At 62.2% G+C, this 57,671-nt stretch carries 50 protein-coding genes and 1 pseudogene (1 of these 51 running past the window's edge); 22 read left to right on the forward strand and 29 right to left on the reverse strand.

The window, feature by feature from the left end; genetic code table 11:
- Positions 1 to 105 precede the first annotated feature (105 nt).
- From dnaA to gyrB, 5 genes are all read left to right on the forward strand, one after another.
- On the forward strand, positions 106 to 1,542 hold the full coding sequence (gene dnaA, locus OF122_RS00005) for a chromosomal replication initiator protein DnaA (protein ID WP_264225857.1): 1,437 nt from the start codon (positions 106 to 108) through the stop codon (positions 1,540 to 1,542).
- 220 nt (positions 1,543 to 1,762) lie between these two features.
- Complete coding sequence (locus OF122_RS00010) at positions 1,763 to 2,251, forward strand: GNAT family N-acetyltransferase (RefSeq protein ID WP_264225858.1); 489 nt, start codon at positions 1,763 to 1,765, stop codon at positions 2,249 to 2,251.
- 200 nt (positions 2,252 to 2,451) lie between these two features.
- Positions 2,452 to 3,570 (forward strand): DNA polymerase III subunit beta, encoded by a 1,119-nt coding sequence (gene dnaN / locus OF122_RS00015; RefSeq protein WP_264225859.1) that lies wholly within the window; start codon positions 2,452 to 2,454, stop codon positions 3,568 to 3,570.
- A gap of 168 nt (positions 3,571 to 3,738) precedes the next feature.
- The gene (gene recF, locus OF122_RS00020; RefSeq protein ID WP_264225860.1) at positions 3,739 to 4,863 is read left to right on the forward strand and encodes a DNA replication/repair protein RecF; all 1,125 of its coding nucleotides are present in this window, start codon (positions 3,739 to 3,741) and stop codon (positions 4,861 to 4,863) included.
- Between the two features lie 111 nt (positions 4,864 to 4,974).
- Positions 4,975 to 7,431 carry a DNA topoisomerase (ATP-hydrolyzing) subunit B gene (gene gyrB / locus OF122_RS00025; protein WP_264225861.1) on the forward strand — a complete coding sequence of 819 codons (2,457 nt, stop codon included), beginning with the start codon at positions 4,975 to 4,977 and terminating at the stop codon, positions 7,429 to 7,431.
- A gap of 93 nt (positions 7,432 to 7,524) precedes the next feature.
- Here the strand turns inward: gyrB and ampH are convergent, their stop codons facing one another.
- Positions 7,525 to 8,634 (reverse strand): D-alanyl-D-alanine-carboxypeptidase/endopeptidase AmpH, encoded by a 1,110-nt coding sequence (gene ampH, locus OF122_RS00030; protein ID WP_264225862.1) that lies wholly within the window; start codon positions 8,632 to 8,634, stop codon positions 7,525 to 7,527.
- Between the two features lie 250 nt (positions 8,635 to 8,884).
- Between ampH and OF122_RS00035 the strand changes: the two genes are divergently transcribed.
- The 4 genes from OF122_RS00035 to OF122_RS00050 all read left to right on the forward strand — a co-directional run bounded on the left by OF122_RS00035 (position 8,885) and on the right by OF122_RS00050 (position 12,796).
- Positions 8,885 to 9,418 (forward strand): dihydrofolate reductase family protein, encoded by a 534-nt coding sequence (locus OF122_RS00035; RefSeq protein ID WP_264225863.1) that lies wholly within the window; start codon positions 8,885 to 8,887, stop codon positions 9,416 to 9,418.
- 320 nt (positions 9,419 to 9,738) lie between these two features.
- On the forward strand, positions 9,739 to 11,895 hold the full coding sequence (locus OF122_RS00040) for a transglycosylase domain-containing protein (protein ID WP_264225864.1): 2,157 nt from the start codon (positions 9,739 to 9,741) through the stop codon (positions 11,893 to 11,895).
- Positions 11,896 to 12,035: 140 nt separating this feature from the next.
- On the forward strand, positions 12,036 to 12,404 hold the full coding sequence (locus OF122_RS00045) for a MerR family transcriptional regulator (protein ID WP_264225865.1): 369 nt from the start codon (positions 12,036 to 12,038) through the stop codon (positions 12,402 to 12,404).
- Positions 12,401 to 12,796, forward strand: a complete 396-nt coding sequence (locus OF122_RS00050) for a carboxymuconolactone decarboxylase family protein (RefSeq protein WP_264225866.1) — start codon at positions 12,401 to 12,403, stop codon at positions 12,794 to 12,796. The genes OF122_RS00045 and OF122_RS00050 overlap by 4 nt, the downstream gene beginning before the upstream one ends.
- Before the next feature lie 97 nt (positions 12,797 to 12,893).
- On the opposite strand, the gene OF122_RS00055 is transcribed toward OF122_RS00050, so the two are convergent.
- Positions 12,894 to 13,628 carry a M48 family metallopeptidase gene (locus OF122_RS00055; protein ID WP_264225867.1) on the reverse strand — a complete coding sequence of 245 codons (735 nt, stop codon included), beginning with the start codon at positions 13,626 to 13,628 and terminating at the stop codon, positions 12,894 to 12,896.
- Between the two features lie 403 nt (positions 13,629 to 14,031).
- Positions 14,032 to 14,475, reverse strand: a complete 444-nt coding sequence (locus OF122_RS00060; protein WP_264225868.1) for a DUF2852 domain-containing protein — start codon at positions 14,473 to 14,475, stop codon at positions 14,032 to 14,034.
- 133 nt (positions 14,476 to 14,608) lie between these two features.
- On the opposite strand from OF122_RS00060, the gene OF122_RS00065 reads away from it, so the two are divergent.
- From OF122_RS00065 to OF122_RS00075, 3 genes are all read left to right on the forward strand, one after another.
- Positions 14,609 to 15,952, forward strand: coding sequence for an ActS/PrrB/RegB family redox-sensitive histidine kinase (locus OF122_RS00065; RefSeq protein WP_264225869.1), 1,344 nt, complete (start codon positions 14,609 to 14,611; stop codon positions 15,950 to 15,952).
- A gap of 73 nt (positions 15,953 to 16,025) precedes the next feature.
- Positions 16,026 to 16,580, forward strand: a complete 555-nt coding sequence (locus OF122_RS00070; protein ID WP_264225870.1) for an ActR/PrrA/RegA family redox response regulator transcription factor — start codon at positions 16,026 to 16,028, stop codon at positions 16,578 to 16,580.
- 30 nt (positions 16,581 to 16,610) lie between these two features.
- Positions 16,611 to 18,197 (forward strand): MBL fold metallo-hydrolase RNA specificity domain-containing protein, encoded by a 1,587-nt coding sequence (locus OF122_RS00075; RefSeq protein ID WP_264225871.1) that lies wholly within the window; start codon positions 16,611 to 16,613, stop codon positions 18,195 to 18,197.
- A 58-nt stretch (positions 18,198 to 18,255) separates the two neighbouring features.
- On the opposite strand, the gene OF122_RS00080 is transcribed toward OF122_RS00075, so the two are convergent.
- The 15 genes from OF122_RS00080 to OF122_RS00150 all read right to left on the reverse strand — a co-directional run bounded on the left by OF122_RS00080 (position 18,256) and on the right by OF122_RS00150 (position 35,769).
- Positions 18,256 to 19,197, reverse strand: coding sequence for a hemolysin family protein (locus tag OF122_RS00080; protein WP_264225872.1), 942 nt, complete (start codon positions 19,195 to 19,197; stop codon positions 18,256 to 18,258).
- Between the two features lie 208 nt (positions 19,198 to 19,405).
- Complete coding sequence (ybeY, locus tag OF122_RS00085; RefSeq protein ID WP_264225873.1) at positions 19,406 to 19,894, reverse strand: rRNA maturation RNase YbeY; 489 nt, start codon at positions 19,892 to 19,894, stop codon at positions 19,406 to 19,408.
- Entirely contained in the window at positions 19,891 to 20,928 is a 1,038-nt protein-coding gene (locus OF122_RS00090) for a PhoH family protein (protein WP_014132534.1), read from the reverse strand. The genes ybeY and OF122_RS00090 overlap by 4 nt, the downstream gene beginning before the upstream one ends.
- Before the next feature lie 50 nt (positions 20,929 to 20,978).
- Positions 20,979 to 22,364: a tRNA (N6-isopentenyl adenosine(37)-C2)-methylthiotransferase MiaB gene (gene miaB, locus OF122_RS00095; protein WP_264225874.1), complete on the reverse strand. Its 1,386-nt coding sequence runs from the start codon at positions 22,362 to 22,364 to the stop codon at positions 20,979 to 20,981.
- A 9-nt stretch (positions 22,365 to 22,373) separates the two neighbouring features.
- Positions 22,374 to 23,153 carry a lysophospholipid acyltransferase family protein gene (locus OF122_RS00100; RefSeq protein ID WP_264225875.1) on the reverse strand — a complete coding sequence of 260 codons (780 nt, stop codon included), beginning with the start codon at positions 23,151 to 23,153 and terminating at the stop codon, positions 22,374 to 22,376.
- Positions 23,154 to 23,164: 11 nt separating this feature from the next.
- A complete protein-coding gene (locus tag OF122_RS00105) occupies positions 23,165 to 23,602 on the reverse strand; it encodes a Fur family transcriptional regulator (protein ID WP_264225876.1) in 438 nt (145 codons plus the stop codon).
- A gap of 38 nt (positions 23,603 to 23,640) precedes the next feature.
- On the reverse strand, positions 23,641 to 24,120 hold the full coding sequence (gene rimI, locus OF122_RS00110; RefSeq protein ID WP_264225877.1) for a ribosomal protein S18-alanine N-acetyltransferase: 480 nt from the start codon (positions 24,118 to 24,120) through the stop codon (positions 23,641 to 23,643).
- Positions 24,117 to 24,713 carry a tRNA (adenosine(37)-N6)-threonylcarbamoyltransferase complex dimerization subunit type 1 TsaB gene (gene tsaB, locus OF122_RS00115; protein WP_264225878.1) on the reverse strand — a complete coding sequence of 199 codons (597 nt, stop codon included), beginning with the start codon at positions 24,711 to 24,713 and terminating at the stop codon, positions 24,117 to 24,119. Before tsaB ends, rimI begins: the two co-directional genes overlap by 4 nt.
- 113 nt (positions 24,714 to 24,826) lie before the next feature.
- Positions 24,827 to 25,393, reverse strand: coding sequence for a NifU family protein (locus OF122_RS00120; protein ID WP_264225879.1), 567 nt, complete (start codon positions 25,391 to 25,393; stop codon positions 24,827 to 24,829).
- Positions 25,394 to 25,529: 136 nt separating this feature from the next.
- Entirely contained in the window at positions 25,530 to 26,024 is a 495-nt protein-coding gene (locus OF122_RS00125) for a universal stress protein (RefSeq protein ID WP_264225880.1), read from the reverse strand.
- A gap of 88 nt (positions 26,025 to 26,112) precedes the next feature.
- A complete protein-coding gene (gene trpS / locus OF122_RS00130; protein WP_264225881.1) occupies positions 26,113 to 27,147 on the reverse strand; it encodes a tryptophan--tRNA ligase in 1,035 nt (344 codons plus the stop codon).
- A gap of 173 nt (positions 27,148 to 27,320) precedes the next feature.
- Positions 27,321 to 28,883 carry a murein biosynthesis integral membrane protein MurJ gene (murJ, locus tag OF122_RS00135; protein ID WP_264225882.1) on the reverse strand — a complete coding sequence of 521 codons (1,563 nt, stop codon included), beginning with the start codon at positions 28,881 to 28,883 and terminating at the stop codon, positions 27,321 to 27,323.
- 487 nt (positions 28,884 to 29,370) lie between these two features.
- Positions 29,371 to 32,160, reverse strand: a complete 2,790-nt coding sequence (locus tag OF122_RS00140) for a [protein-PII] uridylyltransferase (RefSeq protein ID WP_264225883.1) — start codon at positions 32,158 to 32,160, stop codon at positions 29,371 to 29,373.
- The gene (gene mutS, locus OF122_RS00145) at positions 32,141 to 34,846 is read right to left on the reverse strand and encodes a DNA mismatch repair protein MutS (RefSeq protein WP_264225884.1); all 2,706 of its coding nucleotides are present in this window, start codon (positions 34,844 to 34,846) and stop codon (positions 32,141 to 32,143) included. Before mutS ends, OF122_RS00140 begins: the two co-directional genes overlap by 20 nt.
- A gap of 80 nt (positions 34,847 to 34,926) precedes the next feature.
- On the reverse strand, positions 34,927 to 35,769 hold the full coding sequence (locus OF122_RS00150; RefSeq protein WP_264225885.1) for a GNAT family N-acetyltransferase: 843 nt from the start codon (positions 35,767 to 35,769) through the stop codon (positions 34,927 to 34,929).
- Positions 35,770 to 35,887: 118 nt separating this feature from the next.
- Here OF122_RS00150 and OF122_RS00155 point away from each other — a divergent pair, with 118 nt between their 5' ends.
- The 4 genes from OF122_RS00155 to OF122_RS00170 all read left to right on the forward strand — a co-directional run bounded on the left by OF122_RS00155 (position 35,888) and on the right by OF122_RS00170 (position 41,446).
- A complete protein-coding gene (locus OF122_RS00155; protein WP_264225886.1) occupies positions 35,888 to 36,922 on the forward strand; it encodes a LacI family DNA-binding transcriptional regulator in 1,035 nt (344 codons plus the stop codon).
- Positions 36,923 to 37,032: 110 nt separating this feature from the next.
- Positions 37,033 to 38,496 carry a xylulokinase gene (gene xylB / locus OF122_RS00160; protein ID WP_264225887.1) on the forward strand — a complete coding sequence of 488 codons (1,464 nt, stop codon included), beginning with the start codon at positions 37,033 to 37,035 and terminating at the stop codon, positions 38,494 to 38,496.
- On the forward strand, positions 38,493 to 39,800 hold the full coding sequence (gene xylA / locus OF122_RS00165; RefSeq protein WP_264225888.1) for a xylose isomerase: 1,308 nt from the start codon (positions 38,493 to 38,495) through the stop codon (positions 39,798 to 39,800). Before xylB ends, xylA begins: the two co-directional genes overlap by 4 nt.
- 68 nt (positions 39,801 to 39,868) lie before the next feature.
- Positions 39,869 to 41,446 carry a glycoside hydrolase family 43 protein gene (locus OF122_RS00170; protein WP_319019404.1) on the forward strand — a complete coding sequence of 526 codons (1,578 nt, stop codon included), beginning with the start codon at positions 39,869 to 39,871 and terminating at the stop codon, positions 41,444 to 41,446.
- Between the two features lie 53 nt (positions 41,447 to 41,499).
- Here OF122_RS00170 and OF122_RS00175 read toward each other — a convergent pair whose 3' ends face one another.
- Complete coding sequence (locus tag OF122_RS00175; protein WP_264225890.1) at positions 41,500 to 41,928, reverse strand: organic hydroperoxide resistance protein; 429 nt, start codon at positions 41,926 to 41,928, stop codon at positions 41,500 to 41,502.
- Between the two features lie 138 nt (positions 41,929 to 42,066).
- Between OF122_RS00175 and OF122_RS00180 the strand changes: the two genes are divergently transcribed.
- Entirely contained in the window at positions 42,067 to 42,522 is a 456-nt protein-coding gene (locus OF122_RS00180; protein ID WP_264225891.1) for a MarR family winged helix-turn-helix transcriptional regulator, read from the forward strand.
- Between the two features lie 62 nt (positions 42,523 to 42,584).
- Here the strand turns inward: OF122_RS00180 and OF122_RS00185 are convergent, their stop codons facing one another.
- Entirely contained in the window at positions 42,585 to 43,985 is a 1,401-nt protein-coding gene (locus OF122_RS00185) for a helix-turn-helix domain-containing protein (RefSeq protein ID WP_264225892.1), read from the reverse strand.
- A 176-nt stretch (positions 43,986 to 44,161) separates the two neighbouring features.
- On the opposite strand from OF122_RS00185, the gene OF122_RS00190 reads away from it, so the two are divergent.
- Both OF122_RS00190 and aceA read left to right on the forward strand, forming a co-directional pair.
- Positions 44,162 to 44,383: a hypothetical protein gene (locus OF122_RS00190; protein ID WP_264225893.1), complete on the forward strand. Its 222-nt coding sequence runs from the start codon at positions 44,162 to 44,164 to the stop codon at positions 44,381 to 44,383.
- 130 nt (positions 44,384 to 44,513) lie between these two features.
- On the forward strand, positions 44,514 to 45,809 hold the full coding sequence (gene aceA / locus OF122_RS00195; RefSeq protein ID WP_264225894.1) for an isocitrate lyase: 1,296 nt from the start codon (positions 44,514 to 44,516) through the stop codon (positions 45,807 to 45,809).
- An 88-nt stretch (positions 45,810 to 45,897) separates the two neighbouring features.
- Here the strand turns inward: aceA and OF122_RS00200 are convergent, their stop codons facing one another.
- Both OF122_RS00200 and OF122_RS00205 read right to left on the reverse strand, forming a co-directional pair.
- Positions 45,898 to 46,515, reverse strand: a complete 618-nt coding sequence (locus tag OF122_RS00200; RefSeq protein WP_264225895.1) for a cold shock and DUF1294 domain-containing protein — start codon at positions 46,513 to 46,515, stop codon at positions 45,898 to 45,900.
- 46 nt (positions 46,516 to 46,561) lie between these two features.
- Positions 46,562 to 47,944: an MFS transporter gene (locus tag OF122_RS00205; protein WP_264225896.1), complete on the reverse strand. Its 1,383-nt coding sequence runs from the start codon at positions 47,942 to 47,944 to the stop codon at positions 46,562 to 46,564.
- Between the two features lie 158 nt (positions 47,945 to 48,102).
- Here OF122_RS00205 and OF122_RS00210 point away from each other — a divergent pair, with 158 nt between their 5' ends.
- Positions 48,103 to 49,683, forward strand: coding sequence for a peptide chain release factor 3 (locus OF122_RS00210; protein WP_264225897.1), 1,581 nt, complete (start codon positions 48,103 to 48,105; stop codon positions 49,681 to 49,683).
- Between the two features lie 140 nt (positions 49,684 to 49,823).
- Here the strand turns inward: OF122_RS00210 and OF122_RS00215 are convergent, their stop codons facing one another.
- The 7 genes and pseudogenes from OF122_RS00215 to OF122_RS00245 form a co-directional block, all read right to left on the reverse strand.
- Positions 49,824 to 50,396 (reverse strand): DinB family protein, encoded by a 573-nt coding sequence (locus OF122_RS00215; RefSeq protein WP_264227717.1) that lies wholly within the window; start codon positions 50,394 to 50,396, stop codon positions 49,824 to 49,826.
- Entirely contained in the window at positions 50,390 to 50,806 is a 417-nt protein-coding gene (locus tag OF122_RS00220; protein ID WP_264227718.1) for a GNAT family N-acetyltransferase, read from the reverse strand. Before OF122_RS00220 ends, OF122_RS00215 begins: the two co-directional genes overlap by 7 nt.
- Position 50,807: 1 nt before the next feature.
- Positions 50,808 to 51,701: pseudogene (locus tag OF122_RS00225) on the reverse strand (YifB family Mg chelatase-like AAA ATPase); the annotation flags it as partial.
- Between the two features lie 385 nt (positions 51,702 to 52,086).
- A complete protein-coding gene (locus OF122_RS00230) occupies positions 52,087 to 53,124 on the reverse strand; it encodes an IS110 family RNA-guided transposase (RefSeq protein WP_264225898.1) in 1,038 nt (345 codons plus the stop codon).
- Positions 53,125 to 53,614: 490 nt separating this feature from the next.
- Complete coding sequence (locus OF122_RS00235; RefSeq protein ID WP_264225899.1) at positions 53,615 to 54,985, reverse strand: NAD(P)/FAD-dependent oxidoreductase; 1,371 nt, start codon at positions 54,983 to 54,985, stop codon at positions 53,615 to 53,617.
- A gap of 1 nt (position 54,986) precedes the next feature.
- A complete protein-coding gene (locus tag OF122_RS00240) occupies positions 54,987 to 55,310 on the reverse strand; it encodes a (2Fe-2S)-binding protein (RefSeq protein WP_264225900.1) in 324 nt (107 codons plus the stop codon).
- Positions 55,300 to 56,436, reverse strand: a complete 1,137-nt coding sequence (locus OF122_RS00245) for an NAD(P)/FAD-dependent oxidoreductase (RefSeq protein WP_264225901.1) — start codon at positions 56,434 to 56,436, stop codon at positions 55,300 to 55,302. The genes OF122_RS00240 and OF122_RS00245 overlap by 11 nt, the downstream gene beginning before the upstream one ends.
- Before the next feature lie 338 nt (positions 56,437 to 56,774).
- Between OF122_RS00245 and OF122_RS00250 the strand changes: the two genes are divergently transcribed.
- Complete coding sequence (locus tag OF122_RS00250) at positions 56,775 to 57,053, forward strand: metal-sensing transcriptional repressor (RefSeq protein ID WP_264225902.1); 279 nt, start codon at positions 56,775 to 56,777, stop codon at positions 57,051 to 57,053.
- Between the two features lie 9 nt (positions 57,054 to 57,062).
- Positions 57,063 to 57,671, forward strand: partial view of an MFS transporter gene (locus OF122_RS00255; protein WP_264225903.1) — the 5' end (the start) only. The gene runs 711 nt beyond the window's last position; only the first 609 of its 1,320 coding nucleotides appear in the window; the start codon lies at positions 57,063 to 57,065; its stop codon lies off the right edge, out of view.

Raw genomic sequence — 57,671 nt, forward strand, 5'->3', positions numbered from 1 at the left:
ATGGATTCGATCGCGGCTGCGGATCGGGGAACTTGGGAAAAAGGTGACGGCAAAGCGGGCGGAGTTCCGCAAAAGACGACAACAGGGGCTCAAGGGGGAACGAAGATGACCATGGATGCCGATCAGGTCTGGTTGCGCGTGCGGGCGCGGCTGAGGGCGGCTGTCGGCGAAGACGTCTTTACGTCCTGGTTCGCCCGGCTCGAACTGGAAGAAGTCGTGGGCGATCTCGCTCACCTTTCGGTCCCCACGCGATTCTTGTGCTCGTGGATCCAGTCCAACTATGTCGAAAAGATTCTCGAGGCCTTCACAAGTGAAGACCAGTCCATCGGCCGGCTGCACCTGACGGTGCGGGTCAATGGCCAGGCGCGGCCCCGGCTGGTGAGCTCGAACGAGCCCTCGGCCACCGAGGCGGATGCCCCCGCCAGCACCCAGGAGGTGCGCAAGATTCCGGCGCTGGTGACCAGCCAGCCGGCCAGCGGCACGCGCGCCAATGCGCTTTCGGGCTCGGCGCTGGACCGCAAGCTGACCTTCGACACTTTTGTTTCGGGCAGCGCCAATGAAATGGCGCTCAATGTCGCCAAGCAGGTCGCCTCGGCGGCGGCCAACAATGTGGTGACCTTCAACCCGGTCTATCTCCATTCGTCGGTGGGTCTGGGCAAGACCCATCTTCTCAATGCCATTGCCTGGGCGGCCGGCGCCTCGGACACCTCGCGCAATATCGTCTATCTGACCGCCGATCATTTCATGTACCATTTCATCACGGCGGTGCAGCACCAGTCGGCGCTGGCCTTCAAGGAATGGCTGCGCGGCATCGACCTGCTTCTGATCGACGACATGCAGTTCTTGCAGGGCAAATCGGCCACCGAGTTCGGCCATACGCTTTCCACCCTGATTTCGGGCACCAAGCAGGTGGTGGTTGCGGGCGATGCGCCGCCGCGCGATCTCGAGATGCTTGACGACCGGGTGCGCTCGCGCCTTTCGGGAGGGTTGGTGATCCCGATCACCCAGTTCGATCCCGAGCTGCGCCGCGCCATCGTCCAGAAGCGCGCCGATCAGGCGGCAAGCCGGTTTACCGGGCTGAGCTTTCCCGGCCCCGTCATCGATTACGTGGCCCGCTCGATCGTGAGCCATGGCCGCGACCTGGACGGCGCGGTCAACCGGCTGGTGGCCGCCAACCAGCTGACCGGTGAGCCGATCACCGTGGGGCTTGCCGAAAAGACCCTGCAGGATCTCATTCGCTCGCGGGAAACGCCCCGCGTCCGGATCGAGGACATCCTCAAAATCGTCGCCCGCCACTACAAGGTGCCGCGCAACGAGCTTTTGTCGTCGCGCCGCTCGCGCGACGTGGTGCGCCCGCGCCAGATCGCCATGTATCTGGCCAAGTCGCTGACCTCGCGGTCTCTTCCCGAAATCGGCCGCCGGTTCGGTGGACGCGACCACACAACGGTGCTCCATTCGGTGCGCAAGGTGGAGCAGCTGATGAGCCAGGACGGTGAGCTGACCCAGGAAATCGAACTGCTCCGGCGCATGCTGGAGGAGTGAGCAGCGGCGGGCCCATATGGGCCCGCAAAATCGCTCCGGTGGAGCGATTTTAGCTGCGAACGCCCTGAAGCCTGTGGCTGAAGGGCTGACCCGCGATCCAAAGCGCCGGTGGCGCTTTGGAAGGCAGACTAGGGCCCAGGACGCCATGCGCGAGGGCCGACGGTGCGGGAGTGTGCCCCAACGCAATCCTTGTTACAGCTCTAATCCATAAAGACCATAGATGACGGTCAGCATCCGCCACGCCACTGAGGCCGATACCGCGCAGATTCTCGCCATTGTCGCGCCGATCCTGGCGGCCGGGGAAACCTACGCCATTGCGCGCGATCTCGATGAGGCTGGCGTTCTGGCCTATTGGTTCGATCCCGCGCACGAGGTCTTTGTCGCTGAAGAGGACGGCACCGTCCTTGGGACCTACTACCTTATGGCCAACCAACAAGGCGGCGGGGACCATGTGGCCAATTGCGGCTATATGACGGCCCCTCAATCACGGGGGAAAGGCGTTGCGCGAACCATGTGCCGGCATTCGCTGGCGCGTGCCGCGGAGCGCGGCTTTCGCGCCATGCAGTTCAATCACGTTGTCTCCACCAACAGCCGCGCCGTCGCTCTTTGGCAATCGCTGGGTTTCCATATCGCGGGGGTCTTGCCCGCAGCCTTCCATCATCCGGTGCATGGCTATGTCGACAGCTATGTGATGTTCAAGACGCTCTAGGCCGTCGCGGAAACCGGCGACCGGCCCGGCAAACGCCCACAGGCGGCGAATTTCTTCTGTGAAGCGGGGTTCTGGAACGGGGTGGGGGCCTTGCGTTTTTTTGCCCGGCGATGCAGGGTCTGTGCCCGGCTTTTGCGCCGGTGACGGCCCGTCCAGGGCTGCCGAAAACCAGACAGAAAAGATCAGGGGTCCAAAAAGCCATGAAGGTCACGCTCGAGCGCAACCATCTGCTCAAGTCACTGGGGCATGTGCACCGCGTTGTCGAGCGGCGCAACACCTATCCGATCCTCGCCAACGTTCTGATGAGCGCCACGGGCGACGGGCTGGATTTGCGGGCCACGGACCTTGATATCGAAGTGACCGAGACGGTGCCGGCCATGACTGCCACGCCGGGCACGACGACGGTTCCCGCGCACACGCTCTACGAGATCGTGCGCAAGCTGTCCGATGGCGCCGATGTGGTACTGGAGACCGACGGGAACGATCAGATGCTGATCTCTTCGGGCCGGTCGCGGTTTCATCTCGCGTGCCTCAACCCCGACGGATTCCCTGACCTGAAATCGGGAGCGTTCACGCATACCTTTGCGATCAAGGTCCAGACGCTCAAAGACCTGATCGAGCGCACCCAGTTCGCGATTTCCAACGAGGAAACGCGCTATTATCTCAACGGGATCTTCGTTCACACCGTCGACGGCCCGGACGGGGTCGTGATGCGGGCCGTGGCGACCGACGGGCACCGGCTGGCGCGGGTGGAAGCCGAAGCGCCGCAGGGTTCGGCCGGGATGCCGGGCATCATCATTCCGCGCAAGACCGTGGCCGAAGTGCTCAAGCTGCTCGACGGGGTCGAGGACGAGGTCAAGGTCGAGCTTTCCGACACCAAGATCCGCTTCACGCTGGGCGGGGTGATCCTGCTCTCAAAGCTGATCGAGGGCAGTTTCCCCGATTACGAGCGTGTAACGCCGAAAAACAACGACAAGGCGCTGGTTGTCGACCGCGACAGCCTGGCGCGGGCCGTGGACCGGGTTTCGACGATTGCGTCCGAACGCGGTGGCAAGGCGGTGAAACTGGCACTGACGCCGGGGCAGCTCGAATTGAGCGTGACCAATCCCGATCACGGCACGGCGAACGAAGAACTGGCGGTCGAGTTTGACCTCGAAGGGTTCGAGATCGGGTTCAACGCGCGCTATCTGCTGGAAATCATCGCCCAGATCCGCACCGAAAACGCGACCTTCATGTTCAACGACGCCGGATCTCCGACGCTGGTCAGAGAAGACGGGGAGACCAAGGCGCTCTTCGTTCTGATGCCGATGAGGGTTTGACAATTGGGGTGAGGCCGGGCTGCAAACGGCGTTTTTGTGCGCTTCCGGTCCTCACGTACATAAAGTACGCTCCGGTCCGGTTCTCCAAAAACACCATTTTCGCCGCAGCCTGACCCCAATTGGGCTCAGAGGAACGCTCCGGGCAAATACGGTGGCCAATTTAAGCCGATGACCGATGCACAGCGCTATATTTCCCGGCTGCGGCTGACGGGGTTTCGCAATTATCCTAGCGCCGCGCTCGATCTCGATCATCGCCATGTGGTGCTGACCGGCGAGAACGGGGCGGGCAAGACCAACCTCATTGAAGCGATTTCGCTTCTGGCGCCGGGGCGGGGGCTGCGACGGGCCGGGTTCGATACGCTGGGAATTGTCGGCGGGGACGGGCTTTGGGCCGTGGCGGCCAGCATCGAGACCGCTTATGGGCCGGTCGATATCGGGACCGGGGCCAGTGCCGATGCCTCCGGGCGCCGGGTGCGGATCAACGGCGCCAATGCGCGGGCCGTCGAGGAGATGAGCGAGCATGTGCGCATCTTATGGCTGACGCCATCGATGGACGGGCTGTTTACCGGACCGGCCAGCGAGCGGCGCAGGTTTTTGGACCGGCTGGTCACGGCGCTCCATCCGGGCCATTCGAGCACCGTGACCGACTTTGAAAAGGCCATGCGCCAGCGCAACCGACTGCTCGAAGACGGCGGGGATGGGGCCTGGCTGAGCGCCATTGAAGCGCAGATGGCCGAATTGGCCACCGCGATCTATTTCGCGCGCGCCGATTCGCTGGCCCATCTGCAGGCGTTGATGGAAAAGTCGGTGGCCGATACGGGATTTCCGGGCGCGCTTTTGGCGATCACGCCGATGATGGAGGGGGAAATCCCCCAAACCGCCAGTGGGCTGGAAGCGGCGCTGGCCGGGCTGTGGCGCAGTGCCAGAGGACTTGATCGGGCGGCCGGACGCACCACATTGGGACCACACCGCATCGATCTCGATGTGACACACGCCCCAAAATCGATGCCGGCGGGTTTGTGCTCGACAGGCGAGCAGAAGGCGCTGCTGATCGGGCTGGTTCTGGTCCATGCGCGGCTGGTTTCGACAATGACCGGGATCACACCGATTTTGCTGCTCGACGAGATTGCCGCCCATCTCGACCCCGTGCGGCGCGGGGCGCTGTTTGACGCGCTCGAAAAACTGGGCACCCAGTGCTGGATGACCGGGACGGACCCGGTGCTTTTTGCCGCTTTGGGCGAACGCGCGCAGCATTTTTCGGTCCATTCGGGCGTGGTGCGGCCCGCGGGTTGAAAAAGCCGTCACATTGTGGTGCTGGACCGTTAAAAACAGGCCAAATTGCTTGGGGATAAGTCCCCAATCAGGTACAAGTTATCAATTCCCAACAAGGCTGATTCTTCTTTCATGAGCGACACGCCCCCGATCCCCAATGATGCAGAATATGGCGCGGATTCGATCAAGGTCCTCAAGGGCCTCGACGCGGTCCGGAAACGGCCGGGCATGTATATCGGGGATACCGACGACGGCACGGGCCTGCACCACATGGTCTATGAGGCTGTCGACAATTCCATCGACGAGGCGCTGGCCGGCCATGCGGACCTTGTTTCAGTCACGCTCAATGCCGACGGTTCGGTGACGGTGACCGACAACGGGCGCGGCATTCCGACCGATATCCACAAGGAAGAGGGGATTTCGGCGGCCGAAGTGATCATGACCCAGCTCCATGCGGGCGGGAAGTTCGACCAGAATTCCTACAAGGTCTCGGGCGGTCTGCACGGGGTGGGGATTTCGGTGGTCAACGCGCTTTCGGTCTGGCTCAAGCTCAAGATTCGCCGCGCCGGGGGCATTTACGAGGTGAGTTTCACCCACGGGGTGGCCGATGGTCCGCTGACCAGGATCGGCGACTATGTCGAAGACAAGCAAAAGGGCGTCAATGAGGGCCGCTCGGGCACGGAAATCACCTTCATGCCCTCGAGCGAAACCTTCACCATGGTCGAGTTCGACTACAAGACGCTAGAGCATCGGCTGCGCGAGCTGGCGTTTCTCAATTCGGGCGTCCACATCATCCTGCGTGACAAGCGGCACCCCGAGGTCGTCGAAACCGACCTTATGTATGAGGGCGGGCTCGAGGCCTTCGTCCAGTATCTCGACAAGAACAAATCGGCGCTGCTCGACAAGCCCATTTCGCTGATTTCGGAAAAGGACGGGATCACCGTCGAGGTGGCGCTGTGGTGGAACGACAGCTACCACGAGAACGTGTTGTGCTTTACCAACAACATTCCCCAGCGCGACGGCGGCACCCACCTTGCGGGGCTGCGCGGTGCGCTGACGCGGCAGGTGACGGGCTATGCCGAGCAATCGGGCGTCACCAAGCGCGAAAAGGTTTCGCTGACGGGCGACGATACGCGCGAGGGGCTGACCTGCGTGCTTTCGGTCAAGGTTCCCGACCCCAAATTCTCGTCCCAGACCAAGGACAAGCTGGTGTCGTCCGAAGTGCGGCCGGTTGTCGAGAACGTGGTCAACGACAAGCTCAGCCAGTGGTTCGAAGAGCACCCCTCGGAAGCCAAGACCATCGTGACCAAGGTGGCCGAGGCCGCGGCGGCGCGCGAAGCGGCGCGCAAGGCGCGTGAATTGACCCGCCGCAAATCGGCGCTGGAAATCTCGTCCCTGCCGGGGAAACTGGCCGATTGCCAGGAGCGGGACCCGGCCAAGGCCGAAATCTTCATCGTCGAGGGCGATTCGGCGGGCGGGTCGGCCAAGCAGGGGCGCGACCGCGCCACCCAGGCCATCCTGCCGCTGCGCGGCAAGATCCTGAACGTCGAGCGGGCCCGGTTCGACCGGATGATTTCATCCGATCAGGTGGGAACGCTGATTACCGCTCTGGGCACGGGCATCGGGCGTGAGGAATTCAACCCCGACAAGCTGCGCTACCACAAGATCATCATCATGACCGACGCCGACGTTGACGGCGCCCATATCCGCACGCTGCTGCTGACGTTCTTTTACAGGCAGATGCCCGAATTGATCGAGCGCGGCTATCTCTATATCGCCCAGCCACCGCTCTACAAGGTGACGCGCGGGCGCTCGGAGCAATATCTCAAGGACGAGCGGGCCCGTGAGGATTACCTTCTGGCCGGAGGCACCGAGGACGCGATGCTCACGACACGGGCGGGATCGGCCCATACGGGCAATGACCTGCTCTCGATCGTGGAACAGGCGCGCGATCTCAACCATCTGATCGACAATCAAAACGAGCGCTACAACCGGCAGATGATCGAACAGGCCGCCGTTGTCGGTGCGCTCGATCCTGCGGCGATGGAAAACCCCGAGACCGCGCAGGCCCTGGCCGAACGGGTGGCCAATCGGCTCAACCGTATGTCGGACGAGACCGAGCGCACCTGGGACGGCAAGCTCGATGGCGAGGGCGGGTACGTGTTTTCGCGCGTCGTGCGCGGCGTGACCGAGAGCCATACGCTCGATGCGGCGCTTTTGGGATCGGCCGATGCGCGCAAGCTGCGCAACCTTTCGGGGCGGCTCGACGACATTTATGGCGGCGTGCCGACACTGACGCGCAAGGAACTGGTCCAGCCCGTTTATGGGCCGCGCTCACTGTTTTCCATTGTCATGGCCGCCGGCGCCAAGGGCGTCTCCATGCAGCGCTACAAAGGGCTGGGCGAAATGAATGCTTCCCAGCTGTGGGAAACCACAATGGACAAGAACGCGCGCACGCTGTTGCAGGTCCAGATCAAGGAAAGCGACGATGCGGATTCGATTTTCTCCCAGCTGATGGGCGATCTTGTCGAACCGCGGCGCGATTTCATCCAGGACAACGCGCTTGCGGTTTCCAACCTCGACATCTGACGGGGCTGGAAGCCGCTTCCGGCGCGGCGGCTTTTGCCGCCAAATCATTCGATCTCGCTTGAGCGTATCCTGAACGCTATCGCTCGGGATGGCTCAACGCGGTGCGAGTCTGGCGATCAGCTGGTTCGCGACGGTTGCCATTGCGGTTGCGGCGGAGAAGTCGAACTGGTTGATGGAGATGAAGACACCGACGCCTCGGGACGGAGCAAAGGCAAGATAGCTGAAAACACCGTCAGTGCCACCGGCCTTCTGGATAATGAGCGGTCGGTCTCCCTCGGGCATCATGATCACCCAGCCGAGCCCCATGGCATCCATGTGTCCGGACTCATCCATTCCCGCTACCGGATTCAGGCCATCGCGCATGACCCAGGCGGCGTGGCTCAAGGCGCGGGTTTCTGCATCTGTCTGATTGAAGCGGTCGAGATTCCAGTGAAGGTACTTCACCATGTCATTGGCCGTCGCATATAGCGAGGAGGCACCAAACCTGTTGGGGATTGGTTCGCCGGGATACATCTCGCCGCCATTCCAGTCATAGCCGGTCATGACGTTGTCTCCCTCGGGCCGAAGATACCCGGTCGAAGACAGACCGATCGGGTCAAGAAGCGTTTCCTGGACCAGATCGGCATATTCCATCCCCGAGGCCTCCGCGAGTGCCATCGCAAGGAGGTCGTAACCGACATTTGAATACAAGATGCCTTCGCCGGGCGCAAAGAGCAGCGGATCATCGGCGAGATTGGCGGCGAAGGAGGCGTCGCTGTATCTCTCGATGCCTTCCACAGGTTTGAGTTCGCGCGCCAGTCCGCTGCGATGCGTTACCAGGTCGATCAGCCGGATCTCTTGCCCGTCACGCGCGGGGAGTGTGTCGATAAGGTCGAGAAGTGGTCCTGCGGGGTCGGTCAACGCGACGTCTCCGCTGACAACAAGGCGCGCGAGCGCGAGGCCGGTGAAGGTTTTCGTGATCGACCCGATACCGATCCGGGTTTCCCCATCGGGCTCGATGCCGCTGCCTGATCTGACCTCGCCGAATCCGAAGACCGTACTCTCGCCGTTGCGCACGGCGGCGATGACCATGCCAGGCACGCCGGTGTCGAGGTGGAATATCTGGCCGGTGAAGCCTACCACCTCATCGAGCAGCGGATCATCTGCCAAGGCCGGTGATGAGACGAGAAACGCAGCGGTGGCGGCGGCAAGGATCAGTTTCATCAGGCGCTCCGAGTTTTGGCGGGAGCTGGCATGGTAGGGACAGTAGCTTAACGTTTAGATATGGCCCCGGCCCATTTCCGAACCAGGCTGCGGCCGATTTGCCCGTTGCGGGCCGCCGTACTCTCATAGGGTCACCACAGAACCGGTTGCAAAATAGAAGTGGTTTTTGCGCCAGGCTGACTGCTAGCATAATCCCTGCAAGAGCTGAACATGGTGCGACGGGAAGTTGCCCATCAGTGGAGGGTGGACGATGGCGAAGCTATTCTTTGGGATGAACCAGTCGCTTGATGGCTATGTCGACCACATGCGCGTGGGACCGCCCAGCCCGAAGCTGTTCCGTCATTTCATCGAGCAAACGAACAGTCTCGCTGGCAGCCTTTATGGCCGCCATCTCTATGAACTCATGCGCTATTGGGATGAAGACCAACCCGGCTGGGAGACTGCGGAGCACGAATTCGCCGCGGCGTGGCGCAAGGCGCCGAAATGGGTGGTTTCGCGCACGCTGGATTCGGTTGGGCCCAATGCGACGCTTGTGCAAAAGGACCTCGAGGCGACGGCGCGCCAACTGAAAGCCGAGATCGATGGCGAGATCGAGGTTGGCGGCCCCAATCTGGCGCGCAGCCTGACAGAGCTGGGCCTGATCGACGAGTATCGCATCTACCTGCACCCGGAGGTGCTTGGCGAAGGCACCCCCTTCTTCGCTGCGGCTCGCCCGCCCCTGCGTCTGGCCGGCAGTGAACAGGTCGATGACAATGTGATGAAGCTCAGCTATGTCCCGGCCTGATTAAGCGATTGCATTGCGCCCGCTCCCCTGTGGCGGCTTTCGACCACAGAGATCGAGGTGACGCTGGCCGCGATGGCTGGTTTCCCAGGCCTGCCACCAATAGACCCCGTTCCGCTTCCCACTCCAGTTCAGACGTTCCCGTCACGACATCCGCCTCCGCCCCGGCAAAACCGTTGCCGCACGGCCACACTCGCAGGTAAGAGTGGAAAAATTCACATAAACGCGCCACAATTGACCGCGATAGCGATAGGCATCGCGTTTGCGCCTGTATGGCGGCGCGTATCGATTTTTCCATGATGACGGCTCGAAAGTGATCTTTGATGGATCTTCGTCTCTCTCCCGATGATCGCGTCGATGGCGGCCCGCAGCGCAAGGCCAAGGGCCAGCGCGCGCAGGCCGGATCAGGCTCCAATGCGCCCAAGGGTGGCAAACCTCGTCGGCCGCAGAACCGCAAGGTGAAGAAAAAGCGCTCGGGCGGGATGAGGTTCATCGTCGGGCTGGCCTATTTCTGCTTTACGATGATGCTTGTCGGCGGCGTCGCGGTGGCCGGGATCGTCGTCTATTACGGCCAGGATCTGGGCTCGTCCTCGACCTGGGAAGTGCCCCAGCGTCCGCCCAATATCCGCGTTCTGGCGTCCAACGGACAGCTTTTGACCAATCGCGGCCAGACCGGCGGCGAAGCCATCGGCATTCACGAGTTGCCGCCCTATGTGGGCCAGGCGGTGGTGGCCAGCGAAGACCGTCGCTTTTACAGCCATTTCGGCGTCGATCCGATCGGTCTGGCCTCGGTGGGGCTGGAAATGATCCGCGCGGGCGGGATTACCCGTGGCGCGTCCACCATTACCCAGCAGGTGGCCAAGAACCTGTTTCTGACCCCCGACCAGACCCTTGGCCGCAAGGTGCAGGAAGCGTTGCTGGCCGTGTGGCTGGAGCAAAACTACACCAAGGACGAAATTTTAGAGCTCTATCTCAACCGCGTGCATTTCGGGTCGGGTTCGACAGGGATCGAGGCGGCTGCCCAGACCTATTTCGGGATTTCGGCGCGCAATCTCTCGCTGGGCCAGGCCGCGATGCTGGCGGGCATCCTGCCGGCGCCTAGCTATTACAATCCGCGCACCCATCCCGACCGGGCGTCCGAGCGTCAGCGGCTGGCGCTGGCCAACATGGTGCGTGAGGGTTACATCACCACCGAACAGGCACAGGCCGCCGCCCAGAACATGGATGCCAACATCACTACCGAGCGGGTGGCTGGCACCGAATATTACGTCGCCGACTGGGTGGAAACGCTCATGAACGACTATCTGGGCGAGGTGAACGAAGACGTTGTGGTTTCCACAACGCTCGACTGGGACCTGCAAAAGCAGGCCGAATTCGTCATCAAGGAAGCCGTGGCCGAGCAGGGTGAGGAACTGGACTTTTCCCAGGCCGCCTTCGTGGCCATGGATACCGAGGGCCGGGTGCGCGCACTTGTGGGCGGGGTCGATTACAGCCAGTCGAGCTATAACCGCGCCGTGACCTCGCGCCGTCAGCCAGGGTCGGCCTTCAAGCCTTTCGTCTATCTGGCCGCGCTGCAGCAGGGCTATACGCCCGACACGCTGATGGTGGACGAGCCGCTCGACTACAATGGCTGGTCGCCGGAAAACTCCAATGGCCGCTATGTCGGGCCCGTTCTGTTGCGCGACGCGCTGGCCTTTTCCATCAATACGGTGGCGGCGCGGCTGGCCATCGATATCGGCCCGGAAAACGTGGTCGAAACGGCCTATCGGATGGGTTTTTCCTCCAATTTCCAGGCCGTGCCGGCCATCGCGCTGGGCACCCAGGAAGTCTCGCTGCTCGAACTGACCAGCGCCTACGCCCCGTTCGCCAATGGCGGCTATGGCGTGGTGCCCAATGTCATCACGCGGATCACAACGACCGATGGCGAAGTTCTATATGAAGAAACGCCAGCCGGGCCGGGCCGTATCCTGACCGACGAGCAGGTGGGCATGATGAACGACATGCTCCAGACCGGCGTTCAGGCCGGGACGGGCACGCGGGCCCAGTTGGGCAACTGGCCGATGGCGGGCAAGACCGGCACATCGCAGCGCAACCGCGATGCGCTGTTTGTGGGCTATACCGCGAGCCTTGTGGGTGGGGTATGGCTGGGCAATGACGACGACACGCCGACACGCGTGTTCGGCGGGCAGATTCCCGCACAGATCTGGCGCGACATCATGACCATGGCCCATGAGGGCCTGCAGGTCGCGGCCCTGCCAGGCAATTACGTCAAGCTGCAGGACCGCGTTGCGGTGCCGATGCAGGATACGATGCCGGCGACCGGAACGCCCGTGACCATCGACCAGATCCAGGGCCAGCCGGGCCAGCAACCCGCGCCGGTGCCCCAGCAGCAGATCCAGCCGCAACAGCAGCAACAACCCATAGCGGTTCCGGCCAATGACGGGATCGGTGGGCTGCTCAACGGACTGTTCGGCGGGTAGCGCCGGTCATCTGCGACGCAAAAAAGCCCGGGCACCGACCCGGGCTTTTTTTGCGTACTGCGCCCACCATTTGCCTGTTGACTTGGAGTGCGCTCCAAGCCGTAGCTTCCCATGCGTCGTGACGAAAGGAGGGGCTGTTCATGAAGATCGGCGAAGTGGCAAGGCGCTCGGGCCTGACAGCTCATACGATCCGCTATTATGAGCGGATCGGCCTTATTCCCTATGCCGACAGGGACCGATCGGGCCAACGTGACTACGACGCATCGGTCCTTGTCTGGATAGAATTTCTCGACCGTCTCAAAACCACGGGAATGCCTATCCGGGACATGCTGCGCTACGCGGCCTTGCGGGCGGGCGGGGTTGAAACGGAAGCTCAACGCCGCAGTCTGCTCGAGCAACACCGCGACCGCGTCCGCGCACATGTCGCCGAACTGCAAGCCTCTCTCCTCGTCCTCGACACCAAGATTGCCGGATATGCCGGCAAGGATCATGAGGATGAAAAAATATGACGCATCAATCCCCCAACATGGGCGAAAGCCGGCTCGAACGCGGCAAGCGGGCGCTTGCCGAAATCGACGGCGAGGCTGGCCAAAATGTCATCGCCGCACTGGCCGACATTGCCCCCGAGTTTGCAGACTATGTGTTCGAGTTCGCGTTCGGAGACATCTACAACCGCCCTGGCCTCGACCTGCGGGCCCGCGAAATCGCCACCATCGCGGCACTGACAGCCATGGGCACCGCAACGCCGCAACTGAAGGTCCATATCGAGGCGGGCCTCAATGTTGGGCTGACCAGAGACGAAATCACCGAGATCATCATGCAGATGGCCGTCTATGCCGGCTTTCCCGCGGCGCTGAACGGCCTGTTTGCAGCCAAGGAGGTCTTCGCCGCACGGGTCTAGGTCGTTTCACCGTTTCGCGGAAACGCTTCAATTGCTCTAAGTCTTTTTGTCGCGCTTCTGAACCGGACAAGTGGTATACACTTATCCTGGAAGCGCTCTAGAGCGCCATCAGAGCCGTGCCATTGGCCTTGAGCCAGGCCTTGGGGCGTTCGTAATCGGGGAAGGTCCTGGCGACGGTGCGCCAGAAGACCGGCCTGTGGTTCATTTCGAGGATGTGGGCTACTTCATGGGCGGCGACGTAATCGAGCACGTCGGGTGGGGCGAGAACCAGCCGCCAGTTGAAATTGAGGCTGCCCGAGGACGAGCACGAGCCCCAGCGGGTCGACTGATCGCGCAGGGTGATGCCGGCGACCTTGACGCCCAGATTTTGCGCGTGGCGGGCGCAGGCGATTTCGAGATCCGCACGGGCCTGGGATTTGAACCAATCGACAAGGCGGCGGCGCATGTGGTCGGGGCCGCCCGGCACGTGCAATTGGGGTTCGTTTGTATCCTCGATGAGGGTGACGAGGCCGCGCAGCCGGTCGAGGCTGACCAGACGATGGGAGACGCCGCGCAGGGGAATGATGGCGCCCGGAGTAAGAGCGTAGGGGCTCTGGATGCGGTTGAGCCGGGCGGAAAGCCAGCCATTGTTGCGCTCAAGGAAGGCCTGTGCCTCGGGCCAGCGGCCGCCGCGCGGAACGGTCAGCATGGGTTCACCCCGTGCTGAAATGCTCAAGCGATAAGACCGCGCCCGCGCATTGACCCTCACGCCGACGGTGACGGGACCGGAAGTGGTCACGATTTCGGTGGTCTGGGGAATTGCGGTGCGGGCAAAAAGGCGGGGCAGCCCCATCCATCGTCTCTTTTGCAAGGGAATCGCTTGAGCCATTATGCAGGCTGGCCCGGCGGACAAAACAAAAAAGAAGCGGCACGCCGGAAAGGAACGTGCCGCTTCTTTTGTTGTCGCGCTTTCGGACTCGACGAGTGGAGGCTGCCCATCGCCGAAAGCGCTTTTGTGGGTGCCTTGGGCGGAGGAAACCCAAGGCGCGACCGGGGACCAAAGGGAGGGGGAACAATCCGCCGGCCGAAGGGAAATTGTCTTTTCGGGCCGCGCTTCCAATTATCCTGGGAGCGCTCTTGAGGAAACGTCACCGGCCCGTGGGCCGGTGAATGTCAGTTTTGTCCGTAGCGTTTCGCTTGCGCGGCCCTGCGGGTCCGAACCGCAAAAGTGGAATCCACTTTTGCTGGAAACACTCTTAGTACCCCTGACGTTCGCCGCCATCGTCGTTGCGGTGTTCGTCAGGGCGGGGGGCATTGCGGTCCCGCATGAAGCGATCGAACTCTTCGCGGTCACGCGCCTTGCGCAGATTGGCGAGGTGCTCTTCGAACGCCTGGCGGTCTTCTTCGAGCTTGCGGCGCTCCTCATCGAGGCGCTTGAGCTGTTCTTCGCGGTACTCGTCGAATGCGGCATTGCCGGTGGAGGCGGCGCCATAGTGGCGCGGGCCACAATTACGGGATTTGAAATGGGCCTTCTGCCGGCTCACCCAGGCGTCGGCCTTTTCGCGGCTCCCGCCCATATATTCGCCCCATAAGATGTAGGCGAGGACGGCCATGCCAAGCGGCCAGAAGATGATAAAACCCAGAACCATCAAAGCGATGGTAATCGGGGACCATGCGGGTTTGATAATTGCACTGTTCATGTTGCGGTCTCTCCAGTCTCGAACACAACAAAATTTGGGGTCGCTGGCGCGCGCATCAAGGGTTGGCGCATAAATTTATCGCTCTTGAAATCTGCTATAGAGTGCCCATACGCCACACCGGAAGCGAGAAAAGATGAGCGAAATCACCGAGTCCAGCGCCCCGATACCTGCACGCAGCGCCAACCCAATGCGACTCGAAACGCTCGTCCTTTTGCGCTGGCTGGCCATTTCGGGCCAGCTCATCACGGTGGTATTCGTGCGCTACGGGCTGGGATACGACCTGCCGCTTGGTGCGTGCCTGCTGCTGATCGGGCTTTCGGTCCTGGTCAATGCGGGGCTCCTGATCCGCTACGGACCGGGGCACCGACCATCAACGCGGCTGGCGTTTTTTCAGCTCGCCTATGACAGTCTGCAGCTTGGCGGATTGCTGTATCTGACGGGCGGGCTGGGCAACCCGTTCGCCGTCTTGCTGCTTGCGCCGGTTTCGGTCTCGGCTTCGACACTGGCCTCGCGCGAAACGATCTGGGTGGGCACGCTGGTTATTGCGATTGCCAGCGCATTGTCACTGTTTCACATGCCATTGCCCTGGATCGAGGGCGTCCGTTTCGAGCCGCCGCGCATCTATCTGACCGGGGTTTGGGTGGCGATTTTGTGCGCCGTGGGTTTTGTTGCGGGATACACCAACAAGGTGGCCCATGAGGCGCGCCAGCTGGTCGATGCGCTGACCATCACCGAGTTGGCCCTGTCGCGCCAGCAGCAGCTTTCGGCGCTCGACGGGCTGGCCGCGGCTGCGGCCCATGAACTGGGCACGCCGCTGGCCACCATCGCCCTGGCCGCCAAGGAAATCCGCCGCGACCATGGGGAAGGCGAGCTGGCCGAAGACCTCGACCTGATCATCGACCAGGTGGCCCGCTGCCGGGCTATCCTGGGCAAATTGCGCAATCTGCGACCGTCGGGATCAGACCTTTTCGACAGCGCCACGCTCTCTGACATCGTGGCGGAACTGGCCAAGGCCCATGAGGGGCCGGCGCTGGTGGGGGGCAAATCGATAAGCCTTGCACAAACCCGCGCCGAGCAGGACGAGCCGGTGATTGCGCGCAATGTGGCGCTGCTTTACGGGCTGGGCAATCTGATCGAAAACGCTGTGCAGTTCGCAAAGGCAGAAGTGACGATCCGCGCCGTCTGGGACGGAAGGCGGGTGATGATTGCCATCATGGATGACGGGCCGGGATTTCCGCCCGACCTTTTAAGCCGGCTGGGAGAACCCTATCTGACAACGAGGACAAAAGACCGGTTCGATCCGCGCCATCCCGATGGCGGGGGCGGGTTGGGCCTTGGCGTGTTTATTGCCAAGACGTTGCTCGAGCGGACCGGCGCCACGCTCAAATTCTTCAATGCCCGGCCAAACGGGCACGCCTGCGTGGAAATCAGTTGGCCGCGCGACACTCTGGTCCGAAATGCCGCACGCGACGTATGAGGTATGTAATGTGTAAGGTTTTGACGTTCTCGCCACAATTGGCCATAACCGAGACGCGAGAGGATCCAGGCCAATGACAGATATTTCCGAGCTTCCCGAAACCGACCGCACCCTGCTACTGGTCGATGACGACAAGCCATTCCTGACCCGGCTCGAAAGGGCCATGGACAAGCGGGGCTTTATCGTTTCGATCGCCGATACGGTGACGGCCGGATTGGCGGCGGTCAAATCCAGCACACCGGCCTTTGCGGTGGTCGATTTGCGGCTCGAGGACGGAAACGGGCTGACCGTGGTTCAGGCGCTGCACGAAAACCGGCCCGACGCCCGTGCCGTGGTTCTGACCGGTTATGGCAATATTGCCACCGCCGTCACGGCGGTCAAACTGGGGGCCGTAGATTATCTCGCCAAGCCGGCCGACGCCGACGATATCGTCAAGGCGCTTTTGGCCGGCGAGGACGATATCAAGCCCGAGGCCCCGGAAAATCCCATGTCGGCGGACCGGGTGCGCTGGGAGCATATCCAGAGGGTCTATGAATTGTGCGACCGCAATGTTTCGGAGACTGCGCGGCGGCTCAACATGCACCGGCGCACGCTGCAACGCATCCTCGCCAAGCGCGCTCCGCGCTGATCGATACTCAGACCATCCCAGGAGACCTTCATGGCCGTCGAGCTGACCTTTAACGGTGCGGCGGGCACCGTTACGGGGTCGTGCTACCGGATCGTCCACGACAGGGGCAACTTTCTTGTCGATTGCGGACTGTTTCAGGGCACCAAAACCGAGCGCGAGCTTAACGAAAAGCCGTTCCCGTTTGATCCGGGAGCGATCGATTTCGTCCTTTTGACCCATGCCCATATCGACCATGTGGGGCTGGTGCCGCGGCTGTATGCCAAGGGATATCGCGGGCCGCTGCACGCAACGGCGGCGACCAATGGGCTGATCGAATATCTTCTGGCCGATGGGGCGAGCATCCAGGAAAGCGAGGCTGAGCGCGAAAACAAGAAGCGCCGGCGCCGGGGCGAAGCGCCCGTGCCGCCCCTCTATACCTTGGCAAATGCCGAGGAGGCGCTCAAACACCGGTCCGATCATCCCTACGGCGAATGGATAGAGCCCGGACCGGGAGTTCGGGCGCGGTTCTGGAATGCCGGGCACATCCTTGGGTCGGCTTCCATCGAAATCGAGGTCGAGGACAACGGCAAGCCGGTGCGCTTGTTGTTTTCGGGGGATCTGGGGCCTGACGAAAAGGTTTTCTATCTCAAGCCCGGCGCCCCTTCCGATTTCGACTATGTGATTTGCGAATCGACCTATGGCGGGCGCGAACGGGCCGATTACACGCTGGAAACACGCCGCGCGGCGCTGGCTGAGGAAATCAACGCGGCGCTGGACCGGGGCGGCAATCTGGTGATTCCGGCCTTTGCCGTGGAGCGCAGTCAGGAATTGCTGCACGATATCGGGACGCTGATCGAAGACGGGACGATCAGTCCCAAGCGGGTGTTTCTCGACTCCCCACTGGCGCGGCGGGTAACGCAGGTCTTTGCCCGATACGCCCACGAGTTCGACGATCTCGAACTTTCCCCCGAGCAATTGTTCAACAATCCACGCTTTTCGATCACCGAGAGCGTCGAGGAGTCCAAGGCAATCAACAAAATTGCCGGCGGCGCCATTATCATTTCGGCGTCGGGCATGGCCGATGCGGGGCGGATCAAGCACCATTTGCGCAACAATCTGATCCGCCACAATGCGACGGTGCTGTTCGTCGGCCATCAGGCGCGCGGCTCTCTGGGGCAGGTTATCCAGTCGGGGGCCAGGGAGGTGACCATTCACGGATCGCAAGTCCCAGTCCGCGCCCAGATCCGCTCGATCGACAATTATTCGGCCCATGCCGATCATTCCGAACTCATCGCCTGGATCAAGGGGCGGCTGCCCATCCATGGGACGCTGTTTCTGACCCATGGCGAGGACGAAGAACGTTCCGCGCTGCGCAAGGCGGCCATGGCGTTGGGGCTGGCCGGCGACCAGATCATCGCTCCAGAGCTCGATGACCGGGTGGCGTTGCAAGCTGGCGGCACCAGCCGGATCGTGGCGACAGGCACCGGGCGGATCGAAACCAGCCAGATCGGTCATGACTGGCACAATGGCTATGCCGAACTGATGATCGCGCTGTCGGACGCATTGCGCGCCGCGCAATCGGATTCAGAGCGGGAAGCGATGATCGAAAGGCTCAAAGCCGCGCTAGCGGCCAAATAAGCCCTTTTTTTGCATCGTCCTTCCGGCAAAAGTGGCATCCACTTTTGCCGGAAGCGCACTATTCCGCCGCCTGCTGGTTTTCCGGTTCGGGATGTGACGGGCTCTCGCTCTTGGGACCGGCGATCAACAGCCGCTGCTTGCGGCGGCGGCGGGTGATGCGGACCTGCTTGACCCGGCGGGCATCGGCGCGGGTGATCTCGAATTCAAACCCCTTGAGCTTGGAGACGACCTCGCCGCGCACCGGGACACGGCCGAGCATGGCAACGATCAGCCCGCCCAAAGTATCGACTTCCTCGGCATATTCGCCGGGATCGAAATCGGGCCCGACGGCCTCAATCAGATCTGTCAGCTCCACGCGGGCATCGGCAATGAAGCTGTCTTCATCGACCGCGCGCAGCATCGAGGCTTCGCTTTCGTCATGTTCGTCCTCGATATCGCCCACGACCGCTTCGAGAAGATCCTCGATTGTCACCAGTCCATCGGTGCCGCCATATTCATCGATCACCACCGCCATATGCATGCGGGTGGCTTGCATGGAGGCCAAGAGATCGGTGACCGGCATCGAGGGGGGCACGAACAGCACCTTGCGCACCAGATCGAGCTTGCCGATGCGCTGCTTGAGCACCGGGGTGACGAACTTGACCGGGCTTTGATTGTTGTGCCCGTTCGACCCGTTTCCCGCGGTCGGGGCTGCGGATCTGGCCGGTTCGGTGACCTTTTCGAGCACGTCCTTGATGTGGATCATGCCCACGACATTGTCGAGGCCTTCCTCATAGACCGGCATGCGCGAATGGCCGACCTGACGGAACCTATCGATCACGTAGCCGACATTGACGCTAGAATCCACCGCTTCGATATCGGCGCGCGGCACCATGACGTCCTCGACGCGCAATTCGCCGAGCTTGAGCACATTTTGCAAAATGGCCCGCTCGGATGCGGAAAAGGTGGTGTCGGTGGGCAGGAACGGGCCCTCGAGCGCCTCCTTGAGATCGGTGCGCAAGGACGCTGGCCGACCCGGCAGACGGGCGCGAATCCGCGCCCATAGCGATGGCTTTCTGTCGCTCGAAGTTGAATTAATATGGTCGCCCTCAGGGCGATGCGGCCGGCGCGCCGCGGCGCTAGATTGATCGCTATCGGTCATTTGGGGTGCGGTGGGCATTTGTCTTTTCGGCCCGACCGTCGGCACTCCGTATCTTGTTGCGCAAAGATCAGTCGTTCAAAAGAACCTGACCATCATAGGGGTCTGGATACCCCAGCAGCCCCATAATATCGGTTTCTCTTGCCTCCATGGCAAGGGCTTCCTGCTCAGTTTCGTGGTCATAGCCCAAAACATGGAGCATTCCATGAACCAGAAGATGGGCAAAATGGTGCTCAAAAGGCTTTTCGAGTCCGTCAGCCTCGGCCACCAACGTTTCGTAGGCGAGCGATATGTCACCGAGAAGACCTTCGAGGGCATCGTCGGGGTCGAGCGCGGGAAATGACAGAACATTGGTCGGCTTGTCCTTGCCCCGCCACTCGCGGTTAAGTGCCTGTTGGGCAGCATCATCGGTCAACAGAACAGAGATTTCGCAAGGACCGTCCACGGCAAAGCCGGAGTTCTCCAGCGCCATGGCGAGGACTTTTTCGGCCAGGGGCTGGAGGGTTTCGGGCCAGTCTCCGGCCGCGCGATTGATCTCGACGGACAGTCTGGGCGTCAAACGTCGAGCTTTCCTTCGGAGGCCGGGCTCTTGCCCGTTGCGCCTTCATAGGCCCTGACAATGCGCGCAACGAGAGCGTGGCGCACCACGTCCTTGTCGGTAAAGCGCGTCGTGTGAATGCCTTCGACATCGGAGAGAAGGTGGAGGGCTTCGACAAGCCCCGATTTTTCCCCGCGCGGCAGATCGACCTGGGTGGGGTCGCCGGTGATGATCATTTTCGAATTTTCGCCCAGCCGGGTCAGAAACATCTTCATCTGCATCGATGTGGTGTTCTGGGCCTCATCGAGAATGACGGCGGAATTGGCAAGGGTGCGCCCGCGCATGAAGGCGAGCGGAGCCACTTCGATGGCGCCGGACGCAATGCAGCGCTCGACCACCTCGGGCTGCATCATGTCGTAAAGCGCGTCGTAAAGGGGCCGGAGGTAGGGATCGACCTTTTCTTTCATGTCGCCGGGCAGAAAGCCCAGGCGCTCGCCCGCTTCCACCGCGGGGCGGGAGAGGATGATGCGATTGATTTCGCCGCGCTCGAGGAGCGTCGCCGCGTGGGCGACGGCGAGATAGGTCTTGCCGGTGCCGGCCGGGCCGACGCCGAACACCATCTCGAAGCGGTCCATGGCGCGGATATAGCCATCTTGAGCCGGATTGCGGGCGACGATGGTGGCCTTGCGCGTGGCGATCTGGGCCATGCGCACCTTGCCGCGCTTTTCGAGCGTGGGGAGCGAGAGCTGGCTGTCCTCGGACTGGACCATGCGGATGACACCATCCACATCGGCGGGGCCGACGACCTTGCCCTCTTCGAGCATGTCGTAGAGCGATTCGAGCGCACGGCGCGCCTGATCGACGGCGTTGGCGCCGCCGCGCAGCATCACGTGGTTGCCGCGCGAATTGGCCTGCACCCCCAGACGCTGCTCGATGAGCGCCAGATTCTGGTCGAATTCACCGTACAATTGGGAGACGAGCCGATTGTCTTCGAACGCCAGTTCGAGATGGGCGGCGGCGGACTGGTCGGGTTGCGACCGCAAATTCCGTGTCAAACGCGATGGCTCCAGGGAAGCGTTGCGACTCTTAACGAGTAGTAAAGCTATCAGACCGCGATTCGATCCGCTGTGACAATTGTGCCTTCGAGCGAATTTTTTGCCTGGGCGATGATTTCGACCGGCAGGATCTGGCCGATCAGGCTCTGATCGGCGCTGATGTGCACCGCCTGCAGATAGGGCGAACGGCCCGCCACCTGGCCGGGATTGCGGCCGGGCTTTTCGATCAGAACCGGCAGGGTCATGCCCACACAGCCTGCATTGAAAGCCTGAGACTGGCGTGTGATCTCGGCCTGCAGAATTTCGAGGCGCTCGGCTTTGACGTGTTCTTCGATCTGATTGTCCATTTCCGCACCCGGCGTGCCCGGGCGGGTGGAATATTTGAACGAGAAGGCCGAGGCGTAGCCGATCTTTTTGACCATATCCACTGTCGCTTCGAAATCGGCATCGGTCTCACCAGGGAAACCGACGATGAAATCGCCCGAGAGCGCCATATCGGGGCGGGCGGCGCGAATGCGGTCGATGATCTCGAAATATTCGGCAGCGGTGTGGCGACGGTTCATGGCTTTGAGGATCCGATCCGAGCCCGACTGCACCGGCAGATGGAGATAGGGCATCAACTGGGGCAGATCGCGGTGCGCGGCGATCAACTCGTCATCCATGTCGCGTGGATGGGACGTGGTATAGCGGATGCGCTCGATGCCATCGATTTCAGCCAGCATGTGGCAGAGCGCGCCAAGGCTGACGCTTTGGCCATTATCGCCCAGCCCGTGATAGGCGTTGACGTTCTGGCCCAAAAGGGTGATCTCGCGCACCCCTGCATCGGCCAGACCACGCGCCTCGGCGCGAACCTGTGCCACGGGGCGGGAGACTTCGGCGCCGCGGGTATAGGGGACGACGCAGAACGAGCAGAATTTGTCGCACCCTTCCTGAACGGTCAGGAAGGCGGTGAGGCCGCGGGAAATGGTCACTTCCTTTTTGGCAGCCGGAAGATGGGCGAACTTGTCTTCCTCGGGGAAATCGGTGTCGATGACCCGGCCTTTCTGGGCCTTGGAGAGGAGTTCGGGCAGGCGGTGATAGGATTGCGGGCCAAAGACCAGATCCACCGCCGGAGCGCGGGCCATGATCTCCTCGCCCTCGGCCTGGGCGACGCAGCCGGCGACGCCGATCAGCATCTTTTTGGCGCCGGGCTCACGTTCGTTGCGGAAATCGCGAATGCGGCCGAGTTCGGAATAGACCTTTTCGGCGGCCTTTTCGCGAATGTGGCAGGTGTTCAATAGCACCAGATCGGCCTCGCCCATCTCGGACGTCGGCGTATAGCCGTGCGGGGCCAGCGCGTCGGTCATCCGATCGCTGTCATAGACGTTCATCTGGCAGCCATAGGTCTTGATGAAGACCTTCTTGGCGTTGGGGAGATCTGGCTGTTTGTCGCTCATGGGCGCGGTTTACACCACTTCCCCGTCCTTTGGCAAAGGGTCAGCGCGATTGAGGGCATTGAGCATGGCGCGGACTTCGGTTTCGGCCCATTTGGCGTTGCGTTTGCGGTCATCGGTCGCTGGGAGGGGAGCGCCGAAGGCGAGGACGACGTCCTTGGGGCCCGATTTGAGGATGGCGCCGAGATTGTCGCCGATGCCCATATCGCCGATCCAGGCGACCTGGCGGCGCTCGGGGCGTGAGAGGGGGAGGCCGGAGATTTTGGTGTAGGCGATGGCAAGGGGCTGGATTTTGGCGCCGTCCTTTATGGCGCCCATCAGCGCCGAGCGGAACGGAAGGACGTGGGTGCCGATGCCGGAGGTGCCTTCGGCAAAGAGCAGGACCGGAACGTCTTGGGCAATGCGGGTGCTCATCTCGCCTGCCGTGCGGCGGGTGTCGGTGCGTCGGGTGCGATTGACGAATATGGTCTTGTGCAGACCGGCCAGGGTCCCGATTACGGGCCAGTGGGCGACGTCGGATTTGGCGACGAAGCTGACAGGGAATTTGCTGGCCACTGCAACGATATCGAGCCAACCGATATGGTTGGCGACCAGGAGGACCGGGCCTTTTGCAAGAGGTTGGCCGGCCAGAGATACACGCAGACCGAGGCCCAACGCGAGCAGTTTGAAAAAGATCGAAGGCAAAAGCTGCCATCCGGGGAGGCACAGCTTCACGAGAACAAACTGGACCGGCAGACCGACCAGCGTGAAGGGCAGGACGATGAGCGCCAGGAAGGCGAGGCGCAAGGCCATGAGGGTTGGCCTTAGCTGTCCTTGTCTTTCAAGGGGACCGCGTAGAGTTCGAGGCGGTGATCGACGAGCTTGTAGCCGAATTTTTTCGCAATCAGTTCCTGGATGGCCTCGATCTCCTCATTGCGGAACTCGATGACCTTGCCCGAGCGGATATCGATCAGATGGTCGTGGTGCTCGTCGGGGATCTGCTCGAACCGGGCGCGGCCGTCCTTGAAATCGTGTTTGGTGACCAGCCCGGCTTCTTCAAACAAATTGACCGTACGATAGACGGTCGAGAGGGAAATGCGCGGATCGACGGCAGAGGCGCGGCGGTAGAGTTCCTCGACGTCGGGATGGTCGGTGGCCGCTTCAAGGACACGGGCGATCACCCGGCGCTGGTCGGTCATGCGCATGTTGCGCGCCACGCATTGCTCTTCAAGCGTTGCTTCGGTGAAAGGCTCGTTGCCCATGCCCGCCTCGCGCATCTGTCCGGTTTGGAGAGATCGGGTTAGCCGATCGGGGCAGCCATGACAAGGGCGGTCGCGGCGCTGCCATCGGGCTTTGGGTAATAGCCCTTGCGGGTGCCGATATCGGCAAAGCCGAAGCGGCGGTAGAGCGCGATGGCCGAGGCGTTGGTTTCATCGACCTCGAGGAAAAGGGTTCTGACCGGGCTCATGGTCAAATCGGCGATGGCCGCGGCCAGCAGCGCGCGGCCCAGCCCGCGGCCACGCTTTTTGGGGTCGACCGCGATGGTGAGCAATTCGGCTTCATCGCCCGCGATACGCAGCATGGCAAAGCCGGAAATGTTGCGTTTGGCGTCGGTCGCGACATAGGCGGGCGTGGTCTTGGGATCGGCAAGATAGACTTCGAAATCGGCAACCGGCCAGCCGCGGTAAAAGCCTTGCGCGTGCAGTTTTGCCAGGGCGGGCGCGTCGTCGATCTCAGCGCGGGCGATGTGAAGGCCGCCCGGGGCAACCCAGAAATTCATTTGCGCGCCACTCCGAACCCGAGCTGGGGCTTGGCGTCGGCCGCACGGATATAGGTGGGATCGGCCGGAAAGTCGCTGGCGCGGGCCCGTGAGGCAAATGCCGCCATCAATCCGATATCGATCATCGGATCGTCGGGGGTGGTGCGCGAGGCAATCTGGAGGATCTGCTTGAGATCGACAAGGTCGGCCTTGTCACGCGGTTTGCCCGGCGCTGAAAAGCTCTGGCGATAGGCTTCGCCGCGCTTGGCATCGACGATCAGCTCGCTTGGCCCCTCGTGCGAGAGCGAAAGGGCGAGCAGCGAGGGGATGCCGATGACCGGGATGTCGAGCGCGACGCCGAGCCCGCGGGCCGTGGAAAGCCCGATACGCAGGCCGGTGAATGAGCCGGGGCCCGTGGTGACGGCGACGCGGTTGAGCGATTGATAGGTCAGCCCGCAGCGGTCGAGCAGTGCGCCGATGGCGCCGAAGATGATTTCAGCATGGCCCTTGGCGACATCGGCAATTTCGGTTTCGACGCTGCCGTTCGATAAGACAAGCGCCAGTTGCAGGCGTTCGCGGGCGGTATCGATGGCAAGGGTCACGGGCGTGCTCATACCGATTTCGATAGGCCGAAACGACAAACCCCGCAAGCTGTTTGGAGCTTGCGGGGTTTTGGTATGGCCGCATTTGCAGCCAGTAAGGCGTGAGGCCTAACTGATTGATAATATTATATTTGCTGGACCTGTTCGACGCCGGGGACGAAGTGGCGGAGCAGGTTTTCGATGCCCGATTTCAACGTTGCGGTCGAGGAGGGGCAGCCCGAGCAGGCGCCCTGCATGTGCAGGAAGACGGTGCCTTCCTTATAGCCCTTGAAGGTGATGTCGCCGCCGTCCATGGCGACCGCGGGGCGGACGCGGGTGGCGAGGAGTTCCTTGATGACCTCAACGGTTTCGGCGTCGTCATCTTCAAAAAATTCATCGCCCGTATCGACCGGTTCGGACGCTGCGCCTTCGGCGAGGATGGGCTTGCCGCTCATGAAATGTTCCATGACCGCGCCGAGGATGGCGGGCTTTATGTGAGCCCAATCAATGGCTTCGCCCTTGGTGACCGACACGAAATCGGAGCCCAGGAACACGCCCGAAACGCCATCGACCGAGAAAAGCGCCGAGGCGAGCGGAGAAATTCGGGCCATATCGGCGTCGCGGAAATCACGCGGCTCGCCGGGCAAAACCTCGCGGCCGGGGAGGAATTTGAGCGTCGCCGGATTGGGCGTCACTTCGGTCTGAATGAACATTTTTCCGCCTCTCAAGGCTCTTTAGAACTATTCCAAGTTGGTTTGGAAGATAGTCCTTTTGCGGATAAATGCAAGGGGCTGACGCCCAGTGTACCCTCGGTGCATTTGACCCCCACGCCCAGTGGACAGGGCAATTTCAGCACAGTGCGGCGAGATCGGCGTCCGAAATCGTGCCCGGGACCACGGTAACCGGCACGCGAAACGCGTTGGCACCGCGCGCCGCGATCGAGGCGACGAGGGGACCGGGGCCTTCAGACGAATCGGCGGCGGCGAGAACGAGAATGGCGACTGCGGGGTCTTCGGCGATCTGGGCCTCGATGGCGTCGGTCTTCTTGCCTTCGCGAATCACGCGTTCGACGTTGATCGAACCGAAGGCGGCGATGTTGGCGGCGTAGCGGGCCTGCAGCGCCTCGATATTTTCATAGGCCTCGGCGCGCATCACTTCCTCGACGCCCAGCCAGTGCTGGAAATTGTCGGGTTCGATGATCGAGAGCAAGACCACGGTGCCGCCTGTGCGGCGGACGCGCAGGGCGGCAAAGGTGACCGCCTTGGCGCATTCGGGGCTTTCATCCACGACGACCAGAAACTTGCGTTTGTATTCGTCGTCGTAGCGATCCTGGGTGTCGGGCAAGCGCTTTTGTCCGGAGCTGATTTAGGGAGGACGATGCTGCCACAGCGCGCGACGGGCGCGCAAGTGGCAGCATGAAGCTCAATTATGGTCAGCGAATGAAGCCGACGATGTCGCGGACTTCGAGCATGGTCTTTGCGGCGATCTCGCGGGCCCTGTCGGCGCCATTGCGCAGGATGGTTTCGATCTGGGCCAGATCGGCGACCAGCCGGCGCATTTCGGCGGCCTGGGGGGCAAGGACCGAAACGGCGAGATCGGCAAGGGCGGGCTTGAAGGCGCCGAACCCCTGTCCGCCAAATTCGGCCAGCACCTCGGCCACCGATTTGTCCGAAAGCGCCGCGTAGATGCCGACCAGATTGGCGGCCTCGGGGCGGTTTTCGAGGCCCTTTTCCTCACTGGGCAACGCGTCGGCGTCGGACTTGGCCTTCTTGATCTTTTTGGTGATCGTTTCGGCGTCGTCCATCAGATAGATGGTGGCCATATCCGAAGAGGATTCGGATTTGCTCATCTTTTTCGTGCCGTCGCGCAGGCTCATCACTCGCGTCGCCGGGCCGGTGATGACCGGTTCGGGCAGCGGGAAATAATCCTCGTCAAAGCCATTGGCAGCGATCGAAGACGCAAAGTCGTGATTGAACTTGGCGGCGATGTCGCGGGACAGTTCGAGATGCTGTTTCTGGTCGTCGCCGACCGGAACGTGGGTGCCCTTGTAGAGCAGGATGTCCGCGGCCATCAGCGAGGGATAGGCGAACAGGCCCAGCGAGACATTTTCGGAGTTTTTGCCCGCCTTGTCCTTGAACTGGGTCATGCGGCTCATCCAGCCCATGCGCGCCACGCAATTGAAAATCCAGGCCAGTTCGGCGTGTTCGGCGACCTGGGACTGGTTGAAGATGATGTGGGCGGTCGGATCGACGCCAGCCGCGATGTAGGCGGCGGCGATTTCATAGGTCCAGCGCTTGAGATCGGCGGGGTCCTGCCAGACGGTGATCGCATGCATATCGACGACGCAATAGATGCACTCGAAATCGTTCTGCAGCGGCACGAAACGGCGGATGGCGCCGAGATAATTGCCGAGGTGCAGATCGCCCGAGGGCTTGATGCCGGAAAAGACGCGATCGGTGAAAGGCATTGGACTTATGGTCCCTTGGATATCTGGACGAAAGAAATGCCCGCGAGCGGGCCGGGAAAGGGTTTAGATCAAATCCGCCTTTCATGGAAACGCGGATTTGATCTAGATCCTTGTTTTGTCGCCCGTCCGAACCGCAAAACCGATTCCACTTTTGCTGGACGCGCTTTAGAGCCTTAGCGCCGCCGCCGCAAGCGCGCGAGGATCGCGCCGAGCGGCTGGACGCCCGTTACGTGCAGGAGCGCGAAATAAAGGCCAGCGCCCAGAACGCAGATGGCGAGCAGGGCCAGCGCCTGAAGCGGGAAGAAAAAGCCCGGCGCGAATGCCGGTCCGGCGAGCGTGGCCAGGCCCCACAGCGCCAGACCCATGCCAACGGCGACGGCCAGCGTGCCGGCAAGGGCCAGACCCTCGGGCCGCGCGAGCCGGAAATGGCCGCGCCGGGCCAGAAGCACGGCGAGCAGGCCCACATTGACCCAGGCCGAAGTCGAGGTGGCCAGCGCGATGCCGATATGCTCGAGATGGGGGAAGAGGACCAATGACAGGGCGATATTGACGACCAGCGACACCCCGGCAATGAGCGTTGGGGTCTTGGTGTCCTTGCGCGAAAAGAACCCCGGCTGGAGGACGCGCACCAGAACGAAAGCCGGCAGGCCGAGCGAGAACCCCATAAGGGTGTGGGAGACAGCGCGTGTTGCCGCCGCGTCAAAGGCGCCGCGCTCGAACAGGACCCGCACGATGGGTTCGGCCAGCGTAAAGAGCGCGATCGCGGCGGGCAGGGTGAGAACCATGGAGAGTTGGAGAGCCTGGCTTTGCGAGGCGCGCGCCTCGATCTCGCGGCCCGACGAGAGATGGCGCGAGAGCTCGGGGAGCAGGACCGTGCCGATGGCGATGCCGATAATGCCCAAGGGAAGCTGATAGAGCCGGTCGGCATTGGCGATAATGGCGATGGCGGCATCGGCCTGGGAGGCGATGACGGTGCCTACGAACACATTGATCTGGATGATGCCGCCCGCCGCGATGGCCGGAAGGGCGAGCAGCCAGAAGCGGCGCACTTCGTCAGTATAGCGCGGCATGCCGATGGCCGGCAGGAACCCGGCGCGGCGGATGGTGAAAAACACCAGCGCCAATTGCGCAACGCCGCCCGTCATGGCGGCGACCCCGAGCCAGAAGGCTACATCGGCGGGGTTTTCCAGCGTCCAGATGGCAAGGGGAACCAGAACGGCGATGTTGACGAGGTTCAAAAGCACCGGGGCGAAGGCAGCGGCAAAGAATCTTCCCAGCGAATTGAGGATCGCGCCATAGGCCGCCATGAGCGACATGCAGGCGAGATAGGGGAACATGATGCGCGAGAGAAAGACCGTCAGCTCGAACTTTTCGGGATCGCCCACAAAGCCGGGGACGAACACCGTCATCACCGGCTCCATGAAGATTTCGGCGAGGATGGTGACGATCAGAATGGCAGCGACCAGCCAGCTCATGATGCGGCCGGCCAGCTTTTTGGCCCCGTCCGCGCCATCGGTTTCCAGCGCGCCGGAAAACATGGGCACGAAGGCGGTGTTGAACGCCCCTTCAGCAAACAGGCGCCGGAACAGATTGGGCAGGCGGAAGGCGGCCTGGAAGGCATCGGCCGCGGGGCCGATGCCGAGCACGGCGGCGATCAGCGCGTCACGGACAAAGCCGAAAATGCGCGAGAGGAGGGTAAGCCCGCCGACCGACATGGTGTTGCGGAAAAGGCTCATGGGCGGGGTGGCTCGGAGGCGGGATGGCCGGAAGGGAAAAGAGTCCTTTCACGCGCTGGACGGCGTGCCGATTCGATCCCGACCTGCGCTGTGTGTACTGGATCCCGGCTCAAGGCCGGGATGACAGCAGAGGTAATAGGGGAAAATTCTTCAAATTCCCGATCGTCATCCCCGGCGAAGACCCGGCGCCTGGCTGGATTCCGGGAACAAGGCCCGAAATGACATGCGAGGTGTTTGGGGGACGTCGTGTTGAGGATCGCTGGCGGGGCCGGCGGGTGAAGGGGCGCGCGGGGTCGATCCCGACCTGCGCGGAGTGTACTGGATCCCGGCTCAAGGCCGGGATGACGGCGGAGAAAATTGGGTGACGGCTGCCACATTCCCCAATTGTCATCCCGGGCGGAGACCCGGGATCGAGTACACTCGGTGGTGGCAAACGGGCTCCAGGGGCGACCTTGAACCTGGTAACCCACCGACCAGAATGGAGTGCTCACGCTGAGGCCTTTTCGCGGCGGGCGGGGGCGAAGACCGCTTCGAGGGCTTCGTGGATGCGTTTCTGGCGGACCTTTGAGGTGATCTTTCCGCCGGTCAGGTCGGTGACGTAGAAAACGTCCACCGCCTTTTCGCCATAGGTGCCGATATGGGCCGAACCGATGGTGAGGTTGAGATCGGAGAGCGCGCGGGTCAGATGATAAAGCAGGCCGGTGCGATCGAGGCCGGAAATCTCGATGACAGTGAATTTGTCCGAGAGCGCGTTGGAGATGAAGATTTCGGTGGGCACCGAAAAGGGCTTCAAGCGCCGGTTGTAGCGTGAATCGATCCCCAGATCGGCAGGAAGGTATTTGCGGCCCTCGAGCAGCGCCTTGACGGTATCGGTGATGCGTGAGGCCCTGATCTTTTCGTCTTCGTCGGAGGTGAAGGCGCGGCGCAGGCGGAAGGTATCGAGCGCGTAGCCATCCTTGGTGTTGAAGATCTGCGCGCCGATGATCGAGGCATCGGCTGTGGTGCAGGCCCCGGCAATCAGCGAGAGAAGGCGCGGGTGATCGGGGGTATAGAAGGTGACTTCGGTGATGCCCTCGAAGGCCTTGATCGAGGTCGATCCGGCAAAGCTCGAATTTTTGGCTTCGGCCGCGTCGATCATGCGCGCATGGGCCAGTTGCAGTTCGGGTTCGGCGCGCAGCCAGTAATTGGGGAACTGGCGCTCGATATAGGCATCGAGCCGCTCTGGCGTCCAGTCGGTCAGCCCGGCGCGCAGGGCGTCCTGGGCCTCGATGATCCGGTCGCTCTGGGAGACCTGGGAATGGCCACCCGAAAGCAAGGGTTCGGTGGCGTAATAAAGGGCGCGCAGGAGCGAGCCCTTCCAGCCGGTCCAGGTGCCCGGACCCACGGCGCGGATGTCGCAGGCGGTGAGGATCATGAGCAGAGCAAGGCGCTGGGGGCTCTGCACGATCTGGGCGAAATTGCGCGCCGTATCGGGATCCTGAATGTCGCGGGACTGGGAAATCTCGCTCATCAGGAGGTGATAGCGCACCAGCCAGGCGACGGTATCGGTTTCGGCCGCCGAAAGGCCCAGACGCGGGCAGAATTTGCGGGCGATAGCCTCGCCGGCCTCGGAATGGTCCTCGGGGCGGCCCTTGGCGATATCGTGCAGGAACAGGGCGACATAGAGCAGGCGCGCATCGGAGAGATGGGGCAACAGCTCGTGGGTCAAAGGCAACTCGTTTTTCAGACCGCCATTGGCGATGTCGGCCATGACACCGACGGCGCGGATGAGATGCTCGTCCACCGTATAGTGGTGATACATGTTGAACTGCATCAGCGCGACGATCTTGCCGAATTCGGGGACCAGCTTGCCCAGAACGCCTGATTCATTCATGCGGCGCAGGATGCGCTCGACCGATTTGGGACTGGTGAGGATTTCGAGGAAATAGGCGTTGACCCGCTCATCGGTCCGAAGCTTCTTGTCGATCAGGCGCATCGAGCGGGTCAAAAGCTTGAGCGCGTCGGGGTGGAACATCACCCCCTCGCGGCCCGCCACCCAGAAGATCTTTACGATGTTGACCGGGTCTTTTTCGAACACTTCATCATTGGCCACGGTGATGCGGCCATGTTCGAGAATGAAATCGGGCTCGCCCCGGATCTGGCGGCGCGCCTTGCGGAAATTGCCGAACACGCGGCCGAAGGCATCGACTTTTTTGGCGTGGGCAAATTCGAGCGAGGTGCAGAAAATGCGGGTCAGATCGCCCACATCCTTGGCGACGAGGAAATAGCGCTTCATGAAGCGCTCGACCCCGAGCATGCCGGCGCGGTCGTGATAGCCCATGCGCTCGGCCATTTCCTGCTGGATCTCGAAGGTCAGCCGGTCATCGGCCCGGCCGACGAGAAAGTGCAGATTGCAGCGCACGGCCCAGAGGAAATCCTCGGCGCGCTGGAAGGCGCGGTATTCGGTCTTGGAGAATACGCCCTTCTCGATCAGTTCGGGATAGGTCTGGACGCGGTAGAAATATTTGCCGATCCAGTAAAGCGTATTGAGATCGCGCAAGCCCCCCTTGCCGTCCTTGACGTTGGGTTCGACCACATAGCGGGTGTTGCCCTGGGCGTCGTGGCGGGCGTCGCGCTCGGCCATTTTCGCCGCGATGAATTCGGGGCCGGTCTTTTCGACGATCTCGGTTTCGAAGCGCTCGCGCATCTGGTTGAACAGCGTATCGTCGCCGACCAGAAAGCGGCTTTCGAGCGTTGCGGTGCGCACCGTCATGTCCGAGCGCGCCATGCGAATGGAATCATCGACCGAGCGAACTGCGTGGCCGACCTTCTGGCCCAGATCCCAGAGCATATAGAGCACGTATTCGGTAACGCTCTCGCCCCAGGGGGTTTGCTTATAGGGCAGGATGAACAGCAGATCGATATCGGATCCCGGCGCCAGCGTGCCACGGCCATAACCGCCCACCGCGGCGATTGCCAAAGATTCGGCGCCCGAGGGGTTTTCGCGGGGGAAGACGTAGCGGGTGGCCCAGAGGTGAGCGGCGGCGATCAATTCATCTTGAGCGGCGGCCAGCATCTGGGCGCAGCGGGTGCCCCGGCGGTTGGCGACCAGCTCGGCCTCGGCGGCGATGCGGGCGTCTTTGAGCCCCTGACGCAGAGCCTTGAGCACGGCGGCGCGGGCGATCTGGCTGTCGGGCGCCGCATCGCCGATCTCGGCGCGCACGGCTTCGATCAGCGCTTCAGCACCGGGAAGTCCTGTTTTCCTGCGCGCAATCGGTTCAATGGTCGCCGTCGGCATGGGCAGCCTTTTTGAGTTCATAGATCCATTCGAGCGCGGCCCGGGGGGAGAGATCGTCGGGGCGCACGGTCTCTATCATATCGGTAACCGGGTTAGCACGAGGTTGAGGCGCGGATTTGTCCGCAGGCGCTGGCATATGGGCAAAGAGCGGCAAATCCGCAAGGGCCGAGCCGGGATTGGACTGGCCGCGCGCCTCGAGCAGATCGAGCACCTGGCGGGCGCGGGTGATGACCGGGGCGGGGAGCCCGGCCAGCTTTGCCACCTGAATGCCATAGGAGCGATCGGCGGCGCCCTGGGTGACTTCGTGGAGGAACACCACGTCGCCCTTGTATTCCTTGACGCTCATTGTGTGGTTGGAAACGCGCGACAGCGTGGCCGAGAGGGCTGTGAGCTCGTGATAATGGGTGGCGAAAATGGCGCGGCAGCCGGTGGTTTCGTGCAGGGTTTCAACGCAGGCCCAGGCGATGGAAAGTCCATCGAAGGTGGCGGTGCCCCGGCCGATCTCGTCGAGGATGACGAGGGACTGGCGGGTGGCGCGGTTTAAAATGGCGGCGGTTTCGACCATTTCGACCATGAAGGTCGAGCGGCCCTGGGCGATGTCGTCGGAGGCACCGACGCGGGAGAAGACGCGATCGACCACGCCGATATGGGCGGAGGTGGCCGGAACGTATGAGCCCATCTGCGCGAGAATGGCGATCAGCGCGTTCTGGCGCAGGAAGGTCGATTTACCGCCCATATTGGGGCCGGTGACCAGCCAGAGCTGGCCGCCTTCATCAGGCTCGGGGGCGGAAAGATCGGCGTCGTTGGCGACGAAGGTTTTCCCTTCCGCTTCGAGGGTCCTTTCGACGACGGGGTGGCGGCCGCCTTCGATTTCGAAGGCGAGGGAGGCATCGACAAGCGGGCGGCACCAATTGCGCTGGGCGGCGAGACTGGCGAGGGCTGCGGCAACGTCGAGTTCGGCCATGGCGTCGGCGGCGGCCATCAGGTCGCGGCTTTGGGCAATGGCGGCCTCGCGCAGGCGGGCGAAGATGGACAATTCGATTTCGACGGCGATTTCCTGGGCGCGGGCGATCTTGCCTTCGAGTTCGGCCAACTCGGTGGTGGTGAACCGCATGGCGTTGGCGAGGGTCTGGCGGTGGATGAAGACGTTGTCTTCGAGCAGGCGCGACCCGTGGGAGGCGGGGACTTCGACGAAAAAGCCCAAAACGTTGTTGTGCTTGATCTTGAGCGCCCGGACGCCGGTTTTTTCGACCAGCGCGGCCTGGAGTTCGGCCACCACCTTGCGGCTTTCCGACCCGAGCCGGCGCTGGGTGTCGAGTTCGCCATCATAGCCCGACGCGACAAAGCCGCCGTCGCGGGCGAAAAGCGGAGGTTCATCGACGAGGGCTTTTGCGAATTCGTCGGCGAGGATTTCGGGGGCCCGGCCAAGGGTTTGCGCGATGGCGGCAAGTTCGTCGCCTGGGTCGGAGAGGCCGGCGAGCAGATGGCCCAGCGCGCGGGCCTGGGTGATGCCGCGGCCGATGGCGCCCAGATCGCGCGGGCCACCGCGTTCGAGGGTCAAACGGGTCAAGGCGCGAGCGATATCGGGGGCGGCGCGCAGGCCCTTGCGGATGGCGTCGGTTTCCATCGCATTGGCGATCAATGTGTCGATGGCGTCGAGACGGGCGTTGATGCGGGCCGGATCGTTGAGCGGGGCGGCGAGGCGGGCGGCAAAGAGACGGGCGCCGGCGCCGGTCACCGTCATATCGACGCTTGCCCGCAAGGCGCCGCGCACATCGCCGCGCTGGGTCACGAGCAGTTCGAGCGACGAGCGCGTGGCCGCATCGATCTGCATGTGGTCGGTGGGCGCTTCGAGGCGCGGCTGGCGCAGGGGGACGCCGGCGCCTTTTTGCGTTTCGGCCACATAGGCGATGAGCGCGCCGAGCGCGGCGCGGGCGGTGCGCGAAAAGGCGGTCGGATCGACACCACCCTCGAAGGTTTCGCGCAACAGGCGGGACGCGGCCTCGGATTCGAAACTTTCGTGCGGGCGGCGGGTGGCGCCGGCCAGCCGGTCGGACGAGAGGGCGCGCTGTTCGGCCAGTTGATCGGCGAGGCGGTCGGACAGGATCAACTCGGCCGGATCGATGCGGGCGATCTCGTCGGCAAGAGACTCCTTGTCGAGATCGGCGACAAGCAGTTCGCCGGTGGAAATGTCGGACCAGGCCATCGCGTAGCCCTCGCCGTCCGAGCCGAGCCGGGCGAGGGAGAGAAGAAAATTGTTGCCCCGGGCGGGCAGCAGATCGTCCTCGGTCAGCGTGCCGGGGGTGACGAGCCGGACGACGTCGCGTTTGACGACGGATTTACTCCCGCGCTTTTTGGCTTCGGCGGGATCTTCGATTTGTTCGCAGACGGCGACCTTGTGGCCGAGCGAAATGAGCTTTTTGAGATAGTCCTGGGCGGCGTGGATGGGCACGCCGCACATGGGAATATCCTCGCCCAGATGCTTGCCGCGTTTGGTCAATGTGATGCCAAGGGCCGCGGCGGCGATTTCGGCGTCGTCAAAGAACAGCTCGTAAAAATCGCCCATGCGATAGAACAGCAGATAGCCCGGATTTACGCCCTTGATCTCAAAGAACTGGGCCATCATGGGCGTCATGGCCGTGGCGGGGGGCGCAGCATAGTCGGCCTGTGGCTCGGTTTGCGTCATGAAGCGGTCTAAAATTCCGGGGATAGGCTCTTAAACGGTGGCGCACGCTAAGCCAAAAATTTGGCGATTCCAACTGCCGATCACAGGTTGGGGTGACGCAGGCCCGTGACCCGTTCGACGCGTTTGCGATAGGCCATGGGGGCGGCGGCAAAACGGGCTAGGACGAAGACATCTGTCGTGCCGAATTTTTCGTCGACAAAGGCCTGGCTGGAAAACGCCGCATTGACCCGCAGATAGCCGCGCACGAGGGGCGGCATGGCGCGCAGGGCGGCGTGGCGGTCAACCATTTCGGCCGCAAGCATGTCCATGGAGACGGCGCGCCCGGCGCGGGCGGAAACGTGCCAGTCAGCCGATGCGCGGGCGTTATGAAAAAGATGGGACAGGGTGTGCGCGTGGGCGCGAGGATCGGTGCCGGGAAAACTGGCGGCGCCAAAGTAGGCATCGATTGCGTTGAGGCAAGCATAGGCCCAGAGCCCGCACCAGAGGGCCTCGATGGTCCGCATGGAGCGGTAGGCCGGGGCAACGCAGGAGCGGCCAACCTCGCAAAAGCGCTGGCCGGGGTGGCGAGCAAAGAGCGGGGCGAGGGCAAATTCTGTATCGGCGTACCAGCCAAGAGCGGACGCGGGGCCGGCCATGACGCGATAGGTGCCCACGATTGGCGGGGCTTCGCCCAGAGCCCGAGCGGCGGTGTCGATGACGACGATATGGTCGCAATGGGGATCGAAGGCGTCGGCTTCGATGTGGTTGGCGTGGTCCATCCACGGGGCGTTCACGCCGCGCTCGCGGTGGAACACTTCGTAACGCAGGCGGTAGGCGGCGAAGCGCTCGGCGTCGGTCCGGGCAAGGCGCACGGCAAACTGGCCCAGGCGGGCGAGCGGGGCGGCGAGCGGAGCGGCAGCGGGGAAAGGAGCGGTTTCGATCATGGCGCTTTTGTATCGGAGTTGAGCACCGGAGGGAATTGCGCCGGGCCGCAAAAGCCAATCTTGACGCGGCCGTCGAGAACGGGCATGAGTTACGTACCTCAATGGAGGAGGAAGTATCTTGGAAAGCAGCGGGCGCGTGACGGTGCATGATCTGGCGCGGGCGGCAGGGGTGTCGCTGGCGACGGTGGACCGAGTGCTCAACGGCCGGCCGGGCGTGCGCAAGGGGACGATCGAGAAGGTGGAGGCGGCGATTGCCGAGATCGGGTTTCGGCGCGATTTGACCGCCTCGATGCTGGCGCGGGCCCGCGACATCGTTCTCAAGATCATCGTGCCGGAAGGCACCAACCAGTTTTTCGGCAAGCTGGCCGATGCCGTGGAAGGTGTTGGCGCCCAGATGCGGGCTGAGCGGCTGCGGCTCGACCTTTTGCGGATCAAGGCCATGGATACGCGGGCGCTGGTGGCGGCGCTCGATGCCATTGGCGCCGACGAGGCCGATTGCGCGGTGATCGTGGCCATCGACAAGCCCGAAATCCACGCCGCGGTGGCGCGGGCCGTGGGCAGGGGGATCAAGGTGATCACGCTTGTGTCGGACCTGCCCGGTTCGGCGCGGCACGGGTTCGTGGGAATCGACAACCGGGCGGCGGGACGGATCGCGGGATCGCTGATGGGGCGGTTTGTGCCGCAGGGGGGAACGGTCGGGCTGGTGGCCGGGTCCTTGGAGCTGATCGACCATGCGGAACGGATCAGGGGGTTTTCCGAGATCATTGCATCGGAATTTCCGACAGTCGCGCTGGTGGGACCCATCGAGGGGCAGGACGAATTTACCGCGACCTACGAAAAGAGCCTGGCGCTGTTTGAGGCGCATCCCGGCCTGACCGGAATGTACAACGCCGGGGCGGGCAATGCGGGGCTCTTGATGGCGCTCAACGAGTGCGGGCTTGCAGCAAAAGTGCGGGTGATCGGGCACGAATTGACCGGGCCGACGCGGGCCGGGCTGGAAACCGGCGCCATCGACGTTATTCTGGACCAGAGCCCGGAAGACGAAATCCGTGCCGTTTGCGCCACGGCGCGGCGGCTGGTGGTGGGGGCGGATGCCGCCCCACCGCAGACACAATTGGAAATCAGGGTTTTGGTGCGCGATCACCTGAGCTAACCTGAACCTACCCATCTTGCACGAGCGCCGAAAAGGCAGCCGAAACCGAGGAGATTTCTGATGACTGGAATTGAGGTACGCACCTCATTTTTCATGGAGAGGGTAACGCAATGACCTATCTCGGACTCGATATCGGGACGTCCGGCGTCAAGGCGGTGCTGATCGATGGTGAGGGCAGGGCGCTGGGCGAAGCCAGTGCGCCCTTGAGCGTTTCGCGGCCCCGGCCCGGATTTTCCGAGCAGGATCCGGCCCATTGGTGGGATGCGGTGCTCAAGGCCGTCGATGCGCTCAAGGACCGCCATGCCGATCTGGTCAGCGCGATCAGGGGTATCGGGCTGTCCGGGCAGATGCATGGGGCGACGCTGCTCGACAAGGACAACAAGGTGATCCGCCCGGCGATATTGTGGAACGACGTGCGTTCGGCCGCCGAGTGCGCCGAAATGGAAGAGGCATTGCCGGCGCTGCGGCAGATTGCCGGCAACATTGCCATGCCGGGCTTTACCGCGCCGAAAATCCTCTGGGTCAAAAAGCACGAGCCGGAGAACTACGCGAAAATCGCCAAGGTGCTGCTGCCCAAGGATTATGTGCGGTTTCTTTTGACCGGGACTTACGTTTCGGACATGTCGGATGCGGCGGGAACGCTGTGGCTGGACGTGGAATATCGCGGCTGGTCGGACGATCTGCTGGCGGTGACGGGGCTGACGACCGAGCACATGCCGGCGCTGGTCGAGGGCAGCGAACCGTCCGGACATCTTTCCCCCGAGCTTTGCGCGCGCTGGGGCATTGCGCAAACGCCGGTGGTGGCCGGGGGCGGGGGCGACAATGCCGCTTCGGCCTGCGGCATCGGAGCGGTGGAGCCGGGGAGCGGGTTCGTTTCGCTGGGCACTTCGGGGGTGCTGTTTGTTTCCAACGACAAGTTCCGGCCCAATACCGAAGGGGCGGTGCATGCGTTTTGCCACGCGATCCCCAAGACCTGGCACCAGATGGGGGTTTTCCTTTCTGCGACCGACAGTTTGAACTGGTTTTCAAAACTGGTGGGGCAGGACGCGGCGGGCGTGACGCGGGCCGTTGCCGAGAATTTCTCCGGGCCGGGGGAGGAAATTTTCCTGCCCTATCTCTCCGGCGAGCGCACGCCGCATAACAATGCCGCCGCGCGCGGCTCGTTTGTGGGGCTGTCTCATCTTTCCGACGCCCGGACCATGGGGCAGGCGGTGATGGAGGGCGTGGCATTTGCGGTGCGCGACTGCCAGCGGGTGCTGACCGACGCGGGAACGCAGATCGACACCCTGATCGCCGTGGGCGGGGGGTCGAAATCGGACCTGTGGCTCGAAATGATCGCCACCAATTTGGGCATGGCGATTGCCGTGCCCGAGGACGGGGATTTCGGCGGGGCGTTCGGCGCGGCGCGACTGGGGCTGATCGCGGCCACCGGGGCCGACCCCAGAACCGTGTGCACCAAACCCAAAATCGAAAAAACCATCGATCCAAGGGCCGATCTGAAATCGGCCTATGACCAATCCTATGCGCGCTATCGCGCCCTTTATGCGGGTATCGAGGAGGCCCGAGCACAATGACCGACTTTTTCAAAGGCCTGAGCAAGGTTCAGTATGAAGGCCCAGGCAGCGACAACCCGCTGGCCTTCCATCACTACAACCCCGACGAAATCGTTCTGGGCAAGCGGATGGAAGAGCATTTGCGCTTTGCGGTTGCGTACTGGCATTCGTTTGCCTGGGAAGGTGGCGACCCGTTTGGCGGGCGGACCTTCGAGCGGCCGTGGTTTGACGGCGGAATGGACGCGGCGAAACTGAAGGCCGATGTGGCGTTCGAATTGTTCTCCCTGCTGGGGGCACCCTATTTCTGCTTTCACGACGCCGATGTGCGGCCCGAAGGCGAGAGCTTTGCCGAGAGCAAGAAGCGGCTCGAGGCGCTGGCCGACATCTTTGAGAAAAAGATTGCCGAGACCGGCGTGAAACTGCTCTGGGGCACGGCGAATTTGTTTTCCAACCGCCGGTTCATGGCCGGCGCGGCGACCAATCCCGACCCGGACGTGTTCGCCTATGCCGCGGCGACCATCAAGGCCAATATGGATGTGACCCAGCGGCTGGGCGGCGAGAACTATGTGCTGTGGGGCGGGCGCGAGGGGTATGAAACCCTGCTCAACACCAATCTGGGCCAGGAAATGGACCAGATGGCGCGGATGCTCTCGATGGTGGTCGATTACAAGCACAAGATCGGGTTTTCCGGCGCCATCCTGATCGAGCCCAAGCCGCAGGAGCCGACCAAGCACCAGTATGATTACGACGTCTCCACCGTCTATGGGTTTCTCAAGAAGTACGGGCTGGAAAACGAAGTGAAGGTCAATATCGAGGTGGGTCACGCCATCCTCGCGGGTCACACCTTCGAGCACGAAGTGGCCATGGCGGCGGCGCACGGGATTTTCGGCTCGATCGACATGAACCGCAACGACATGCAATCGGGCTGGGACACCGACCAGTTTCCCAACAACGTGCCCGAAGTGGCGCTGGCCTATTACCACATCCTCAAATCCGGCGGCTTTGCCACCGGGGGCACCAATTTCGACGCTAAATTGCGGCGCCAGTCGATCGATCCCGAGGATTTGCTGCACGGCCATATCGGGGGGATGGACACCTGCGCGCGAGGGCTGAAGGCCGCGGCGGCAATCATCGAGGACGGGACCTATGATGCGTTCCTCGCCGAGCGCTATGCCGGATGGAACGCTGCCGAGGCGCAGGCAATGCTCAAAGGTGAGCGGACGCTGGAGGACATTGCCGGGCGGGTTGAGGCCGAGGGGATCAACCCGGAGCCAAAATCGGGGCGGCAGGAATATCTGGAGAACCTGATCAACCGGTTCGTTTAAACAGGTTTGGGACCGCCGGCATCGCATCGGCGGTCCCGTTTTTTTCTCTGGGAGGAGACCCAATGCCCATTCGCCAAAACCCGATTCTGCCGGGGTTCAATCCCGATCCCTCGATCTGCCGCGTCGGGGAGGATTATTATATCGCCACTTCGACCTTCGAGTGGTTTCCCGGGGTGCAGATCCATCACTCCAAAGACCTTGCGAACTGGGAGCTCTTGACCCGGCCGCTTACCCGCAAGAGCCAGCTCGACATGCGGGGCAACCCCGACAGCTGCGGTATCTGGGCGCCGTGCCTTACCCATGACGGGGAGAAATTCTGGCTGGTCTATACCGACGTCAAGCGCAAGGACGGCAACTTCAAGGACGCGCACAATTATATTGTCACCGCCGATGAAATCACCGGGCCGTGGTCGGAGCCGATCTATGTCAATTCGTCGGGGTTCGACCCGTCGCTGTTTCACGACGATGACGGGAAAAAGTGGTTCGTCAACATGCTGTGGGACCACCGGGAGGGATATCACCGGTTTGCGGGGATTGCGCTGCAGGAATTCGATGCGGTGGCGGGCACGCTGGTCGGGGAGCGGAAAAACATCTTCAGGGGCTCGCCGCTCAAGCTGGTCGAGGGGCCGCATCTCTACAAGCGCGATGGCTGGTACTATCTTCTGACCGCCGAGGGCGGAACCGGATACGAGCACGCGGCGACGCTGGCGCGGTCGAAAACCATCGACGGGCCGTATGAGCTGCATCCGGACATGTATCTGGTGACGGCCAAGGATGATCCGCTCAATCCGCTGCAGCGGGCCGGGCATGGCGATATCGTGGAGACGCCCGATGGCCAGACCTATCTCGTACACCTGACCGGACGGCCGACGACGCAGAAGCGGCGGTGCGTGCTTGGGCGCGAGACAGCGCTGCAAAAGTGCGAATGGCGTGAGGACGGGTGGCTGTATCTGGTCGGGGACACGAACCTGCCGGCCTCCGAAGTGGAGGTGCCGGGGACGTACGACCAGGCCGGGTTCGACGCCGAGCGGCGCTACAATTTCAAGGGCGAACTGCCTATCGATTTTCAATGGCTGCGGACGCCGGAACCGGAGCGGATTTTCAGGCTCGGGGGCGGCAAGCTGACGCTGATCGGGCGGGAATCGATGGGCTCATGGTTCGAGCAGGCGCTGGTGGCGCGGCGGCAGCAACATTTCGATTTCGAGGCGGAGACCGAGATTGCGTTCGATCCGCGCGACGAGCGCGAAATGGCGGGACTGACCGGCTTTTACGGGCGGTACAATTTCCACTATCTGCACCTGACCGCCGACCCGGACGGAAAGCGCGCGCTCAATATCTTTTCATCGGTGGTGAGCCACCCGGATGGGAAGCTGACCTATTGGATCGATCCGGTGCCGGTTGGGGCCGGGCCGGTGCGCATGAAGATGCGGGTGGAGAACTCCAAACTGCAGTATTTCTATGCGCAGGGGGGCGACGACTGGCAGAGAATCGGGCCCGAACTCGACGCCTCGATCCTGTCTGACGAATGCGGCGGGCATGCCGAGCATGGCAGCTTTACCGGAGCATTTGTGGGGATGGCGGCGCAGGACCTCAACGGGTCTGCGCGGGAGGCCGATTTTTCGTATTTCGTCTATCGGCCGCTGTAAGGCACTAAAACGATGCCGGCGGTTTCACGTGAATCCGCCGGCGCCATTCGGCATCAGGCCTGCCTGAGTTCGACTTCGATATTGCCGCGCGTGGCGTGGGAATAGGGGCAGATGATGTGGGCCCGGTCCATCACGTCCTTGAGCGTTTCGGTATCAATGCCGGGGGCCGAGGCCGTGAGGATGACCTTGAGGCCGAACCCTTCGCCGTCGTCGCGCTTGCCGAAGCCCACATCGGCGGAAACCGTGGCTTCCTTGGGCAGCTCGAGTTTGGTCTTGCGGGCGGCGGCGCGCATGGCGCCCAGGAAACAAGCCGAATAGCCGGTGGCAAAGAGCTGTTCGGGATTGGTGCCGTCACCGCCCGAGCCGCCCATTTCCCTGGGCGTCGAGAGCTTTACATCGAGCTTGCCGTCATCGGTCTTTGAGTGACCGTCTTCGCGGCCACCGCCGCTGGCTGTCGCGTGGGCGGTATAGAGAATTTCCATGATGCACTCCCATGGTTGGTGATTGGTCGGCTGTAAGGTGAACGCGCTCCACCCCGCTGGGGTTCGCCGTGCACCGATGGAGCGACCATAGGCGGGATTTATATTGTGTGCAATATAATTTTGTGCGATAGTTTTGTCATGAAAGACACCGATACGCCCATTCTCGCCCCTGAACAGCAGCTTTGTTTTGCGGTTTATGCCGCGGGACAGGCCTTTGCGCGGCTTTACCGTCCGCTGCTCGAGCCGCTGGGGCTGACCTATCCGCAATATCTGACAATGCTGGTGCTCTGGGAGGGCGAGCCCGTCTCGGTAACGGGGATCGGGCAGCGTCTTGGGCTCGATACGGGCACGCTGACCCCGCTGCTCAAACGGCTTGAAGCCGCCGGACTGGTGCGGCGGACGCGCAGCGCCACCGACGAGCGGCGGGTTGTGGTGACCCTGACCGATAGCGGGCGGGCGCTCAAGGAACAGGCGCGGAGCATTCCGGACGCGGTGGCGTGTGCCAGCGGGCGGGATCTGCCGGACGTGATGAAATTGCGCGACGAGATCAATGCGCTAAGCAAGGCGCTCGATGCGTCGCGGGCGTGCGGCTAGGGGCAGCAAAAGGGCGCGAAAAGGTCCATTGGACCTTTTTGTCCGGCAAAGCCGAACCGCTCCTAACCCATATAGAGGTTTTCCATTCTCTGGGTGTCGTCGGTCGCAAAGCGGTGGTCGGCGGGCGGGTGAGCGCGCTGGCCGCATTCGCGGCGCGGGCAGATGCGACAGCCCACCCCGATGGGCACGGCGCCGGCCGGCGCCGAAAGATCGATGCCGTCGGCATAGATCATGGCTGAGGCGTGCGAGACGTGGCAACCGAGCCCAATGGCGATGTGGCGGCGCGGGGCGTTGTAGGAATGACCGCCCTTAGCGATGGCTTTGGCTATGCAGAAATAGCGCTGGCCATCAGGCATCTGGCTCAATTGAATATTGATCTGGCCGGGATTGAGGAACGCCGCATAGACGTTCCAGCGCGGGCAGGCGCCCGAATGGCGCGGGATATGGATGCCCGAAAGCGAAAAGCGCTTGGAGATGTTGCCGGCGATGTCGGTGCGAACCAGATGGAGCGGGATGCCGCTCAACGACGGCCGCTGCAGGGTGGTCATGCGGTGGCAGATCTGCTCGAAGCTGGCGCGGAAGCGGCGGCCGAGCCGTTCGATATCGTAGCGGGTGTCGCGGCAGGCGCGGAAGAACGGCTCGTACGGCATGATGAGGGCGGCGGCGACATAGGACCCCAACACATTGCGTGCCAGGCCGACACTTTCGGGCTGGGGCAGGGTGCTCTTTTCGATCAGGTCACGGATTTCCCCATCGGCGATCAGCAGGGCCAGATGCTGGGCGAGGACGAACAGGGCGGATTCGGGCTCGAGCGTATCGGAGATAGCCAGCCCGCGGCCATTGTCCTCGAGCCGGCGCACCACGCCATGGGGGAGCGAGGCCAGCCGGGCCTCGATGCCGAAAACATTGAAGAGATAGGCCCTGAGCCCGGCCTCGAAACTGTCCGAGGCATTGTCGATATCGTGGCGCACGCGTTCGGCCGCGGTCTCGAGCGTTGGAAAATAATTGGCGTTTTCCTGAAGGAAATCGGAGACGGCCTCGGTGACGACGTTGTGGCCCGTCGCCTGGGTTTCGCCCGCCTCGCTTGATTTGGGGGCCTGCAGGTGGCGCAACTGATCGAAGAGCTTGAGGACGGCGCGGCCGACCGCGGGGTGCTGGGTGGCCAGATCGCGGATGTCGGTGTTGGTCAGATCTGAATCGGCGAAAATATCGTCGCCGAACATTTCCATGAGATCGCCCGACAGCCGCGCATCGTCGCTTTCGGCCAATTCGCCCGGTTCAACCCCGAAATAACCGGCGACGCGGAACAGCAATGGCACCGTAATGCGGCGGCGGTTGTGTTCGATCAGATTGAGATAGGACGCGGAAATCTCCAGCGCTTCGGCCAGTTGTGCCTGGTTGACCGATTTCTGCCTGCGCAACCGCTTGATGCGGCCCCCGATCTGCAGATCGAGCTGGTTCATCTGTCCTTCTCCCGCCTGCAAATTTTTACAGACTTTACAGTTTCGGCGCGTTCGCTTTTCAAGTCTTTACAGCTTAACACGCTGATTTCACGTCTTTTCTTGCCTTTTTGGACTCGATTGTCAATTCTTTACTGAATAGAGCACAACGGCGTGCTCGCCAGCAGGAGACAAGAGCCATGAGCGCTCATCAGACAAACGAAACGGCAAGCGAGGACTTCATCACCATCATTGCGCCCTCGATGGCCGAGGTGATGGAGAGCTTTAAAAGCCAGGGGCTGGCCGAGCGGGATTATTCCATCGTCCACCGGGCCGGTCGGCACAGCTTTACCATGGCGGGCGGCGAGGCGCTGTTTGGCGGCTCGCAGATGGTGGCCGCGACCTTTTCGCGGCGGGGATAGCGCCCGGCCACCGCCGTTCGCGTTTGCCGCAAGGCCCCCTTCACCTCTCAAGGGGGGAGGGCCGGGATGAGGATGCGCTCGGCTTGCGGAATGATCCGCCACCCAATTTTCACGCAAGGAGGAGTTTTCAATGCTCGACAAATCACCCGATCCGCAGACCTTCGAGGCCCCCGAATGGGCACCGGAGCGCTGGAAAAACGTCGCGCGCGACTATACGCCCGATGACGTGGCCCGGCTTTCGGGCAGCTTGGCCATACGGCACACGCTGGCCGAGAACGGGGCGCGGCGGCTGTGGGAATTGCTCCACAGCGAGGATTTCGTGCCGACCCTTGGCACCTTTACCGGCAACCAGGCCGTCCAACAGGTGAAAGCTGGATTGAAGGCCATCTATCTTTCGGGCTGGCAGGTGGCGGCGGACGCCAATTCGTCGGGCAACATGTATCCCGACCAATCACTTTATCCCGTCGATTCCGTTCCCTCTGTGGTCAGGCGCATCAACAAGGCGCTGCAGCGGGCCGACCAGATTCAGACCATGGAGCGCTATGAGGGCAAATCGGACGCCGACACCGATTATTTCGTGCCCATCATTGCCGATGCGGAAGCCGGGTTCGGCGGGGCGCTCAACGTCTTTGAGCTGATGAAGGCGATGATCGAGGCGGGCGCCGCGGCGGTTCATTTCGAGGACCAGTTGGCCAGCGAAAAGAAATGCGGCCATCTGGGTGGCAAGGTTCTGGTGCCGACCCGGACGTTCGTGCGCACGCTGAACGCCGCACGGTTGGCCGCCGACGTTATGGGCGTGCCAACGCTGATCATGGCGCGCACCGACGCCGAGGCCGCGCAACTGATCACGTCCGATGTCGATGAGTACGATGCGCCGTTCATTACAGGCGAGCGGACAGAAGAGGGGTTTTATCGGCTCAAGGGCGGGTTTGAAGCGGCGATTGCGCGCGGGCTGGCCTATGCGCCCTATGCGGATTTGATCTGGTGCGAAACCTCGACGCCAAATCTCGAGGACGCAAGGCGGTTTGCCGAAGCGATCCGCAAGGAGCATCCCGACCAGATGCTGGCTTACAATTGTTCGCCATCGTTCAATTGGGCCAAGTATATGGGCGAGGCGGATATGGCGGCGTTCCAGCGCGAGCTGGGCGCGATGGGGTACAAATACCAGTTCATCACCCTGGCCGGGTTCCACAATCTTTCGCTCACCACGTTCAATCTGGCGCGCGGGTACAAGGACCGGGGCATGGCCGCCTATTCCCAACTGCAACAAGCCGAATTTGCCGCCGAAAAGGACGGATTTACGGCGACACGGCACCAGCGCGAAGTGGGCACGAGCTATTTCGATGCTGTGGCGACCGCAGTGAGCGGCGGGTCAAGCTCGACCACCGCCATGGCGGGCTCGACCGAGACGGCGCAGTTCCACTGAGTTCAAAGCCGGGGATCAATGCGCCAATATTTATCCCCGGCTTTTTGATTCACGTGAAGCATTCCCGATTTGCTTCACGTGAATCAGCCTATCCAAGCAAGGCGGCGAGTTCGGCATGGGGCAGCGCGCCTGAGACGATTGCGACCAGCACCAACCCATGGAGAAGGGCGATGGCGCCCGTGGTCATAACGAAGCCCGGCTTTGAGGTCTTGTGTCGGAAGACCTGCTGGGCGAGCAGGCCACCAATGATGCCGAAGACGGCATCGAGCCCGTGCAATCCCGCCTCGCTGATCCGCCATTGACCGGCAATGGCCCTCTGTTTGTCCATCCAGTAGGCGAGCCAGGACGCGCCGCCCATTATGGCGTAGGGCGCGATCAGCCAGAAGGGCGCCCTGTCCAGAATGATGATCGCAAAGACCAGCACGAGAAGGCCGACAGCGGCCCAGACACGATAATCGTTACGATCGAAATGGGATGGGCGAGCGGGCCGCTGCACTTTTTTGATGCCCTCGAGCCACGCCTCGCGTGCCGCCGGTTTGCCATCGCGTCCCGTGCCGGGTGAGAAGGCGAGCCGCTCGCCCCTTTGCGGGCGGCGGCCGGTTTCAAAGGCCGAAATGTGCACGAAGATTTTCGCCCGCGGGCCATCGGGCTTGATAAAGCCAAAGCCCCGGTCGTCATCCCATTCGATCAGCGTGCCCTTTTCCATGTCCGACTTTCCTCGCCGCCCAGCCGTAAGGAGAGCCGGTGAGGCCTTAAGATTTGATTGTCATGGCGCGGGCGGCGGCGACGGCCGGGAGGGACAGAACGGCACAAAGGGCAAAGGTGATGACCAAGGCGGTGGTCAATTGCTGGGTGGTTTGGGCTGAGGCGATGCCGGCGGTATTGGCGATGAGGCCGGCGATGGCCGCTCCGATGCCATAGCCCGCTGACTGGATGGTGGGCAAAAGGGCCGAAGCCCTGTCGCGTTCGCCGGGGCGGGCGGCTTCCATGATGGTCTGGCTGGTATAGGCCCATGAAGTGCCATAGGCCGCACCGATCAGGATCTGAGCCAGGATGACAAGTGGGAGCTGGCCGATGGCAAAGGCGATGGCGAGCAGCACGAGACCGGCAACGAGCAGGACAGGGCCGAGGCGAATGAGGCCGGGACGGTCGGCTTCGGACACGTTGGCGACAAGGATGGCCGTGGTTGACCAGGTGATCGCCATGACCGCGCCGATGACACCGGCGAGAGTGGGGCCGAAGCCGAAAATGTTTTGCAGCGCATAGACCAGGAACACCGCCGCGCCGGCCTGGGCCAGGGGCATGAGCAGAATGACCCAGAGGCCAGCGCCCACCACGTCATTAAAGCGGAAGGCGTGGCTTGGGAACAGCGGGGTGGCGGCGGTGCGATCGCGGCCGATGACGGCGAAAAGCGTTGCGCCGGCAATGAGAAGACACAGGGCTGTGAGAAGCGGCGAATCGAGCAGGCCGCCAACCGAGACGGCCATGATGGCGGCGCCGATCAGCAGCAGCCGGACGATGGGCAAGCGGCCGGAAGATTTTTCGCGCAGGCCAGGTGGCACGATCGTGAGAACGAGGCCGATAAAAATGGCCCCGATGGGCAGATTGACGGCGAAGGCGGCGCGCCAGGAGAGGGTTTCGGTCAAGGCGCCCGAGAGCACCGGCCCACCAAAGGCGGCCAGCGCCCAGACCACCGATTCGGCGCCGAACACCTTTGGTACCAGGGCAGAGGGAAAGAGTTCGGGGATCAGCGCGTAGCATATGGCCGCGACGATGCCTTCGCCCAGCCCCTGAAGGGCGCGGCCGACAAGCAGTTCGGGCATGGAGCCGGCGATTGCGGCGAGGAGCGAGCCGACAAGGAACACCGAGGCGGCGGCGACCAGCGCCATGCGGGCGCCCAGCCGCGCCTTGAGCAACGCGCCGCCGGCCCCGCCCATGATGGCAAACACCAGAAAGACCGTTGTGGCCCAGGACAACAGCGCCACGCCGCCCAGCTCATCGACAGCGGTGGGCAGGGCGGTGGAGACCAGAAAACCGTTAAAGGCCAGGAGCGCGACGCCGAGGCACAGGGTGATCGTGGCGCCAAGATAGCGCGGGGAGACGATGGCGGACCATCCGGAGAGAGCTTCGGTCATGGTGGGACTCAATTAAACAAGCGATACCTTGTTAAATTGAGTCCGATGATCTGTCCAGCGAAAAGCGGGGGCTTTTTAGAACCCCCGATTTGGTATAGTCAGGCGCGCGAACCATATAGGTTTGACAATCGCCTTTATCTTCCCGGAGATTTGCCCCAGTGAGCCTTGAGTCCACCGGCTATAAAAGCCGCCGTACCTTCGCGATCATTTCGCACCCGGACGCGGGCAAGACGACGCTGACCGAAAAACTGCTGCTCAATTCCGGCGCCATCCATCTGGCGGGGGAGGTGAAAGAGCGCGGCGAGCGGCGGCGGACCCGCTCGGACTGGATGGAGATCGAACAAAAGCGCGGCATTTCGATCACCTCTAGCGTGATGACGTTCGAACATGACGGGCTGACGCTGAACCTGCTCGACACGCCGGGCCACGCGGATTTTTCCGAAGACACCTATCGCACGCTGACGGCTGTCGATTCGGCGATCATGGTGATCGACGCGGCCAAGGGCATCGAGGCGCAGACGCGCAAACTGTTCGAGGTGTGCCGGCTGCGCGACATCCCGATCATCACCTTCGTCAACAAGATCGACCGCGAGGCGCGCGATACGCTGGAAATCCTCGACGAGATCATGGAGGCCCTGGCGCTCGATACCGCGCCAATGATGTGGCCGGTGGGCGCTGGCGTCGACTTTAACGGGCTTATCGATCTCGAGCACGGGCGGTTCATTTCGACCGAGGGCAAGCCGGAGGCCGAGGCGCCGGGAATCGAGGCATTGGCGGGGCGGTTTGCCGACACCCAGAACCAGCAGATCGCCGCTTCGATGGAGGGGCTTGAACTGGCGAGCGGATCGCTGCCCAAATTCGACCAGGCGGCCTTCGAGGAGGGCACGCTGACGCCGGTCTATTTCGGCTCGGCGCTCAAATCGATCGGCGTGCGCGAATTGCTCGAGGCGGTGTGCCGGTTTGCGCCCGAGCCGCGCACCCAGCCGGCGCGGCCCGAGCCGGTGGACCCTTCCATGGCGGCGTGCACGGGGTTCGTTTTCAAGGTTCAGGCCAATATGGACCCCAACCACCGCGACCGCGTGGCCTTTGTTCGCGTGGCATCGGGGACGCTCAAGCGCGGCATGCGGCTGAAAAACGTGCGCACGGGCAAGGATTTGAAGGTCGCCAACCCGATGTTCTTTTTCGCGCGCGAGCGGGAGCTGGCCGACGAGGCGGTGGCAGGGGACGTTGTGGGAATTCCCAATCACGGCACGCTTTCGGTGGGCGATACGTTGACCGACGGGCCCGATGTGACGGTGACCGGGATTCCCAATTTCGCGCCCGAATTGCTGCGCCGCGTGCATCTGTCCGATGCGTCGAAAACCAAACAGCTGGCCAAGGCGCTCAACGATCTGGCCGAAGAGGGCGTGGTGCAGGTGTTCAAGCCGACCTTGGGTTCGGGCTATTATGTGGGCGCTGTGGGGCCGCTGCAGCTGGAAGTTCTGACCAGCCGCGCGGCGGCGGAATATTCGGTGCCGATCCGCATCGAGCCGGCGCAATATGTGACGGCGCGCTGGGTCAAGGTCAACGACAAGGCCCAGTTCGACAAATTCGCGGCGCTGCATCGATTGAACATTGCCGAGGACCGCTATGGCGATCCGGTGTTTCTGGCCCCCAGCCAGTGGGAAATCGACCGCTGCGCCCAGGATTTTCCGTTGCTCGATTTCATGGCGACCAAGGACCGCGGGCTGGCGGCTTAAGTTGTATGGACAGTTAGGCGATGGCGGCCTGCAAACCGCAGCTTTCTGCGCTTCCGGTGCTCACGTACTGAAAGTACGCTCCGCTCCGGTTCTCGAAAACCACGGTTTTCGGCTCGCCCTGACCTAACTCTCCACACAACTCATTCGTCCCCGAATCCCAGATCGGCTTCGGTCCAGCCGAACGCCGCCAATTCCCCGGTGCGGGATTTGGCGTCGTCGGAGACGATGAATTCGTCGAGCTGGGGCGGGGCGAGAGGCGTTCCGGCCAGCATGGCATGAGCCTGGCCGCGATGATGGGTCTGGTGGGCGAAGAGGTGGCAGAGCACATCGTCGCAGCGCTCGGTCTGGATGCGGGACTGGCGGTGGATGGTGATCGGGCGGCCTAGATCGGCAATTTGCAGAGCGTCGCAGAGCGCGACGAGCTTTTCATCGCTTTGGCGCTGGGCAGCGTAGAGCGCGCTTGCCGTATCGAAGGGTTCCTCGTTTTCCCAGGCTTTCGGGCCCAGCGTGCCGCCTGCAAGTGCGTCGATATAGAACCAGTCGATAATGAGGATATGATTGAGCGTTGCCTTGAGCGAGGGGAAAAAGCTCACGCGCCTTGCCTCGAATTGCGACTGGTCCAGCGCGATCACCGCCTGAGCGAGACGGTAATTGGCGAGGGCGTTGTTGCGGGCGAGCTTTGTGAACATGCGCAGGGCGGGATCGGTCACGATGTCTTTTCCATCACGCGCGCCATGCCGATCGAGGCGGGCATCACCGGCTCGAAGCCGAATTTTCCATAGAGATGGCGCGCATCGCCGTCGGCAATCAGGGACACATAGGCGCCCTCTGGCGCCTCGCGCTCGAGCCAATCGACCAGCGCGGCCATGATGGCCTTGCCCAGACCCTTGCCCTGATGGGCGGGATCGACCGCGATGTCGGTGATCTGGTAGGCGGTGCCGCCATCGCCGATGATGCGGCCCATGCCGATGGCCTTGCCCTCATGGACAACCAGCACGGCAAAAAGCGAATTGGGAAGACCCTTTTCCATGCCGTCCCGGCTGCGCGGTGAAAGTCCCGATATGGCGCGCAGGCGGGCGAAGGTTTCAACGTCTGGTATGCCAGCGACAATCTTGTAGTCCATATCAGGCATTGGCCATGTTGATCCGGTAACTGAGCGCCTCGGCGATGTGGGGGCGAGCGACGGTTTGGCTGCCGGCCAGGTCGGCCAGCGTGCGGGCCACCTTGAGGACCCGATGATAGGCGCGGGCCGACAGGGAAAAGGTTTCGGCGGCCTTGAGCAGGAGATCGCGGCTTTCAGCGTCGGGGGCGACGACCTGTTCGATGACGCTCGAGGGCGCGGCGGAATTTGTGTGAACGCCGGAAAGATCCAGTTCGGCATAGCGCCGGCGCTGGACGTCGCGCGCCGTTGCCACGCGCTGGGCGACAATGGCGCTGGGTTCGCCCGGTTTGGAGCCGATCATGTCAGTTGCGCTGACAGCGGGAACGTCGATGCGGATATCGATGCGGTCGAGGAACGGGCCCGACACGCGGCCCTGATAATCGGCCGCGCATTTTTCGCCACGCCGGCAGGTGTGGCCCGGTGTTCCCGCCATGCCGCATTTGCACGGGTTCATGGCGGCGACCAGCTGGAAGCGGGAAGGGTAGGTCACGCGCGCATTGGCGCGGGCGATCACCGTTTCGCCCGATTCGAGCGGCTGGCGCAGGCTGTCGAGCGCCTGGGGCTGGAATTCGGGAAGCTCGTCGAGAAACAATACGCCATTATGGGCCAGCGAGGCCTCGCCGGGGCGTACGCGCAACCCGCCACCGACCAGCGCGGCCATGGAGGCCGAATGATGGGGGCTGCGAAAGGGGCGGCGATCGGAAATCTGTCCCCCCTTGAGCTCCCCGGCGATCGAGGCAATCATCGATACATCGAGCAATTCGCGCGGATTGAGCGGGGGAAGAATGGAGGGGAGGCGCTGGGCGAGCATGGATTTTCCCGCGCCGGGCGGGCCGACCATCAGCATAGTGTGTCCATAATTGTCCAGCGCGGTTAATGACGCTCCTCGCCCATTAATCGCTGCAACGAAGCCCGCCGACCCGAGCATTGCCAACGACAGAAATGGGGCCGTGAGCGGTCTGTCCTCTGTGGATGGCTCCCGCATTGCAAGAGCAAATTTATCGTTTCGGCGACTTGGTCGGGTGCAGTCTTCTGTCCGGCCTATTGATGCAGCCATTGAGAGACTGCTGGCCCTGATGGGGTCGGCGAACAAGGTCCTAATCTGGTTCTCAGGCTATTACGCCTCGGACAGACAGTGGGTTGTCCTCATTCCCGGCCTGACCGGTATCGCCATCACTTCGCTTCGCTCTTACAACCTCATGGAGCCGACAAATCGGCTCGAACTGGTCTCCTCATTAAATTCATGCCAGCAGATTTGGAACATGGCGGGCTTGGTAGGTCTCGCCCCGAGCCATGATCGCCCAAACCACCCGGGCCATCTTGTTGGCCATGGCCACACTCGCCACGCGCGCCGGTTTCCGGGCGAGTAACGCAACAAGCCGAGGGTCCGCTGTCTCTGGTTTATATTTTGCCCGGCGGATCAGCGATGTCGCGCCCATTACCAGCAGCTTTCTCAAATATCGGTCCCCCATCTTGGTGATGCGACCGAGAAGATCCTTGCCACCACTCGAGTTTTGCGACGGGGTCAGCCCAAGCCACGCGGCGAACTCTCGACCCGAACGGAACTGGCTCGGATCGGTAACCGATGCCGCCAACGCGGTGGCGCCGACCGGCCCGATGCCGGGAATGGTCGACAGACGCCGTGCCAGGTCATCGGTTCTCTGTAAGACAAGGATCGAACGATCGATCGCCTGAAGACGAGCATGAGTATCAAGCACCTGCCGGGACAGGAGATCGAGAACCTGGGTTGCCATCTCAGGCACATCCGGCGTCACTTGCTTCGCGGTGATCTTGCGCGCCAACCCAAGCGCCCGCTCCAAACTTTCGGGAATATCGATGCCAAATTCGGCCAGCAGGCCGCGCATCATGTTCACCAACTGTGTGCGCTGCTTGACCAGAAGATTGCGCGTGCGGTGAAGCGACAGAGCCGCCTGTTGCTCGGCCGACTTCATCGAGACGAAACGCATGGTGGGGCGCGTCACCGTCTCGCAGATTGCCTCTGCATCCACCGCATCGTTCTTGCCGCGCTTGACATAGGGTTTGACGTAGGCCGGCGGCATCAAACGGATCTCATGGCCCAGCTTAGTCAGCTCTCGCGCCCAATGATGCGACGTCCCGCACGCCTCCATGCCGATTAGGCAGGGCGGCAACTTCGTGAAGAACGGAAGAACTTGCGATCGGCGCAGGGCCTTGCGCATGACAATCTCGCCAGAGGCGGCGACGGCATGAACCTGGAAAATGCGTTTGGCCAAATCGAGGCCCACGGTGGTAATCTGCATGGCGGATGGCTCCTTTGCTCGGGTTGCCTGATAGCGAACCCATTTTGGCACTCAGATGCCGGGAGCGGGAGCCATCCACCTCATCTGGTTCTGGCGAGAGACAGGCCAAACCTGCCGTTCAGCACCCGAACCCCTTGCGGTAATTGACTCAGACCCTACTTAAGAAAAGCCGCTGGGATCTGAAAAATGGACAGACAGTTCACACGCGCTTGACCGTGAGCTAGGCTGTTCGATAAGTCCGGTGTGACAAGATTTTTCTTCTGATCGATTGCTGACAGTCGGCCGCCGCATTGCGGGGCACTTGCTGTCCTATCCTCATCATCAGAAGTGTCTTCAAATATGACATCAATTGCCATTTCCGGCGCCAGCGGAACGCTGGGCCGCATGATCGTTAGACACCCACCATTCGGCTGCCGGCTCCTATCCGATCAACGCCGAACACCGTGCGGGATGGCATATAGGCGAGTCTTTGTGGTCGCATGGCAAAGTGCTAGCCGGTCAAGTCGCCAAGCAGGATCGGTTTGACGGGCGGACGAACGCGGTAGTGGCCGACTTTGCCGGGCATGACCCCGCGTTCGCGAGCGATGATCTCTGTCACCGTCAGACCACATAACCTTCCCTGGCACGGCCCCATGCCGCTGCGGCCAAATGATTTGGTCTGGTTCGGACCTAGGCAGCCGAGCTTGACATAACCGCGGATTTGCCCGGCCGTCACCTCTTCGCACCGACAAACCAGAACATCATCCTTGAGTGGAATACGGTTCTGCACGCTCGGCCGGTAGAGGGCGTCGAGAAAGGGCCGAATACGTGTGTGGCGCGCCAATTGTTGTTGCACCGGATGTGCACGCCGAGCCAAGTCACCGACGACCCCCTGCACTGCCGCAGCCGACAGCGCCGCTAGTCGCCCCTGATCGGCCGAGGCCAGCGCGCCGACAATTCCGCGGCTGTCACCGGCCACGTAAAGCACCGAATCGCCCAACCGGCCCCACTCGTCGGTCACGGGCTCCCAACATAATTGTGCCGCGTTCCACCTATGCTCAGCTCCTGTTGACAAGCTGAGCTGGGCATTTGGCACCACGCCTTGGTGAAGAAGTACCAGCTTCGCCGCCAGTGATTTTGAATTGCCGCGATGGACGAAGCTCAAGCCTTCAACCTCGGTCTCACCCAATACTGCTAAATCCCGTGCGCCCCGATAGAAAACTACGCCGCTGCGCCGCAAAGCAGTCAACAATTTGAAACCTTTGAGTAGATCAGTTGCCCCTAAAATCGCACCCACTATATGTGGCAGCGCGTGGAAATAGCCGGCCCGCTCAGTAGTGTCCACTATGGCGGAAATCGCAACACCGGCTCGCAAATACTGCCATGCCAACAAATACAGCAAAGGTCCACATCCGGCCAAAACAACCGGCTCCTGGGGCAGAGCGCCAGCGGATTTGAGCAGAATTTGTGCAGCGCCCACACCCATTACGCCGGGAAGCGTCCAGCCTGAAATTGGAAAAGGTCTTTCCATCGCCCCGCTGGCCAGGATCACGTGTCGTCCGGTGATTGTGTTTGATCGGTTCTCGACGACATAATCGACCACGCCTTGGTTCGTCACATTCCAGACGGTGGCGCCGCCGCGATAATCCGCTCCGCTTGACCGAAATCCATCTGCCAGTGCCCGACCCGCAGCATAGTCGGCGCCAAGTATCCCCACTCGGTCCGAAGGCGCATTTTCGATACTGCGGTAGATCTGTCCGCCGACGGCCGGTTGCTCATCGAGAACCACCACAGACAGGCCAAGGTTACGCGCCTCGCACGCGGCAGCCAATCCAGCGGGCCCAGATCCAATCACGACCAGATCAACCTTCTCGTCGCTCATTTTATTCTCCGCCATCAAAGCTCAGTGCCGCAGCCCCTATTTGGGGCGAGACTGTCATTCCCTCGCGAACCGGCGTGAGGCAGCTCTGGCGTGCCGGAACGCCATCGATCTCAACCAGGCATTCGAAACACACACCCATCATACAATAGGGTGCCCTCGGGCTCCCCCCGACAACGCTAGATCGGAAGTTGTGTACGCCTCCCGCCAAGAGCGCTGCCGCAACGTTAAGTCCGGCCGGCACCCTGATCGCGCGACCTTCAAATGTTATGGTCACCGTCTCCGTTTCGGGGGCGGAGGAAAGACGAAAGAGTGCGTCAGTACCCATTGGAAAAGCTCGCGTTGGGGTCTAAGAGTCGCTCACCACGGAACGAGTCGAACTCTGGGGGCGTCTGAGTGAACCCGCTCACCCAGGGCCCCAGGACATAACAATGGGACGCCGCTAAGGTAACGCCGCTGTGGCTGGAAACCACATAGGCTCCAGGGAAAGTGGGTGACTCCTGGTAAATCGGATATCCATCGGGGGTTAACGGTCGTAAGGCACCCCAAGCCCTCACCAGTTTGGCCCGTGCCAGAGCAGGAAAGGTTTCGACAGCGCGTTGCGCCAGCCATTCGATCTTGTCGGTCGAAGTGCCGTCGTCGAACCCGACATATTCCGCAGTAGAACCCAGTTGGACAGAACCTTCTTTGGTCTGCCGACACTTGTTTGTGGGAAAATCAAGAAAGGGCTGCAACCGCTCGGTGATCAACACCTGGCCCCGCGTCGGGTTGATCGGTGCGTGGACGTCGACCTGCGGCGCCAGATCGGCATTGCCCAGCCCGGCCGCCAGAACGATGCGATCACTCGTCCAGCTTTGACCATCCCGGGCAACAGCCCTAAACGTGCCATTTCCGGCATCGTACTTGATCTCCTCAACGCTAACATCGTTGACGATCTCAGCCCCCTTGAGCCGTAGAGCGGCATGGAGTGCCCGCAACAGCATCAGCGGATTGGCCTGCCCGTCCAACGGACAAAAACTGCCCCCCACGACCGAAGTGCCCAGACCGGGCAGATAATGCTTCAACTCGGCGCGGTCCATGATCTTGAACGGAACGTCCCCGCCGCTTTCGTTGATCTTTTCCAGCGTTTCGGCCCGTTTTTCGACTTCGGCTTCACTGAAACCGAGCCAGAAACCGCCCGGCTGCTGCAGCCCCGAATCGACGCCGGTGAGATCGAACAATTCCTGCTGCAGTTCCGGCCACAGCCTGAGCCCCTGCTTGGTCCACTGCACATAATCAGGCATCGTCGTGCCTTTGCCATGCACCCACACGAGCCCGAAATTGCCGCGGGAGGCACGGAACGCCCCGTCGTCCTGATCGAGAACACGGACCCGGGCACCTTCGCGCACGGCACCGTAGGCGATCGCCGCACCCAGAAGACCGCCACCCACTATGGTAATCTGGGGGCTAGCCATTCAGATCGCCTCCTCCGCGGCAAGGGATTCGCGCGCTGAAAAACAATTTCAGATCCCGCGACACGATATTGATTCTGATAAACACCGGTTTCACTGCCGCCGGTTCAATGGCGGACCGCCTCCATGGCTATCGATCTCAAAGCGATCATTTCTTTTGAGGATTCATACGGCAAAGCGATCGCTGAGATCCTATTGAACTCAGCCTATTAAGCGGCCCAATGCAGAGCAAATCAAAATCCGCATGCGGGTCATTCGCTATTGATATGGCAATCGGGAGACAATCGGGCATGGCGAGAACATGTATTGACCTATCCTCCCCCAGGGGATACGAATTCAGCATGAGCCATCCTGATCATCACGCGTCGCACCCCGCAATCATCAAACGCCTCAAGCGCGCAAATGGCCACCTCAGCGCGGTTATCGAAATGATCGAGTCGGGCCGGCCCTGCCTCGATCTCGCCCAGCAGCTCCATGCTGTCGAAAAAGCTGTCGCCAATGCCAAAAAGACCTTGATTCATGATCACCTCGATCACTGCCTGGGCAATGTGGGCAGCGCGCTGCCGGACGAGGACCGCGCTGTTATCGATGAGTTTCGCGAGATTGCCCGCTACCTGTAAGGACACGCAATGCTGGACGTTCTGGCCGACCGCACCTACCGCCACCTGTTCGCTTCCCAGATCATCGCCCTCCTCGGCACCGGTCTAGCCACAGTAGCTCTAGGGCTGCTCGCTTTCAGCCTTGCTGGCGCCGATGCCGGTACGGTTCTGGGCATCGCGCTGGGCATCAAAATGATCGCCTATGTAGGCATTGCTCCGATCGCTTCGGCAATCACGGAGCGCCTGCCCCGCCGCGCCACCCTTATCACGCTCGATCTGTTCCGTGCCGGCGTCGCCGTGCTTTTGCCGTTCGTCACCGAGATCTGGCAAATTTATGTGCTGATCTTTCTGCTGCAATCGGCTTCCGCCTGCTATACACCGGCCTTTCAGGCGACCATTCCTGATGTCCTGCCAGAAGAAAAGCGATACACACGGGCCCTGTCTCTCTCCCGTCTGGCGTATGATCTCGAGAGCGCTGCGAGCCCTCTGATTGCTGCCGCGTTGCTCGCCGTAGTTTCATTCAACAGCCTGTTCATCGGAACCGTTCTTGGCTTTATCGGCGCAGCGCTTCTGGTCTTTTCGGTTGCGCTGCCCTATCCGCAAAACCCGGCGCCGGGCAATTTTTATGACAGGATGACC

Source organism: Pelagibacterium flavum, from assembly GCF_025854335.1.
Classification (GTDB): domain Bacteria; phylum Pseudomonadota; class Alphaproteobacteria; order Rhizobiales; family Devosiaceae; genus Pelagibacterium; species Pelagibacterium flavum.

Excerpts from the sequence above, each read along its gene's own strand:
- dnaA (WP_264225857.1), top strand. The coding sequence starts at position 106 with ATGACCATGGATGCCGATCAGGTCTGGTTGCGCGTGCGGGCGCGGCTG.
- OF122_RS00010 (WP_264225858.1), top strand. The coding sequence starts at position 1,763 with ATGACGGTCAGCATCCGCCACGCCACTGAGGCCGATACCGCGCAGATT.
- dnaN (WP_264225859.1), top strand. The coding sequence starts at position 2,452 with ATGAAGGTCACGCTCGAGCGCAACCATCTGCTCAAGTCACTGGGGCAT.
- recF (WP_264225860.1), top strand. The coding sequence starts at position 3,739 with ATGACCGATGCACAGCGCTATATTTCCCGGCTGCGGCTGACGGGGTTT.
- gyrB (WP_264225861.1), top strand. The coding sequence starts at position 4,975 with ATGAGCGACACGCCCCCGATCCCCAATGATGCAGAATATGGCGCGGAT.
- ampH (WP_264225862.1), bottom strand. The coding sequence starts at position 8,634 with ATGAAACTGATCCTTGCCGCCGCCACCGCTGCGTTTCTCGTCTCATCA.
- OF122_RS00035 (WP_264225863.1), top strand. The coding sequence starts at position 8,885 with ATGGCGAAGCTATTCTTTGGGATGAACCAGTCGCTTGATGGCTATGTC.
- OF122_RS00040 (WP_264225864.1), top strand. The coding sequence starts at position 9,739 with ATGGATCTTCGTCTCTCTCCCGATGATCGCGTCGATGGCGGCCCGCAG.
- OF122_RS00045 (WP_264225865.1), top strand. The coding sequence starts at position 12,036 with ATGAAGATCGGCGAAGTGGCAAGGCGCTCGGGCCTGACAGCTCATACG.
- OF122_RS00050 (WP_264225866.1), top strand. The coding sequence starts at position 12,401 with ATGACGCATCAATCCCCCAACATGGGCGAAAGCCGGCTCGAACGCGGC.
- OF122_RS00055 (WP_264225867.1), bottom strand. The coding sequence starts at position 13,628 with ATGGGGCTGCCCCGCCTTTTTGCCCGCACCGCAATTCCCCAGACCACC.
- OF122_RS00060 (WP_264225868.1), bottom strand. The coding sequence starts at position 14,475 with ATGAACAGTGCAATTATCAAACCCGCATGGTCCCCGATTACCATCGCT.
- OF122_RS00065 (WP_264225869.1), top strand. The coding sequence starts at position 14,609 with ATGAGCGAAATCACCGAGTCCAGCGCCCCGATACCTGCACGCAGCGCC.
- OF122_RS00070 (WP_264225870.1), top strand. The coding sequence starts at position 16,026 with ATGACAGATATTTCCGAGCTTCCCGAAACCGACCGCACCCTGCTACTG.
- OF122_RS00075 (WP_264225871.1), top strand. The coding sequence starts at position 16,611 with ATGGCCGTCGAGCTGACCTTTAACGGTGCGGCGGGCACCGTTACGGGG.
- miaB (WP_264225874.1), bottom strand. The coding sequence starts at position 22,364 with ATGAGCGACAAACAGCCAGATCTCCCCAACGCCAAGAAGGTCTTCATC.
- OF122_RS00100 (WP_264225875.1), bottom strand. The coding sequence starts at position 23,153 with ATGGCCTTGCGCCTCGCCTTCCTGGCGCTCATCGTCCTGCCCTTCACG.
- OF122_RS00105 (WP_264225876.1), bottom strand. The coding sequence starts at position 23,602 with ATGGGCAACGAGCCTTTCACCGAAGCAACGCTTGAAGAGCAATGCGTG.
- rimI (WP_264225877.1), bottom strand. The coding sequence starts at position 24,120 with ATGAATTTCTGGGTTGCCCCGGGCGGCCTTCACATCGCCCGCGCTGAG.
- tsaB (WP_264225878.1), bottom strand. The coding sequence starts at position 24,713 with ATGAGCACGCCCGTGACCCTTGCCATCGATACCGCCCGCGAACGCCTG.
- OF122_RS00120 (WP_264225879.1), bottom strand. The coding sequence starts at position 25,393 with ATGTTCATTCAGACCGAAGTGACGCCCAATCCGGCGACGCTCAAATTC.
- trpS (WP_264225881.1), bottom strand. The coding sequence starts at position 27,147 with ATGCCTTTCACCGATCGCGTCTTTTCCGGCATCAAGCCCTCGGGCGAT.
- murJ (WP_264225882.1), bottom strand. The coding sequence starts at position 28,883 with ATGAGCCTTTTCCGCAACACCATGTCGGTCGGCGGGCTTACCCTCCTC.
- OF122_RS00140 (WP_264225883.1), bottom strand. The coding sequence starts at position 32,160 with ATGCCGACGGCGACCATTGAACCGATTGCGCGCAGGAAAACAGGACTT.
- mutS (WP_264225884.1), bottom strand. The coding sequence starts at position 34,846 with ATGACGCAAACCGAGCCACAGGCCGACTATGCTGCGCCCCCCGCCACG.
- OF122_RS00150 (WP_264225885.1), bottom strand. The coding sequence starts at position 35,769 with ATGATCGAAACCGCTCCTTTCCCCGCTGCCGCTCCGCTCGCCGCCCCG.
- xylB (WP_264225887.1), top strand. The coding sequence starts at position 37,033 with ATGACCTATCTCGGACTCGATATCGGGACGTCCGGCGTCAAGGCGGTG.
- xylA (WP_264225888.1), top strand. The coding sequence starts at position 38,493 with ATGACCGACTTTTTCAAAGGCCTGAGCAAGGTTCAGTATGAAGGCCCA.
- OF122_RS00175 (WP_264225890.1), bottom strand. The coding sequence starts at position 41,928 with ATGGAAATTCTCTATACCGCCCACGCGACAGCCAGCGGCGGTGGCCGC.
- OF122_RS00180 (WP_264225891.1), top strand. The coding sequence starts at position 42,067 with ATGAAAGACACCGATACGCCCATTCTCGCCCCTGAACAGCAGCTTTGT.
- OF122_RS00185 (WP_264225892.1), bottom strand. The coding sequence starts at position 43,985 with ATGAACCAGCTCGATCTGCAGATCGGGGGCCGCATCAAGCGGTTGCGC.
- OF122_RS00190 (WP_264225893.1), top strand. The coding sequence starts at position 44,162 with ATGAGCGCTCATCAGACAAACGAAACGGCAAGCGAGGACTTCATCACC.
- aceA (WP_264225894.1), top strand. The coding sequence starts at position 44,514 with ATGCTCGACAAATCACCCGATCCGCAGACCTTCGAGGCCCCCGAATGG.
- OF122_RS00200 (WP_264225895.1), bottom strand. The coding sequence starts at position 46,515 with ATGGAAAAGGGCACGCTGATCGAATGGGATGACGACCGGGGCTTTGGC.
- OF122_RS00205 (WP_264225896.1), bottom strand. The coding sequence starts at position 47,944 with ATGACCGAAGCTCTCTCCGGATGGTCCGCCATCGTCTCCCCGCGCTAT.
- OF122_RS00220 (WP_264227718.1), bottom strand. The coding sequence starts at position 50,806 with ATGGACTACAAGATTGTCGCTGGCATACCAGACGTTGAAACCTTCGCC.
- OF122_RS00230 (WP_264225898.1), bottom strand. The coding sequence starts at position 53,124 with ATGCAGATTACCACCGTGGGCCTCGATTTGGCCAAACGCATTTTCCAG.
- OF122_RS00235 (WP_264225899.1), bottom strand. The coding sequence starts at position 54,985 with ATGAGCGACGAGAAGGTTGATCTGGTCGTGATTGGATCTGGGCCCGCT.
- OF122_RS00240 (WP_264225900.1), bottom strand. The coding sequence starts at position 55,310 with ATGGGTACTGACGCACTCTTTCGTCTTTCCTCCGCCCCCGAAACGGAG.
- OF122_RS00245 (WP_264225901.1), bottom strand. The coding sequence starts at position 56,436 with ATGGCTAGCCCCCAGATTACCATAGTGGGTGGCGGTCTTCTGGGTGCG.
- OF122_RS00250 (WP_264225902.1), top strand. The coding sequence starts at position 56,775 with ATGAGCCATCCTGATCATCACGCGTCGCACCCCGCAATCATCAAACGC.